This is a genomic window from Legionella maioricensis (genome assembly GCF_023618015.1).
GTDB classification, from domain to species: domain Bacteria; phylum Pseudomonadota; class Gammaproteobacteria; order Legionellales; family Legionellaceae; genus Legionella; species Legionella maioricensis.
Map to the genome: position 1 here is coordinate 1 of NZ_JAJKBJ010000004.1, position 57,334 is coordinate 57,334.

Sequence of the window (57,334 nt, forward strand, 5' to 3'; positions counted from 1 at the left end):
CAGGAGATCTCTCACTTCGTTCGAGATGACGTGCGATGTGAGGGTTCTCCAAATGCAGGCACAGTGCCACTGCCAGGAGATCTCTCACTTCGTTCGAGATGACGTGCGAGTTCGAGATGTCGTGTGGATTAAAGAGGACGTACAATGAGAAAAACCATTATGACGCGCAAGTTCAGGATAATTCATGAGGCGTATGTAACATGGACGTAAAAACCCCCTCGGGATCATATTGTTTTTTTAAATCAACCCATGAAGTATATTGCTCGCCAAAATGCTTACTCCAATAATTGGAGGATAAATCCTGACCTAAAAATCCTGATAAATAACGTTTACCTCCTTGATGGAGAAAACATGCATCCAGATGTTGAATAGCCTGTAGACAGCTGTCTTTGAGAACATCAGGTACTCCAGGATTTAAAATCATGAAAGAACAAACAGGCTCCTCTTCAGGCAGCATTAAAAAACCTGATTTTTGTTTTGCCATAGGAACTACATGAACCAGGCTGGCGTAATGAATAGGTAGTTGTTGTAACAGTTCTGCAAGGTTTTCTTTTAACACTCTTGTCGTAATAAAACATTCATACCATGGATGTAATAAATCCCATTGCCCTAACATTTTCATTACATCAAAACGAGAATTATGCCTTAGAAAATAAGATAAAATGGTTTCTTCTTGGGTATTAATGACCTGCCATGGTTTTAAATGGGCAATAATATCGTTTAATTCGGGAGCTTTTTTTCCATATTCAATTGAAAGATGCAGCCCATAAAGCCATTGAGCCATAGGGACTCTCTTTCCGTCCTTTAATTTTGCCCCCTGAATTGATGGGGAGCAAAACAACTCCATGTAATCTACTTTATCTTTTATTTTATAAATATCTTCAAACCATTGTTCTTGAGATGTATAAACCAGACAAAAAGTTTTAACCAGAGGTTTCACCGCTCTTAATTGAACACAGGCTTTAGTTATTACAGCAAATCGCCCCTGTCCTGATAAACAAGCGTGAAATAACGATGAGTTTTTATTAACAATCTGCTTAACGCCTAAACCATCAATGACTTCTAATGCGGAAATATGGCCATTAATAGCTCCATATTTAAAAGAAGAAGAACCAACGCCTCCAGCAGATAATACGCCTCCAACCGATAAATTACAGTTATAAGGCAAGACAAAAGGCGCTTTATGGTATTGTAAAGATATGGCAAGTAAATCGGCCCAGCTTGTATTGGCCTCTACCCAAATAGTATCTCCTTCCATATCCAACGGTTTTACAAACTCTCGCATGGAAAGAGTTAGTCCCCCGGGAACCGGCAGGGATTGTCCACATTGACTTAATCCGTTGCCTCTAATGGTCACTGGTAATTTATATTGATGAGCAAATCGAATTAAGGATTGTAAGGAACTTGTATTCTCAGGGATGCAGACCGCGGAGGGATAGGCTTTAATTAATTTACCAAAATCTTGACTAAAGCAAGCAAGCGTTTGCTCATCCTTGAGCAACGTTTGCCCCGTTTCTTTTTTATGCTGCTTGATTATCTCTGTATTCCACTTTTGGTGTAACATCTTGATTCCTTTCTTTCGCTTGTTCTAATCGTTTATTACATGCAAGAACTAATCCATCTAACATCTTGTTAAATGCTGCATAGCAACGATCTACCATTTTTAAACCTTCACGACGAGTATTGATTGGCAATCTTCTTGCAAATATATTTCTCTCCATCTCTTCTTCAAATAAAGCATGGGCTAGTTCGACTTCCAAATGAGAACTGGAGAAATATTGAAGATTTTTATCTTCGCCGGTTTTCTTGACTTGCTTGACCACTTTTTCAAAAAATACGTGTCCTGAAGATTCTATAGTCAAAAGTAAAGCTACATTTAAAATTTCCTCATCCAGTTGATACATCTCTGCCATAATGGCATAGGCAGCATCACGAATAAGTTGTGAATCTTTGCAATATAGCCAGGCAACATCATCTCGCGCACAAGATTGATCATTACTGAACTGGCTCATGTATTTTTTATCGCTCAGGAACCATTTGTCATGACCTGCATCTTCTAGTCTGTGGTGACGTGCCACTTTCTTTAAATAAGGATCTTTAACTCTTTCTTCGTTAATGCGGAGAATATCCTGAAAGGTCATAGCCCAAAAAGTTAATTCGGGAACAAAATAACTGATTTCTTCAAGGCTATTTAATCCTTCTAAAATGCTAAAGAACGGGTGATTCATAAATTCATTTTGTTTTGAATCTATATATGCTTGGATGGTTTTCATAATTGACTCCGGGAAAATTTATTGACAATTTTATCTTTGCAGCAGCCATGCCAACTTTTTTCCCACTTTAAGTGTAAAATCAATCAAAGTTTAGCTGTTTTTTTATTTTTCCCACGATAAAATCTCAGGAAGCGACAAAAAAATGTCCCTGAACCCAAGCAATGTGACAAAATTTTGACCAACAATTTCCTTTTAAATTAATGACCTATTTTTTTGCCAACCAATATTTGCCAATTTTTTGTCATAATCACTCATTAATCTATCAATCTCTTGCCAATTTACCTCCTTGATATCATTTATAGAATAACAAATCTGATCTAATAGAGTCGATTGCACCTCTCCTTGCGCCATAGCTTGAGCATAAGGAGTATTGGTAAACATCACTAATACATGCTTTGACACATATTGATTTGGATAGCGATGCATTAGCTCTCGTTCCACTTGCTTTCGGAGAATAAATTTTGGATTTCGGATGTCCGAGTGAATTTCATAATAATTATCCATAGACATTTGCGCCACGGCGTCAGTATTTATTTTTCTTTGTTCATAAAAAACAGGCATGACTATAGACCAGTCATCTTTATATTGCTCTAATAATTCATCCAGAATTCGACAATCCTCAAAAGCACTATTCATCCCTTGACCAAAGAAAGGAATCACCCCATGTGCAGCATCACCAATTAATAAACATTCATCCCGATAGTACCAGGGTGAACATGTGATAGTACTCATATTTCCCGTTGGGTTTTCAAAAAACTCACTGATCAGATTAGGCATAGCGGAATAAGCATCAGGAAATTCCTTTTGAAAAAAAGTAACCAGTCGCTCTTCATTGTCCAAGAAAGCAAAACTATCCTTACCCTCATGAGCTAAAAATAGAGAACCCGTAATTGAATCATCCGGGTTAGGATTACCAAGCAACATAAACGAATCGCGTGGCCAAAGGTGAAGATGCTCTCTGGCCATACCTGCAGTATGAGTCTTACTAATGGATAACTCTTTATATCCATGCGATAAAAAATCACGACTGAACTCTACTATTCCTTCATTTTTTAAAGCATCTCGTAGAGAAGATGGAGCACCATCAGCGCCTATTAACCGCTCATAGACATGCTCAACATGCGGTCCATTCTTGGTTTGAAATTGTAATTTCTTCTTATAAATATCTACATGCTGTAATTTCATATCAAAATGCAAATGAATATTTCGCGATTGCTCTGCTTTATTAAGTAATAAAGCATTAAGATCCGTTCGAGAAATAGCATTGATGTATTCGTTTTCATGACGACCAAAGGGCTGATAATGAACATCTCCATTAGATTCATGGATTGCTCGGGCACGCATAGGCACCATAATTTTATTTACTTCATCCATCAGATCCATGGCTTTCAAACCGGTTATTCCCCTGCATGAAAGAGCAAGATTAATGGAACGACCGTAATCAGTTGGACTCTTGCGTATGTCTGCTCTGGACTCAAATAAATCGACCAAATAGCCACGTCTTGCTAAATATAAAGAGCAAAGAGTGCCGGCCAAACCACCGCCAATTAGGGTAATCTTTTTCATTATTCCTCCGTTCCCCATTTTTACTTCCCTGCAAAAATAAATTTCTTTTAATGAACTATTATCAAATTATCTCTCCCGTATGCAAATACATACTCGCTAATCGCAGAGAACCTCACTCAATAAAAAAGACAGCCGCCAACAGCACAGCGCAATATGAGCTCCGTTCATGACTGTTTTTTTATCATCAATACACTTATGTGACAGACAATAAAGTACCATTGCTAACAAGTAGCTAATACATCAATCAATTGAATTACTGCAAGAATTATACCGATTTAAAAAAGACACTAATTTTCAAAGAGGTGAGCCTAAATAATTAGTAGAAAATAAGATTAAGAATTTTTAATTTTTGCCTCTGGAAGGCTTTTTAAAAACTCGAAAATTTTATCAGCAGTATCAGGGGCTTTATAATAGTAGCCTTGAGCATAATCACAACCGTGCGAAATTACAAAGTCTCTCTGAAACTCATTTTCTATTCCTTCAGCTAATACTTCTATATTCAAACTATGCCCTAGATTGATGATTGCTTTAGCGATAGCGGCATCATTTTGATTAGTAGCCATTTCACTAATAAAAGAACGATCAATTTTTAATTTATCAACGGGAAATTGTTTTAAATAAGATAGACTTGAATAACCTGTTCCAAAATCATCTATTACTAATTTAATACCCATATCTTTTAATGAATACATTGTATCAACCACATGCTCAATGTCCTCAATTAACAAACTTTCGGTTAATTCAAGTTCAAGGTACTTTGCTGGCAGCCCAATGCTTTTCAATATTCCTGACACTAACTCAGGCAAATTCGTTTGGCGGAATTGACGACCAGAGATATTTACAGCAACAGTTAAATCTTTAATTCCTTGTTTTTGCCATTTTTTCATCTGGATACATGCTTCCCGTAATACCCATTCTCCCATTTCAAGAATTAAACCATTTTCCTCAGCCATAGGTATAAAATCTGCAGGACTTACCATGCCTAAAATCTTGCTGTTCCAACGCATTAAAGCCTCAAAACCCACTACTTTGGATTGTTTCAAATCAATCAGTGGTTGATATACCAAAAATAATTCATTATTTTTCAATGCATCCCTTAAGGCATTATCCAACTGCATGTGATTGATTACCCTCCTATTCATTTCAGGCTCAAAAACTCTGTAGGTATTTCTTCCATTATCTTTTGCATGATACATTGATAAATCAGCACTTTTCATTAAAGATTCATAATCCTGCCCATCACGAGGATAATAACTAATTCCAAGACTGGCTGTAATTTTTAAATTATGTTGGTCAATTTGTATAGGCCTTGCTATCGCGTGCAGTAGCTCTTGCGCCATAGTCTCAGCCTGCTTCATATCTTCAAGATTAGAGAGTAAAATAACAAACTCATCTCCGCCAAGTCGAGCAACAGTATCAAAATCATCCGTTGAAATTAAAAGCCGGTTGGCGACAAATTGTAATAATTTATCCCCCATATTATGTCCTAGTGTATCATTGGTCATTTTAAAGCGATCCAAATCCAAAAATAAGAAAGCTAATATTGAATTTTTCTTTTTCGCTTGCAAAATGCCCTGCTCTACCCGGTCCATCAGCAAAACTCGATTGGGCAAATTAGTCAGTGAATCATAAGTAGCCTGCATTAATAATTGGTTTTCCATATCTCGGCGTTGCGTTATATCATTTAAAATGCAGACATAATGTTTCACATGTCCTAAAAGATCTTTAACCGGAGCAACACTGATTTCGCACCAAAATACTTCTCCATTTCGCCTGATACTTTCCATTTCAACTGTTTCTTCACGCAACTCTCTTATTGCAAGCTGTATTCTTTTATTGTTTACTTCATCAACATCTATACCTTGCAAGGTATGTAAACTTTGTCCTAAAGCCTGGCTTTCGGGATACCCTGTAGTTCGCTCAAAGGCTTTATTAATATAAATCACCTTATTTTCGTTGTTTGAGATATCAATAATTGCTATACCGTGAGTGCTTGCTTCAATAGCCCGCTCACGAATACGTAATTCATCCAGCGCCATTCTTTTTTGGGTCACATCACGAAAACTATACACACGGCCTACTATTTGATTACCTACCCGCTGTGGTTGCGTAAATCGCTCATATATTCGACCATCCTTAAAAATCAGCTCAGGTAACTCTCCTTGCCATTCAGGATTTTGATAAAGATATTGAACGTCTGAAATTAAAGATTGGGGATCGGTTAATTGTTCCAATATATAGTCAAAACTAATGCTTTCTTTTCCAGATTCCATCATGTAAGAAGGGATGCGCCACATTTCGACAAATTTCTGATTCCAGTCAACTACTGCCCCTTGAGCATTGACCATCATAATACCATCAGCAGTAGACTCTAAAGTCGCACGAAGTAGAGATAAGGACTTCTCAAGATCAACATTTTTTTTAACTATTTCATCCGTTTTATTTTTAGTGAGTTCATCCGCTTTAATAGAAATGTTATCGGTCAAAGGTAAGTTTGAGGAGCGTTTAAATTCGGGTTGGTTGTGATACCATTGCTCAAGCAAAATAGATAGCTCTGGATGCATTCCAACTATACCTAATTCTGTACTTATATCAGTTATGGATGGGTCCTTGCCTCTTCTTTTGATTATTTCTGCGGCAGAAGCAACTTTTTCATAATTGATTTCTTGCCTACGCATGCATCCCTCACTAGAATGTCTTAACATATCGATTATGCTTTATTTAACTTTAGAACATAATAGACCAAATGTATAATACCAAGTCAAATAAAAGACTGGATTAAACTTTTTTCAACGTGGTCAATGAACTTCTTTCCAAACTCGTTGTAATGCGGGAAGTGCGAGGAGAAATGGGGAGTGTATACGCAAGGATTCGAGCACCGTATTGACGAAGCAATTTCCCACCACAGTAGACTTTGGAAAGAGGTTTAATGAAGAAATGAGTCTTTTTTGGCGGCTGAATGTGAACTATTAAAAAGGAATAGAAATGAAAATCAGTCATTTTGATACTCGTGCAATTCATGCTGGTCAAGAGCCTTGCTCCAGTACTGGAGCTGTTATGACTCCTATTTATGCTACATCTACTTACAAGCAAATGGCGCCAGGAGAGCATCTTGGCTATGAATACTCACGTACTCAAAATCCAACTCGATTTGCCTATGAAGCCTGTGTCGCCAGTTTAGAATCAGGGCAACGCGGTTTTGCCTTCGCCTCAGGCATGGCGGCTATTAACACTGTAATTGATTTGCTGGATGCAGGGGATCATGTCATTGCTATGGACGATCTCTATGGAGGCACATTCCGATTATTTGATAAAGTAAAAACACGTACCTCCAATTTATCATTTTCTTTTATTGATATGTCAGAACCGCATCATATTGAAGCAGCGATTACTCCGAAAACACGGTTAATCTGGTTAGAAACGCCATCAAACCCAATGCTAAAACTGGCGAATTTACGTGCAATCGCGGCGATTGCCAAAAAACATAAGCTGATTACTGTCGCGGATAATACCTTTGCAACCCCCTGGATTCAACGACCAATAGAGCTGGGATTTGATGTCGTTCTTCATTCAGCTACAAAGTATCTCAATGGTCATTCAGATGTAGTCAGTGGTGTAGTCGTAGTGGGAGATAACCCAGGCCTGGCAGAAAAAATGGCTTTTCTCCAAAATTCATGTGGGGGTATTGCCGGACCTTTTGATAGCTTTCTGGTACTGCGCAGTTTAAAAACACTGTCTCTACGCATGCAACGACATTGCGAAAATGCAAATCACTTAGCTGGCTGGCTGAGCACTCACCCCAAAGTCAAAAAAGTAATTTATCCAGGATTAAAGAGTCATCCTCAGCACGAATTAGCTAAAGAACAGATGCGTGATTTTGGTGGAATGATTTCTATAGTAGTAGATGGAGGCCTTGAGGGTGCTAAACGATTTTTATCCCGATGTGAATTATTCACCCTGGCCGAAAGTCTTGGCGGCGTGGAAAGTCTGATTGAACATCCAGCTATTATGACGCATGCTTCTGTTCCTGCTGAAAAGCGCAAGGAATTGGGAATAGAAGACGGTTTTATACGACTTTCTGTTGGAATAGAACATATAGACGATTTACGTGCTGATTTGGAGCATGCCTTAGCTTGATTGATTATATTTGGAGTTACCCTTGATGCAAAAAACTAAAAAAACAGGGGGGCACGTGTACGCACTTCTTGCTTCCTTGATTCTCGTTATAACAACCACACTTTGTTTTATTCCCATTTTATTTATTGGTTTACTTAAATTATTTCCCAATAAACGATGGCAGACCTTTTGTACTCGCTGCGTCGATGCAATCTCAATGGTTTGGTGTGATATCAACAATTTATATATTGATAAAGTGCAAAAAATACATTGGGATGTCACCGGTTTAGATAATTTAAAACGTAACGACTGGTATTTGGTTGTTGCCAATCATCAAAGCTGGCTTGATATAGTTATTTTGCATCGCTTATTTAATCGCAAAATTCCAGTTTTAAAATTCTTTATCAAAGATCAGCTAAAATGGGTACCATTACTCGGTTTTTCCTGGTGGGCTATGGGTTGTCCCTTTATGAAACGTTACAGCAAAGAATACTTGGCAAAAAAACCGCACAAGCAAGGTAAGGATTTAATTTCCACGCGTAAAGCCATAGAAACGTTTAAGAGAACTCCCGCCTCGATTATGAATTTTATTGAAGGAACACGATTTACTTCAGCTAAAAAAGAACAACAAAAATCCCCTTACAACCATTTACTAAAACCTAAAGCGGGTGGAATTAGTTTCATTATTAGTTCTATGGGTCATCAAATCAGCAGTTTACTCGATGTCACGATTATTTATCCGGATCCAGATCACTCTCTATGGGATTTTCTTTGTCAACGAGTCAAAACAGTAAAAATCAATATCAGACTCCTCCCTATTCCACAAAAATTTACTTCATCAAAATTACTCAATGATGAGCAAACTCAAACTGATTTCAAAAACTGGTTAAATCAGCAATGGGCAATAAAAGATAATTTGATTGCTTCATTGAAATAATAAATAGGAATATATATGAATTCACTGCAAACCATCATTGAAGAAGCCTTTGAGCATCGTCAAAGCCTGTCGATGCATACCGCCAAACCTGAATTAATAGCAGCCATTGATGAAGTTCTATCTTGCCTTGACAATGGGCAATATCGCGTAGCGGAAAAAATAAATGAAGAATGGGTAGTTCATCAATGGATTAAAAAAGCAGTACTTTTATCTTTTAAGCTATTCCCTAATCAAGTAGTAGACTCCGGATTTTGTCAGTTTTATGACAAAGTCCCTCTTAAATACAATGGTTATACCGATGAACAATTTCAGCAATCAGGAGTGCGGGTTGTTCCCCATGCAATGGTACGGCGTGGAGCTTATATAGCCAAAAATACCGTATTAATGCCCTCTTACGTCAACGTGGGCGCCTATATTGATGAAGGGGTAATGGTTGACACTTGGGCAACGGTAGGGTCATGTGCCCAGATAGGTAAAAACGTTCATCTTTCAGGTGGTGCCGGAATCGGCGGCGTTTTGGAACCCCTGCAGGCAAATCCTACGATTATTGAAGACAATTGCTTTATTGGCGCACGCTCAGAAGTGGTGGAGGGAGTGATCGTTGAACGAAATTCTGTATTATCAATGGGCGTATTTTTGGGTCAAAGCACCAAAATATATAATCGACTTACAGGAACAATAACTTATGGTCGAATTCCCGCGGGCTCAGTAGTTGTAGCAGGAAGTTTACCTAGTGAGGATGGCAGTCATAGTCTCTATTGCGCGGTAATAGTAAAGCAAGTAGATGAAAAAACTCGTGCTAAAGTGAGCATTAATGAATTGCTCAGGGGCAACTAATATGACGGATTTAAAAAAAATCCTGGGACAACTCGTTAGTTACCCTTCTGTTACTCCTCAAGATGTCGGATGTCAGGATTTCATGATCCAGTTTCTTAAGCGATTAGGTTTTTCCTGTCAACAAATGAATCAGGGACCTGTATCAAATTTCTTTGCCTGTTATGGAGATGTTGGTCCTTTATTAGTCTTTGCCGGCCATACTGATGTGGTGCCCATAGGAGAAATTACGAAATGGCATACTGATCCTTTTGTATTAGAGGAGAAAGAAGGAATGCTTTATGGGCGTGGAGTCGCGGATATGAAGGGAAGCCTCGCCTGTATGTTACTTATGGCAGAACGGTTTATAAAAACTTACCCATCATTTTCGGGGCGATTAGGCTTTCTTATAACCAGCGGCGAAGAAGGCGACGATTTTGATTTTGGGACTCCTCATGTCATGGACCAACTCCATCGCCAAGGCACCGCCATTGATTATTGCATTGTGGGTGAACCCTCAAGTACCAATGAGGTCGGTGATGTAATTAAAATCGGCAGACGTGGCTCTCTGAGCGCTAAAATCAATTTACACGGAAAACAGGGGCATGTGGCTTATCCTCATTTGGCAGATAATCCCATCCATAAAATAAGCCCCTTTTTAGCAGATTTAACTGCAATAGAATGGGATAAGGGCAACACTTACTTTCCCCCTACTTCCATGCAAATAACCTATCTCCACTCCGGAGGATATGCCGGAAATATTATCCCTGGCGAGTTGGTTTTACATTTGAACCTAAGATATTCAACGGAGCAAACAGAAAACTCGTTAAAGGAAAGAATATTAAATCTCTTTAACCATCATCACCTTAATCCGACTATAGAGTGGCGATTAAATGGAGAACCTTTCCTAACCGATAAAGGGTTACTCCTTGACAGTTGCAAACAAGCTATTGTGGAACAAACCGGAAGAGAGACCGAATTATCTACGAATGGGGGAACATCGGATGGCCGTTTTATCGCTCCTTATGGTGTAGAGGTAGTGGAGCTAGGTCCTGTTAATGCCAGCATTCACCAAGTTAATGAATGTGTTTCATTAAAAGATTTACATTCTTTAGAAGCTATTTATTTTTCAATTTGCGAAAAAATATTACTTGGCTAAGAAACAATGCGAAAGAGAAAAGCCGGCTGGGTTGTAAAGTATGGGATAGTGTGAAAACGCGACTGTAACCTACTCGAGAAAGTGCGCGTCATCCCGAACAAAGTGAGGGGTCTCCAAAGCAAGCACAGTGCTCTTGCTAGGAGATCTCTTGCTGACGCGAGATGACGTGGAACTTACAAAGGGGCTATTACCCTAATTCAGCTTCTAATAAAGAAGTCTTTTTGGATTTTAGTTTCACTTCTTCTCCAGCGACGGCTTTATCATTTACAATTTTAGTAACACATGCGTCAGACCACACATTTAAAGCGGTTTCTAACATATCAATTAAGCCATAAAAAGGTAAAATAACACCCATCAGAGTAATCGGTACATTCATACTGGATAACAAGCTGACACTAAGGAAAAAACAGCCCATTGGAACACCGGCATTACCTATAGCCGCTATAGTTGCAACAAAAACCCATAAACCCATAGTTGCAAAAGACACTGGCATACCATGATTTTGCATCAGGTAAATAACTGTTGCGAAAATAAAAGCAGCACAGCCATTCATATTAATACTGGTGCATAAAGGTAAGACAAAACGACTGATTTGCGGTTTTACCTGCAAATTATTCTCTACTGTGTTCATAGTCACAGGCAGAGTACCTACTGAAGATTTAGAAAAAAATGCTACAGATAATGCCGGTATCATTGCCCGCATAGTCTTAAAAGGCTTAACTCCATTTATTTTTAACCAAAGAGGCAATATGACAAAACCCTGAATCAAATTGGCCAAGACAATGATTAATAAATATTGGCCTATGCCCTTAATATCCATGCCAGAGCGCAATTGAACTACTGTTGAGGTAATAAATCCAAATAAGCCCAAAGGAATTAAAGTGATTATCCAACGAGTCATCACTAAAAACATTCCATGTGCCCCGCGGAAAAAGCGTGTAATAGTCTCTCGTGAGTCTTCTTCAGGAATTTGGCGTACAGCAAAACCAATAACAATACTCAGCAATAACACACCCATCACTTGCTGATCGAGAAAAGGCGATAATAAATTAGTCGGTATAATATTAGTCAAGTACCCTAAATAACCTAAATTACTCATTGACTTCGAAGCATTGGCATCTAAATTTACTTGAACCGTACTGGGGTGAATCAACAGATACAGTAAACAACTAATGGTTGCAGCAACAATGGTAGTAGCAAAAGTATACTTAATAGTGCGCTGCCAAATACTTTTCATTAACCCATCAGTTTTATAATTTGCCAGCGTGACGATTATAGATAAAGAAATAATGGGCAAACTAATACATTTAAATATCTTTATAAATAAATCTGAAACCAGTAATCCTATAGCTTTTAAAAAAGCAATGTCCGACATCCCACTGGCAATGCCTAAACCTATCATTAAGGTATAAATCATAGGGGTACTAAAAATAAAATTCTTCTTTTGTTGATGCGCTGCACACATGCTTAAGTCCTTAAAATGAATAAATAAAATACGAGAAAATATAAAAAAGGATGTATTTAGCAGCAACAACAACGTGATGTTGTGGAGAAGTTAACGAAATGGCGGGTAAAATGTAGCGATTGTATTGACATAAAAACCATCACCTATGGACAAAAATTAAACATATCGGATATATTCTATCACATTTTGAATGTGCGTCAAGAACTTCAGAAACAAATATCGAAGCTTCATGAGAATGTATCACATTATCCTCTATATAATCACTCTTTAAGAGAGCATGAAAAGTATATGGATATGCCCCTAATTATAAACCGAGCTGTAGATTAACAAGAACAATGTAAAGTCTGGTAGCCCTCTCTTTGTATTTTCACATTACCAGCAGATTAATACCGGGATCATCTTTAATCTGCTGGCTTAATTCCATATCAGGCTAATTCAATACAATTAATTTGCTGCTTTAAACGCATGATGCGTCTGTATGCATCGTCTATACGCTGTTGATCTATTTTCTTCTGAAGAACTAATTGCTCAACACAATCAATCACTTCAGGAGCAGTAATGCGGCCTAACTGATTGGCAAATATCACCATATCAGCTCCGGCATTAATAGTAAGACAAAGAGACTCTTCGAGGGAATAATGATTTGAAATGGCCTGCATTTGTAAATCATCACTAATTATCACCCCATCATACCCCATATCTTTACGCAATATTCCCGTTAAAATTTCATGGGACAAAGTAGCAGGTAATCCTTTACTGTCCAAATGTTTATTGATGACATGAGCAGTCATTACCATAGTGGGTTTATAAACATCTTGAAGTAGGCGCTGATAAGGGATTAACTCCTCTGGCTTAAACGTGTCAGTGACCTCTACAAAACCTTCGTGGGTATCACCAACAGCACTTCCATGCCCCGGGAAATGTTTGTAAGCACATGCAATACCATAACGGCTAAACACATCAACAAATTGACGAGCAACACGAACAATCTGAGCAGGATCCGCTGAAAAACTTCGTTTTAATTTACCAATAATTCCCTGTTGGTTATTCAAATCCAAATCAACAACAGGAGCAAAATTCAAATTAAACCCCAAAGATTGTAAAGTGGATGCCATTTGGCTAAATTCTTCTTCTAAAGCGGAGTCAGATAAATGAGCTAATTCCACTGCCGTCAAAGTAGACATGCATCCCTCTATTTTGCTCAGTCTATCTACAGCCCCACCTTCGTAGTCAATAGCAATCAGTAACGGCAAGCCGTCATCGTTTACAGAATAATGATTCAGTTGGTGGATCAATTGTTTGATTTGAACCTGACTCTTCAAGTTCTTGCCATACAAATCCGTATCCAGATCTTTATCAAATAATAAAACACCACCTACCCCATCATCAGACAACCATTGCGCTATCGGGCTATGGTCGTTGATTTCGCAGCCCTGAAAGCCGATAACCAACATTTGCCCAATTTTATTTCTTAAGGTAATCACTCGTTTGCTCCATCACAAATCATGCAAGAAATCATACACAAAGATAGAATGTAACGCCATTTGTTATTTAGGTTCTACGGGAGGAATCGCGGATAAATCACATTTACAATTCCCATCAGCTTCTGGTGGAAATGGCACTTGGGCGAAATCTTTAGGATAACATATGGTGATAGTCCAAGCAGTATCACCAGGATTAATTTCTCCAGGAAGAAACCAATTCCTCAATCCTTGATATTTTTTCCCCTCGTCACTTTTCCAAAAAACGGGGCTAAATTGTGCAATATAAACCAGGCTTTGGGCAGGATGGCAATCAAAAGTGTCTCTAATCCAGGACTTTCCAGCGGGAACGGTAGCGGTTAATAATTTTTTTGTTGTCGCTGGATCAATCACATCAACAGAGACGTTATATTTAGTCCAGCAACTGTCTTTAACTAAAGTGTAATAACAAGGAAAAGACCAAACTGCGCCGGAGCAACTAAGGCCCAAAGATACAATCAATGCCCGTATTACCATAGTCAAGCCACATTTTTGAAATGAATCAGCATACTTATTAGTATATACAATCCTAGAACAAATTGCAGAGGAGTCTTTTTTGAGTAGGAATAAGGAAAATGAATGGAATTAAAATCCACGCATTGTTAACGGCACCATGCATATTAAATACAAGCCAAAAGCGTCGAATTTCCTTTTCAACGCTTGATTAAACAAGAATCAAATACAATGTGATTGTTAGATATTAAAAACAAGGAGAAAAACAACTGCTAAATTCTTCATCGTCCTCAGGTACAGGATCAATTGCCTTCGACAATTGTTCAAGACCATAACCAATAGCTAACAAGGAGGCAGCTACCCCCCAACCAATTAATATGCCAACACCCACACCAGGAACACCGAGTGCAAAAGATAAAGCAACTGCAATGACAGAAGTAATAGGAGAAGCAATAAGAAGCGGCACTGGATCTACGTTACCTCTGGAAAACATAGAACCCAATACAAAACCGGTTAAAAAATGATTATGATGTCGTTCCGCAGCAGCAAGAAGCACCAAATCAACAGAAACTGTCCCTACAACGGCCATGACTACAAGTCCAGCTCCGCCTCCATACATTAAGCCTCTACCAATAATAAAGCTAAAATCAGAAATACCTTTTTGAATTGAACGCCCTATAGTCATAATAATTCTTTATTAAAAATAAAGAACGCATCATATATCCAAAAAAGCAACAAATCAATACTTACAGATCTTTTTTTGCACTACCATAAAAAATATTTTAGCCTTAAAATTTACCCTCTTACAACACCCCACTTATATCTGTTTCTTACTCACTTCGGTGTCTTTGCCGCGCACTAACGGAGCATTTCGTCATTGCGAGCCGCGGCGAAGCATAAAGATGCTCCATTGAAAATATGAGCTTAATTGATTCACATTGTTCGTAATGGCGACTGGTTTTATCTGACTCTCAAAAAAAGACATAGAAATTTGGCACAATAGCATGATCACACTCCTTGAATTAGCGTAATGATCTTGCTTTTATTTGCGCAGAAGTATAAGCTTGGCCGGATGGAGAGGTGGCCGAGTGGCTGAAGGCGCACGCCTGGAAAGTGTGTATACGGCAACGTATCGAGGGTTCGAATCCCTCTCTCTCCGCCAAATTAAAAATCCCTGCCAAGACACAATGAATTATTAAATTCGCTTGTCAGAATAAACCGACTAAATTAGGGATATGACCGATGAGAATGAAATTACAATTAAGTATAATAGGAATTTTATTATCAATTAACGTATTCGCTGACGGTTATTATCCTGAACCCACCTCACAAGACCAGCCATGGTCGATTACTGCCAGTGTTGGAAAAGGCAAATATCAACATGCCTACTCTAAAGACGGCGAAGCCGCTTTAGCCCGATTAGCACTGGGCAATGAAATGATGCTTAGTGGCGATATTGCTTTGGGCTTGGAGCTCGGAGTTCAGAATGGAAGTCGCATTCGTCTGGAAATTCCTTATGAAACATTAGCGGTTTTAGAATGGATCCCAGTTCAGACCACGCTTGGCCCGATGCTTGATTTATTGATTACCGCTAAAAGTGACCCCTTGTGTGGAAGTTCTTTCTTTGCACAACTCAAGGGAGGAGTTGCTTATAGGAATTTGAGAGTTAAACAAAGAACAATAAAAGACTTATCTCAATTAGCTGGAGAAATTCAGGCTGGATTTGGTTATCCAATTACGGCTCTTGCTACGCTGAATTTGTTATATCAGGGCGTGTTTAGTAATGACCCTAATTTAAAATTAAATACATATAACAAAACAGGTCATGTAACCAATATTCCAGCTTTACACGGTGTATTATTGGGTTTTTCTGTTAATCTTTAAAGTCCCCCCCACTTAAACTCACCTAATTGAACAAGTCTCCGTGACAAAACTCGTTCTATAAATATTTTTAGGTCGCTATGCGTCATAGCATAGTCTTTTTATTTCCTCTCTTCTTGCTCATAAAAGACTATAATTTAAACAGCTAGATAAGTTAAATATTTATCTTCGACGTTTTACCACCGTTTCAGTCTTATCAGTATCATGAATTTAAGGGAGTATCTTTATGAAAGAAAAACATTATGCCTATAAAGTAACTCTTGCCTCTTCTGGATTAGTTTGTACCCATTCTGAAATAGAAGAAGATAAGATGTTGGATTTATTAAAAGAAATTCAAAATGATCATTCTGAAGGGATATTCTGGATTTTTAAGCAATTTGGAGATCAACCTAAAGAACAACTGTGCATTATAGATTGCCCCCACAAGAGAATTTATTACCATTATTCTGGAGAAGTAGAGGAACTTAGCGAGGCAATAGAAAAATTAAGTCATTAAGTTATGGATCCCAAAGTAACTTTTTCAATCAACTTAGAAACGCCATCTAAAACATAGTGACGAGTTCTCCAAAAGGATAACGGGGCTGTAAAGCTCAGTTATCCAACATTAAATATCCTATCGATAACATGCTGGGTTAGCAGTCCATTAGACATCTAAGGAAAAAAAATACCGTCATTGCGAGCGTAGCGAAGCAGATGAATTTTTGAAATAATTGAAGATTTTATCCTTGATTTATATCGGCATTTCTTGAGTCAATTTTTTCAATATCAAATATATATTACCTTTTTGGCAATTATTAATACAGGAAACTATAGACAAATGACTGTTTTTTAGTAACCATTCAGCTCAATTTTTTTCTAATAACAAAGAGGCTATAGAATGAAATTCAAATCCTTCAGAACAACAATTATAATAACATCCCTGGTATTAAGTTTACTTCAGCTTGCTCATGCTGGAAAATCGATAAAGCAAGTAGATAGTGATACCGCAATTCAAAATGCTATTTTAGTCCATATTAACGAATACAGACAAAAACACGGTCTATCTCCACTTAAAATGGATGATAAAATAGTTAAAGAAGCTAAAATCCACTCTCTTGATATGGCAAACCATCGCATGCCCTTTGGTCATAAATACTTTAATAGTCGTATCGATAGGTTGCATGCACAAATCAAAAACTCTAACGCAGGGGCTGAAAATGTTGCATACAACTACAAAAATGCTCAAGATGTGGTGAATAACTGGGTACGTAGTCCGGGGCATAAAAGAAATATTGAAGGAAATTATAATCTGACAGGAATTGGTATTGCCAGGGATAAACAAGGAAAAATCTATTTTACCCAAATTTTTCTAAGAACAGGTAGAGGTGCCTACGCTGCAAGAAGACCATCGCTCCGTATTTTTAATAACTCATTTTTTAGAAAGAGCGCTTAACTAATTAACGATATCTTTGCAAAATAGTGCTCCAGATAAGTGGAATTAGCACAGCAGGTAGCCTATCATAGAATCATAGGCGGTAAACATTGTTCAGCCAACATTCCAAACTTGGAAGCCAGATTGAGAGTGTGGTGTGCAAGCTTAGCATGGACTAAGAAGCCAAAAGCATTCCGGAGGAATCCACTTAAAGAATTAGGACTGTACTCAATCTTGCTGTCTATATCGAATTGACAACCAGGGCGTATCTTATACGCCCTTTTTATTTTCCAAGCATCTCTATAATTTTCAAAAAATCATATTTGGACGAGTAGCAAATTATTCTAAATTACAATAGGATAGCTTATATAAATAGGCAAAAGGATTTCCCCCATGATGATTGCAACCCTCCAGGAAACTGGCCATGAAACTCGTGTAGCAATTACCCCCAATTCAGCCAAACAATATATTAAATTGGGTTTTGAAGTCGCCATAGAAAAAAACTCAGGCCTTGCTTCAGGTTTTGCTGATAAAGAATACGAGGAAGTTGGTGTTCAAGTGATAAATGGTAAAAAAACACTATTGAAACAAACCAACATTCTGCTTTGTATTAATGAACCCGCCCCCCAAGATTTAGCAGGCTTGCCCAAAGATGCCTTAATAATAGGTCATATAGATAATGAAGCTAAAAGCCCATTAATTGCATGGTGCAAGGAACAACAAATTAATTTATTTTCCATGAATCTTATTCCCCGCATCAGCCGGGCCCAAAGTATGGATAGCTTGTCTTCTCAAGCTAATCTGGCAGGTTACAGGTCGGTTTTAGAAGCAGTCAATAAATTTCATCGGGCAATACCTATGATGATGACTGCAGCGGGTATGATTCAGCCAGCCAAAGTATTAGTGCTTGGTGCAGGCGTAGCAGGCTTGCAAGCAATTGCAACCGCTAAACGTTTAGGAGCAGTAGTATATGCATTTGATGTCAGACGAGCGGCAAAAGAACAAGTAGAAAGTTTAGGAGCTGAATTTATAGAGGTCAGTCAGGAACAAGACAGTGAAACTAAAGGAGGCTACGCGGCGGAAACCAGTGAGGAATATAAAAAACTACAGGCTGAATTGATAGATCAATATGCCAAGTTAGCGGATATAGTGATTTCCACAGCATTAATCCCGGGTCGAAAAGCTCCCATATTACTTCACAAGAACACAGTAAATCAGATGAAACCCGGATCAGTGATAGTCGATTTAGCTACTTCACGAGGGGGAAACTGCGATCTCAGCGTTCTTGACGAAACCATTAAACATGGCGAGATAACCATAATAGGACTAAGTAATATAGCCGGTCTGATTCCCGCTACCGCAAGCGATCTCTACGCCAATAATCTGGTTCATCTGATTAATCTATTAGCTGCCCAGCCTCCTGAAATCAAATTTAATCCAGATGATGAAATCATTCAGCAGGCCCTTCTGTGTCACGAAGGTCATTATTTACCTTTTCAAGCGGCAAAGGAGTCAAAAAATGCATGAAATTAATACCTTGGGCAACCCCTATATCACCATTCTAACCATTTTTGTATTGGCATGTTTTGTAGGATATTACGTGGTATGGAAGGTCACACCTGCTCTTCATACACCGTTAATGTCTGTAACCAATGCCATATCCAGTATTATTGTTTTGGGTGCTCTTATTGCTGCTGGTAATGAATTGCTGGGGACTATCACCTGGCTGGGAGGTTTAGCAATATTCATTACTTCTATTAACATTTTTGGTGGGTTTGTTGTAACGCAACGCATGCTTCGCATGTATAAAAAATAAATGTTTTAAAGGATGGACCCCGTTATGAATTCAATTGTTCCACTATTTTATTTATTAGCCGCTATATGTTTTATACTAGCCCTTAAAGGTTTAGCCAGTCCGGCAACTTCAAGAAGAGGTAATCTTCTTGGAATTTTAGGGATGGCTCTAGCCGTTGGCTCTACCTTAATGATGCCCTCTACGCATCACCACATTATTCTGATTAGCTTAATAATAGCTGGCGGTATTATTGGAACTTTTATTGCCCTAAAAATTAATATGACCGCTATACCTCAATTGGTTGCCGCTTTCCATTCTTTGGTGGGAATGGCAGCAGTGCTGGTAGCGTTTTGTGCCTTTTTGTCTCCAGATTCCTTTCACATCGGTTATCCCGGAGATATAGCTAAAGCCAGTCTGGTTGAAATGAGTTTGGGATTAATTATTGGTGCCATTACTTTTTCAGGCTCCGTAATTGCCTTTTTAAAATTACAAGGACTTATGACAGGAATACCAGTAAAATTCCCTGGTCAGAACTTAGTAAATCTGATTATAGCGTTGTCCATATTAGTTTTATTTCTTTTATTTTTAACCAATCAAACTTTATTACTCTTTAGTCTGTTGGCAGGACTCGCTTTTCTAATTGGTGTTTTACTGATTATCCCTATAGGTGGAGCGGATATGCCGGTGGTAATATCCATGCTTAACTCCTACTCCGGATGGGCTGCTGCAGGTATAGGCTTTACCTTAAGTAATCATCTATTAGTCATTACTGGTGCTTTAGTAGGCTCTAGCGGGGCGATTCTAAGTTATATTATGTGTGTTGGTATGAACCGCTCCATCTTTAATGTGATTTTTGGCGGGATCAGCTCTTCTGGAAGCACTGCTCAAGCTAATGCGGGAGATGAGTCACGAACGATAAGACAAGCCAATGGAGAAGATGCCGCATTTCTTTTAAGCAATGCAAAAGATGTAATCATAGTCCCAGGTTACGGCATGGCCGTAGCTCATGCGCAACATGCGGTCAAGGAGTTAGTCAATGCTCTGGAAGCTCGATCCATAAAAGTTCGTTTTGCTATTCACCCTGTGGCTGGTCGGATGCCAGGACATATGAATGTGTTGCTTGCGGAAGCCAATATCCCTTATGACCGCGTTTTTGAACAAAGTGAAATTAATCGAGATTTTGCAACCTGTGACGTGGCCTTTGTTATTGGTGCCAATGACATTACCAATCCCGCTGCAAAAACAGATCCTGGTTCACCAATTTACGGTATGCCAGTATTGGAAGTTGAAAAAGCCAAAACTGTTTTATTTGTTAAACGAAGCATGGCACCAGGCTATGCAGGAGTTGAAAACACTCTATTCTATCATGACAATACCTACATGCTTTTTGGAGATGCCAAAACCATGACCGAATCAATTTCAAAAGGTTTAGGGGAAATATAATTCCCCTGTTACCACCTATCATCAATACAGAGTTTTCTTTCTCTTTGGTTATTGCTTTCAAATTTGCCAAACTAACAAAATAAATGTATCTTGGTTTGTTAATTTTTCACTACGGAGAGTTTTATGTTACGAAAAATCGGCTTTACCCTACTGACCGCTGTAGCATCCTTTAGTACCCCTACTTATTCAATGATGAGCCATTCGCTTCAGCAAGGAGTCACTCTTGAGTATGAATTACCCTCGCATGAACCTCAATTATTTATAAATTATATGTTCTGGACAATTGATGCCACGTGTAAGATCACCTCAGAAGATGAAAACGTTGAATTATTTGCGGAAGGATTAGCTAAAAAAGGGAAAATAAATGACATCATTCTATCCTCTGGACAATCACTGAAGTTAAACGTGCACTCTGGCGAGAGTATAAAACTAAGTGCTGATTCAGGTGCCAAAGTCCAAATCACTAATCTCGGAAATCATTTAGTCCGCGCTACTTGTACCACTTAATCATCAACAGATTTTAAATCAAAAAAATCAATCAACCAAAATCCTGTACCAATTCCAATGAGTCTGTGGAATCAAAAATATAGATACTGTCTTTAAAAAGCGTAGGCTGGGCTATTATGCCCAGCAAATTCTCTAACCATCTAACAAGTCAACGAGTAGACCAGGCGACGATATTCTTCGAAGCACTGATTTAATACTTCATTTGCAAAACAAGATCCTTTTTTGAGATATTGATGCACTAATCCATTAGTACTTTCATTTAAGCTCCTTTCCCAAGATGAATAAGGATGAGCAAAATAAAAATCTGTATTTAAAATGATTGTCAAAATCATTAAACAATACTTGTTGTTTACTTTTTGTCCTACAATTAAAATAATAGTTATAACGGGGATTGTATTGATGCAAGCTAATGATTCAACAAATCAAAACAGCGAGGATGATTCTGAATTCCTGGAGAGAAGGAATGATGAACGTGAGGTTTTAGTTTTTAAAATAGATTCGGAGCAAGAAGCTCATCTTGTTTCAGGCAATCCGCCAATAAACGTTGAAATATGGATGTATTCTTACAACAATCGCAATACGGATAGAGACCGACTAAATTTTTTATTTTTGGATACCACTGACACAAGTGAATCTCTTGACGCTGAGTTCGCAAGTTTCGCAGGAAACTTATATCATCTGATATTAAACTCCCCCTACCCAACCTATTTTTCATGTAAATTGAAAAACGCTGACACCGAAAATAAAGACAAATTTGCCCGTATTTCTAATAAAATTGATGATTTTTCTACTTGGCAAGAGGCTGTAGCTTTAGACAAGAATAAAGGCGTCCTTTCCATTAATGGAAAGGAATTTGAATTGGATTCCCGATGTAATCCACCCATAAAAGGTTTAACGGCAGTTTTAGTGGCAGGATGTTTTTTAGATGAGCAAGACTGGGATGATACCAATATAGGCTTAGCTAATGGCCAGGTCGTTAGAGTTGATCCCGCACTAACTTTTGGCGCAAATTTTTCTTCTGAAAGTACTGCAGAAGAAATTTCCAGCAAATTATCTAATTTATTGGGGAACTTCATATATGAGATTACAACTGGCTCTTATTTTACTGAGTATGAAGATGTTGCTGAGACGGCAGTAATTAAAGAACTATTTAATTCGCATGATGAGTTGTTTGAAACCTTAGCAAAGATTATCAGCCTCCCTAAAAGTCTATATTTAATAACCGCACTAAAAAGTTTTTCACCAATACATCATCCCAAGGCATTTGAGCTTGTTGAAGAACTGCATGCGCGCGCTGAACTGTTTCATCAGGTTGCCCAAAAAATGGAGGGCTTTGACAGTTTTTATGCCCAATATAAATTACAGCAGGCAGCAGACTATCACAATCAATTAGTTCAATTAAAATCATCTTTTGAATTTAATAATAATGATAAATTTAAGGAGGTTCTCGAGCCTGATATAGAGCATCAAAACCAATTTCTAGAGCCTCGTAACCAACTCCAAAAATCTACGTCTACTTTAGGTTTCTTTTCATCAGAGCCATTACATGAAACGACACATACTGCAGATAAGTCATCTATTTCTAGCGGCCCCCTTTCTACGGAATAAACTCCCGAAATAAAACCAAACAAATCTAATAAAATTAGGAAGCTGCCATCCAGGCTGCGCTTGTTGGTGGCCCAATGATTAGAGGCCAGGAGTCAGAAATGCCATCAAAACTTCTTACTTGCTATTGATAAGAAATAATCGTCGGTTATCAACTGGGTTTACGTGGTTTCATTGGCAACCAAGGGTAACGAGTGAGTTTGCCCTCTTGACTACCACCAGAAATATTCTTTAAATCATCTTTCTTTATTTTTTCTTTGATTTGTTTTTTTGAGGAATCTGGAGATTTTTTCATGATTTTCATCCTGTATCAAAGTACTATGTTTTAATTTTAGTACAAAAATTAATCATTTATAACCCACCTCTTTTGGCCGTTTATATAAAAACTCTCGATGATCCTTAGGGGGATTGCTGGGCTAGACTGCCAAGCAAGCCCTCTACAAGACAAGGCCCAATCGATAAAAAACAGTATCCTGGGTTACAGCTTCGCTTTCACCCAGGATACTTTAGAATAATATTTCCTTATTATTAATGCTCTCTGGTAGAACAGAATTTAATTTTTGGATAGCGTTCTTCTGCCATAGTTAAATTGACCTTGGTCGGGGCAAGATACATCAAAGTATCACTACCGTCTAAAGCCAAATAATCAAAAGCTTTGGTCCGAAATTCAGCCATCGCTTTATCATCTTCTGCGTAAACCCAGCGAGCACAAGAGACGCTCACCGTTTCATAAATACAATCCACTTTGTATTCATGTTTTAATCGGTGAGCTACCACATCAAATTGCAATACACCGACCGCTCCTAAAATTAATTGATTGCTGTTTAAAGGTCTAAACACTTGTGTTGCGCCTTCCTCAGAAAGCTCAATTAACCCTTTAAGTAATGCTTTACTCTTTAATGGATCGCGCAGACGGACCAAGCGAAACAATTCAGGAGCAAAATTAGGAATGCCAGTGAATTTTAATTGCTCGCCTTGAGTAAAGGTATCACCTATTCGAATAGTTCCGTGGTTATGTAAACCAATAATATCGCCGGCTAAAGCTGTTTCAGTATGAGATCGATCGCCGGCCATGAATGTTAACGCATTAGCTATTTGTACTTCTTTGCCAATACGCAAATGACTTAGTTTCATTCCCTTTTTATAGGCTCCAGAACAGATGCGCAAGAAGGCAATTCTGTCTCTATGTTTAGGATCCATATTCGCTTGAATTTTAAATACAAAACCACTAAAGGCCTCTTCTTGAGGTAAGACCTGTCGTTCTTGAGTTGCGCGAGGCTGAGGGCCTGGAGCATATTGAACAAAATCATCTAGCAGCTCTTTGATACCAAAATTATTAATAGCAGAGCCAAAATAAACCGGAGTCATTCTACCCGCCAAATATTCCTCTAAATTGAATTCGTGCGAAGCCCCTTTTACCAGTTCAATTTCATCACGCAATTCTTGAGCGCTATCGCCTAATAACTCATCTAACTGAGGATTATTCAACCCTTGAATCTGTAATGCTTCTTGCTTTTGGGCATTTTTACCGTGTTGATAAAGATACACTATATCTTCATAACGATGATAAATTCCTTTAAAACGTTTACCCATACCAACAGGCCAAGTGATGGGCGCACACTGAATACCTAATACAGACTCCACTTCATCGAGCAAATCAATAGGCTCACGTCCTTCCCTGTCCAGCTTATTGATAAAGGTCATAATAGGCGTATCCCGCAGACGACATACTTCCATCAATTTCACCGTCCTATCCTCTACCCCTTTGGCCACGTCTATCACCATTAGAGCCGAGTCTACAGCAGTTAATGTTCGATAAGTATCCTCAGAGAAGTCTTCATGCCCCGGTGTATCAAGTAAATTCATCACATGCTGATTATGCACAAACTGCATTACTGAAGTGGTAATAGAAATTCCCCGTTCCTTTTCCATTTCCATCCAGTCAGATGTGGCGTGTCTGTCTGCTTTACGACCTTTAACTGTACCGGCTAATTGAATAGCTCCTCCAAATAAAAGTAATTTCTCAGTAACAGTGGTTTTTCCCGCATCAGGATGGGAAATAATGGCAAAAGTTCGTCTTTTATTAAAGTCTTGATAAAAATCAGACATAAGGCTCTCTAAAAATAAGTATGGTTTGTACAATTAAGTGAATTCTAAGGGAAAAGAAAGAAAGTAACAATTTTTTCGTTATTTTGTTCCTTCCAAACATAGAAATGAAGTACCAGGAAAAGCAGCGTCAACATATTAAAAGGGCAATTTGAACTATAATTTAATCTTAAGTGTCTTTATGAAATCCATAACATAAATTAAACGATTTAATTTAAAAATAAAAAGGAGTTTACCATGAGACATAAGTATTTTTTGCTTCCTGTTTTACTACCGTTATGTGCCTTCAGCCAATCTAAAATAGCCTCTGATACTGATACAATGATTTTTTCAAACAACCCTGTCGACAAAAATACAATCGTCAGATCTTATTCCAATGAATTTGAATTCAATCACGACAAACAATTTGAGCGAAGTATTGACTACCCCACTCAAGTTATCCGCCTCTCCGGTAGCTTGGAAAATTACCAGTTAGACTGCGACCAGGTGAATAAACAAATTGATGAAACTATAGTACAGAACATCACTCCAGATAAGTTCACTATTAACATGTTCATTATATGTACCTATGATCCCGAAACAAATTTAGCGACCGAATTCACCCTCCATAGTTATTTTGATCCCTTAGATGATAAAGCAATTGATTTCTTAAACTCCTATCTTAGTGAATATAATGGTACTGATTTTTTAGGAACAAAATTAAAAATTGAATCGGCTAAAGGAATGATTATTTCTTTAAATGTTATTGCTGGAATCAAAAAAAATCCCAATGCTCCCCTTTTTATAGAATACCGCAAGGATCGCAGTAATTTTTATTTTAAAAGTAACTATGATATGAAAAATAAATTACTGGCTGACGTCTATCATAATTTCTTTAGTAACGATCCGGAGAAAGTTCTGCCCTTCCTTAATAAATGGCTCTATTCTTATGCAGACACCCTTTATAGAGCAGTACTTAGAGATTCAAATTATGTGGAATTACAACCTGAGCGAATCTTTCTTATGGATAATGGGAATGAAATATTTGTCTCTGACTTAAAATACTATTTTGCCCATAACTGTACAAAATACAAAAATCAACGTTGCTTAAAACAGGAGTCATCATTATAAGAAGTAGCCCGTATGCAGTAAACGAAATACGGGAAATAAGTTAATAATATTGCTGTTCTATATTGTGTTCTATACTTTTTCATTCCTGTATTTCGTTTACTGCGTACAGGCTACTTTGTCATAATCGATCATAATTACGGAACGATCAGCTCCAATTCAAAGGAGGATCGCTCAAAATAATTAACTACCGAATGATCGGAGATTAAATCTAATCTTGCAGGCTTCCACTGAGGATTTTTATCCTTATCAACTAATAATGCTCTTACTCCTTCATAAAAGTCATTATCGCGCATAAAATGCCCCACTAAATCGAAATCCATATTCAAACATTCTGCCAAGGATAAGCCTTTTGCTTTTTGGAGTTGCGACAGGGTTACTTTAAGGCTTAAAGGTGATTTTTGTCCTAAAGTATTATCCACTCCTTCCGCCCAAACTCCTTCACAGCTTCGCAAAGCGTTCCTAATCATTTCAACCGTGGGATGTGAAAAGCATACATCAATCATGGGCTTAATCTGACTTATTTCATTTTCGGAATGCGAGCTTGCATAGGCGTTTAAACATTGGTCCACGCGCGCATGAGCATCTTCCGATAAATCCATAGTGATCAATTCATTGACCATATCCTGCATTTTTTGAGAAGAAACGATCTGCTTGACCAATCCAGTTTTCTTAGCATCTTGAGGACCTAGTCTATTTCCCGTTAATCCTAAATAGACGCCTAAAAAACCAGGGCATTGAGTTAATAAATGACTTGCGCCAATATCTGGGAAAAAGCCGATACTGGTTTCAGGCATTGCAAAAATAAAACGCTCACTTGCCACGGGATGGCTTCCATGCATAGAGACCCCTACTCCCCCACCCATAGTAATGCCATCCATCAAGGAAATGTAAGGTTTACCAAATTGATGAATAAAATGATTTAACCGGTATTCATGCCAAAAAAATTGCATTTGTTCGGAATCATTACCCCGTCGTGAATAAAGCCAACGCACATCCCCACCAGCACAAAAAGCATTAGAGGGCGCGGCACGCAAAACTACAGCATGAATACGCTCATCCTCTTTCCATAGTGCTAATTGCTTCTGCAATTCAATTATCATCGGTAAAGTAAGAGCATTTAATGCACTAGGTCTATTTAAAGTAATGAATCCTATTGAACCTTCATGACTAAAAAGTACTTCTTCAATCATTATTATTTTCCTTCAAACTCTGGAGCACGCTTATTAAGAAATGCATCCACTCCTTCCTTTTTATCTTCTGAAGCACATACCTTGGCAAAATGAATTGCTTCCAAATGCAAGGCATCGGTTAAAGAGAGATCATAGCCATAATCAATCACTTCCATTACTCCGGCTATAGCCAAAGGAGCCATGCCTAATATGCCTTTTAATAAGTTCTTGCCTTGTTCAATTAAATGCTCTGGCTCAACTATTTCGCTGACTAGTCCCCAATTTAAGGCAACTTCAGCATTAATAAAGCGGCCCGTTAAACATAAATCTAAAGCGCGTCCTTTACCTATTAAACGGGCTAATCGCTGAGTACCACCATATCCAGGAATAACTCCTAATTTCACTTCGGGCTGGCCGAACATGGCTTTAGAGGAAGCAACTCTCAGCGTTGCGGATATTGCCAGCTCGCATCCGCCGCCAAAAGCGAATCCATTCACCGCAGCAAGAGAGGGCTTTCCCATAGTTTCCAGAAGACGGAATACCTCTTGCCCCTGACATGCAAATTCGTAGCCCGTTTGAGCATTACATTCAGCAAGTCTGTTAATATCTGCGCCAGCACAAAAAGCTTTACCATTTCCGGTTATCATTAAAGCTTTAACTTTAGGATTTACTTTTGCTGATCTAAATAATTCGGCTAAAGCGCTTAATAAATCGGTGCTCAACGCATTTAATTTTTCCGGTCTATTCAAAGTCAAAGTTAAAATGCCGCTGTTATCCAATTCCTGTTCTATCAAATTCATCACTTAACTCCTGTTATGCAATAACGTATTCTTCATCCAAACTTGCTTTGGCAATAATTTCACGCATGATTTCATTAGTCCCCTCAAGAATCTGGTGGACTCTTAAATCCCTGAATATTCTTTCTATCTGATAGTCGCGTAAATACCCATAACCACCATGCAACTGCATGGCTTTATCACTAATGCGAAAAGCTACATCAGTAGCCAGACGTTTGGCCATGGCGCAGTACATTGGTGCATGAACATCATCATTATCCATTGCTCTTGCAGCTTTATAGACCATTAATCGCGCTGCTTCATAATCGGTCAGCATGTCTGCGAAATAAAAACGCAAAGCTTGCATTTTTGATAGTGGCTTATCAAATTGCTTGCGTTCTTGCATGTAACTTTGAGTCAACCGCAAACAAGCAAGTGCCCCACCTAAGGAACAGGAAGCAATATTAACTCTTCCCCCATTTAATGCGTTCAGAGCGAGCTTGAATCCCATACCCTCCTCGCCCACACGATTAGCAACAGGAACACGGCAATTCTCAAAATAAACCATACATGTTGGTTGATTGCGCCAGCCCAGTTTTTTTTCCAGTTTACCAAAGCTTAAACCCGGCGTATTTTTTTCGATTAACAAACAACTAATTCCCAGATGCGATTCATTTCCAGTACGGACCATACATAAATAGACATCGCTAACACTGCCCCCAGAGATAAAGGCTTTAGTACCATTAAGGACGTAATAATCACCATCTTTAACTGCCCTGCTCTTCAATGAAGCGGCATCTGACCCTGCTCCAGGTTCAGTAAGGCAATAACTGGATATCACTTGCATTGAGGTAAGCTTAGGTCCCCACTGAGCGCGTAATTCTTTACTCGCATAGCGATCCACTAAAGAAGTAACCATATTATGAATTGAAAGATAAGCACTGGTAGTAATACAACCTGTGGCTAACTGCTCAAATATTAATGCAGCATCCAAACGAGTTAATTGTGCCCCGCCTATATCCTCGCGAGCCATCATACCTGCCATGCCTAGATCTGCCGCTTCTCGCAGTACATCAACTGGAAATTGACTGTGCTCATCCCAACTATCAGCCATTGGAGCTAATTTTTTTTGGGCAAAATCTGCTGCCATCTCCCGAAAAGCCACATGTTCTTCTGTGAATTCAAAATCCATAAACCGTCCTTAGAACCTATATCTATTAGCCTCTCATCTTATCGCGATATTGCCACACTCTTCAATCGTAAAAACGCGATCCGCAACAACAAGTATCTCGTGCCCCCTTACTCAATCACAATCGGCATCTGGACAATAGATATCGGTTATTAATTTAAAATACCGGACAAAGTTTGTTTATGACGCCGAATTAAAAGATGATATTATTGCCAACTTTCAGCGCCTGTGAAAGAAGAATATGAATAATCACATGGAAACTTTAGCGCAACCTACATGCACAAATAAAAATGCCCTGACGGTTTTAAAAGACTATTTCGGCTTTGATTCTTTTAGAGCACCTCAAGAAGACATAATAAATGATGTCATCTCAGGGCTGGACGTGCTTGTCCTAATGCCCACCGGCGGTGGAAAATCGCTGTGTTATCAAATACCTTCAATAGTCAGGTCAGGAGTAGGCATAGTAGTCTCGCCATTAATTGCCTTAATGGAGGATCAAGTCGCGTCCTTGAAATTACAAGGCATTCGGGCAGCCTACTACAATTCATCCTTAACCAGCGAGGAAGCTAGAAAAGTACTGGCCCAACTGCATAATAATGAATTGGATTTACTTTACATCGCTCCGGAACGCCTCATTAGCGCTTCGTTTCTGGAGCGTTTGGAAGAGTGTGATATTGCTTTATTTGCTATAGATGAAGCTCATTGTATTTCCCAATGGGGTCATGATTTTCGCCCTGAATATGCCGCATTGGGGTTATTAAAAACCCATTTTCCCACAGTCCCAATCATTGCTTTAACAGCTACTGCCGATAAGCAGACACGCCAGGACATTGTAGTCAAATTAAATTATCAACCCAAAAAATACGTCGCCTCATTTAATAGACCCAATATCCATTACAAAGTAGTTCCTAAAACCAACGCAGCAAAGCAGTTAAATCAATTTTTACAATCCGAAGTCCAACAATCCGGGATCATCTATTGCGGGACAAGGAATAGTGTTGAGCGCCTGGCAGAAAAATTGCAGGACATGGGTTTTAAAGCCCGGGCCTATCATGCAGGACTTGCGCATAGTGAGCGGCGTGAAGTGCAAACCTTATTCCGACATGATCGTATTGATATAGTTGTTGCTACTATTGCTTTTGGCATGGGAATAGATAAGCCTAATGTGCGTTTTGTTGTCCATCATGATTTACCTAAAAATATTGAAGGTTACTATCAGGAAACCGGTCGTGCTGGACGGGACGGGTTACCTGCGCAAGCTCTTCTTCTCTACGATGCAGCTGACAGTGCCCGATTACGATCCTGGATCATTAATACCCCAGATGATGAACAAAGAAGAGTAGAAACCAATAAATTGAATCACATGCTGGCTTTTGCCGAAGCCACCCATTGTCGTCGCCAGATTCTCCTTCGTTATTTTGATGAACCCTGTGACACTGAATGCCGCTATTGTGATGTCTGTGATACTCCTCCTGAGACAGCAGATGCGACAATAGATGCTCAAAAACTACTTTCCTGCATTTACCGCTTAAAGCAAAGCTTCGGATTAACTCATACCATTGAAGTAATCAGAGGAACGCTTACTGATAAAATAAAACAATTTGGTCATGAGCGTTTAAGTACCTTCGGCATAGGTAAAGACAAATCAGCGAATTATTGGAAGCAACTTGCCTGGCAACTTATTCATAAAGATTACTGTGTCCAGGACATCAGCCATTTCAATGTATTAAAGCTAAATCCTAAAGCCATTCCGCTGTTAAAAGGCGAAGAAAAAATTTCCCTTACTATTCCACATAACGATCTCAAAGGAACTAAAAAGAAAACTAAAGAGAAAAGTGCTATTAAGCCTAGTAATAGCCCGTTATTTGAAGTCTTGCGCTCTTTGCGACGGCAACTGGCTGATGAAGAGAATAAACCGCCATTTATGATTTTTAGCGATGCGACCTTGCATGAAATGACTCAAGCAAGACCTCAAAATACAGAACAGCTTCTGGCTGTGTCGGGAGTTGGACAACACAAGCTCACTCATTATGGAAACCATTTTCTTAAGGCCTTAAAAGAATTTTGTGAGAATGAGTAAGATGATGCATCAATTGCCTCGAGCTTTCTATGAACGTAATACCATCACAGTAGCTAAAGAACTATTAGGGAAATACTTAGTCCATGATGACGGAAATCAAGAACGCATCGGAAAAATAGTGGAAGTAGAAGCCTATCTTGGCCCCCATGATTTGGCATCTCATTCGTCCAAAGGTCTGACCCAAAGAACTAAAGTTATGTTTGGACCTGCGGGCTTTGCTTATGTTTATTTGATTTATGGAGTGTATTACTGCACTAATGTAGTCACCGAATCGGAAGGAACCGGTTCCGCTGTATTATTGCGTGCTTTAGAGCCTATCCAAAACATTCAAGAGCGAACCCAGGGACCTGGTTTACTATCCAAAGCCATGCGCATAGATAAAACAATGAATCAACATGATTTAATCAGCGATACATTTTACATCGCAGAAATGGACAATCAACCCAACTTTACTATCATTGAAAAACCAAGAATTGGTGTTCATTACGCCAAACATTGGGCTGATCAGTTATTACGTTTTTATATTGGAGGAAATCCTTTTATTTCCAGGAAATAAAAGTCCAGCTTATTTGTTACAACCAATCTTCACCCGGACCTGGTAATACTTAACCTTCTTATCATCTATGAAGCCACGCGTTTCCAACACTTCAAACCAATCCAATTTACTATATGACTTTGCTGCTTGCGTAATGGCATTATCAATGGCTTGCTCAATACTTTCCTGAGAAGTTCCGACTAGTTCAATGATTTCATATACTTTATCACTCATTCCTGTTCTCTCCCTAAATTGATATGTTCTTGTGCTTTGGCAATGGCTTTGCGTATCGCTAAAGCTTCTTCTGACTGCTCCGGTGCCAAGCTTAATAGGCGTTGCCAATAATCAATTGCATCCTCATAAGCATGACTCAGGAATGCATTCATGGCAAGCATCGCTAACGCATCTGGTTGTTTAGGGTTATTTTTCAATAAGCTATCAAAAATTTCTATAATTTCCGGGCTAAATTTCTGATTATTTATCTGCCATAAACTATGCGCGTAATTAACCGCAAACTGCTCCTCCTGGGGTTTAAGATGATATGCTTTAGCAAAAGCTTTGGAAGCGTTCTGATTATCGTTTTGACTGGTATATAGTCGTCCTAAGAGATACCATCCCTTAGCACTCTCGGGTCTATCATCCAATTTTGCTCTAAGTTTATCGATTAACTCTTGAGGGTTCTTAATGGATTTAAGCATTTGTTGCGCTAAAATCTGTGAATTATTATGATGGATGTATTTCTGCCACTCAGCAAAGCCACCCCAAAAAAAATACCCGGTTGAAACTAATGCAAAAATAATGGGTATTACCAATAGGCCCACTTTAAGATTGCGTCTTAAAGGATAAACAATTACAACACTGGCCATCAATGTTATAACACCCAGAACTGCAACCAGCCACCATTCACTCATAAGAAACTCGCTTAAAACAAGTTCGCCAAAAAATAAAAAAGCCCAATAATAAAAATAAAAATGGACCAAACCAGAGTAATAGGGTCACCGCTTTTACGGGAGGGTTAAAGAGAATAAAATCACCATAGCGAGAGGTAAGGTAATCACTTATTTCAGTGTCGGTTTTCCCCTCTTTTACTAATTGATAAACCTGTAAACGCAAATCCTTTGCTAATTCAGCATTAGAATCAGCCAAATCCTGATTTTGACAAACCAGGCAACGCAGGTCTTTTAAGAGATGATTAAATTGGGCTTCTTTTTTAGCTGAATCCAGAGGATAAATACTGTTTGCAAAAGATAATGATGCAAACAATAAAATAAGGAACCCGCAACCAATGAAGCGAACCGTTCTCATGAATTTTGCTCCAATTTCTTCATCAAAGGCAGAATCTCTTTTAACCAGGCTTCCTGATTCATAATGCCTACATGTCGATAACGGATTATGCCTTTCTTATCGATAACAAAAGTCTCTGGCGCTCCATACACACCTAAATCAATAGCCACCTTACCCTCTATATCCTGGGCAATCAATTTATAGGGATTTCCCCATTGCTCCAGCCATTGCAAGGCATTTTCTGATTTATCCTTATAATTTAAACCATAGATTGGCACTCCTTCGCGTGCCAATTGCAACATAAAAACCTGCTCCTCAACACAAGCCTCACACCAACTAGCCCACACATTAAGTAACACCACTTGGTTGCGCAACTGGGTTGAATTAAAAGAAGAACTTGGTTGTTGTAATTGAGGCAAAGTAAAAGCAGGCAATGATTTGCCAAGCTGAACCGAGGGTAATTGATGTGGGTCCAGAGACAAACCTCGCCAAAGGAAAATACTAAGCAGTAAAAAAAGAATAATAGGGACTATACGCCATCCGAGTCTTCTCATACCTTCAACTCCTGGGTACAGGCAGCTACTACTTTCCTTTTTTGATAATATCTTCTATCAGTTAAGGCAAAAAAACCACCGGCCAAAATCAAGAAACCACCTGCCCAGATCCAACGTACAAAAGGTTTGTAATAAAGACGTACAGACCAGGAGTCATCGGCCAAAGGCTCACCCAGAGCCACATAAATATCCCTGAATGGAGTGACATCTATGGCGGATTCAGTCATAGCCATTTGGCCAATCGTATAGAGTCTTTTCTCCGGATAAATCAGTTTAGTCCTTCCCTGATGACTTATTTTAAATTGAGTTTTTGTCCCTTGATAATTAGGACCATTCAAAGGTTCTTGGCTAATAAATTCAACAGTATATCCCGCTAAATCCAATTTTTTTCCAGGAGCCAACTGCACATCGTCTTGCACCCCATATGCAGTAGAGACTGCAATACCAATTACAGTAGCAGCTACTCCACAATGTGCTATAACCATACCCCAATAAGCTTGTCCAATGCTCGTCAAACCGCGCTCATTAATTCTTCTATAAACCGCAGTACCAGTGCTTAAGATAACCCACATTGCCAGAATCAAACCAGTCAGCGCTGAATAGTTAAATTCATTGGTCGTAGCGAGCAGTAAAATAATAGGAAGAAACAGGCTAAGCAGAGCAATACCATTTAGTTTTCTAAAAACAGCGCGCCAACTGTCACTGCTCCATCTTAAATGAATTCCTACTCCCATTAATAACAACATAGGAATCATCAAGGGAACGAAAACTGCATTAAAATAAGGGGCGCCTACGGATAGTTTACCCAAACCCAAGCCTTCAACTAATAACGGGTACACTGTCCCCATTAAGACCGTCAGCATGATTACTACTAAAAATACATTATTTAATAATAAAGCACTCTCGCGAGAAAGGGGGCTTGGGCTGCTGCCTGTTTGTAGCGTTTGTGCTCTGAACAAAAATAACAGTAAAGAACCACCAATGACGACCAACAAAAATCCCAAGATATATAACCCACGCTGAGGATCAACCGCAAAAGCATGAACAGAGGTTAAAACCCCGGAACGCACCAAAAAAGTCCCTATAAGACTTAAAGAAAATGCGGCAATGGCTAATAACATAGTCCAGGCTTTAAATTGCTGTCGTTGTTCTGTTACAGCCAATGAGTGGAGTAATGCTGTACCTACCAGCCAGGGCATAAAAGAAGCATTTTCAACAGGATCCCAGAACCACCAACCGCCCCACCCCAGTTCTCGATAAGCCCACCAGCTTCCAAGGGTAATGCCAGCCGTTAAACAACACCAGGCAGCAAGAGTCCATGGCCGTGTCCATTTAGACCAGCTTGCCTCAACTTTACCTGCCCATAAAGCAGCAATGGCAAAGGCAAAAGCGACAGAAAAACCTACATAGCCCATATACAGCATGGGGGGATGAAATAAAAATCCTGGATCTTGTAATAAAGGATTTAAATCACGACCTTGAGTATTTAACACTTGAAACTGGCGTAAAAAAGGATTGGAGGTGGTCAATAAGAAAAGAATAAAGCCTATGCTTAACCAACCAAGCACTACTAAAACACGGGTGCGCATTTCTTTATCCAGACTGGAACTAAGATAGCCAACCAGGATCATCCAAAAACTAAGAATAGCAACCCACAACAGCATGGAGCCTTCATGACCTCCCCACACCGCGCAGAGTTTATAAAACCACGGTAACAACAGGCTGGAATTAGAGATCACATAAACTACAGTAAAATCATCCATTAAAAAACAAAGAGTTAAACAAATATAAGCTGATGCTACAAAGAAAAATTGCAGGCCAACATATACTTTAGCTGAATCCATCCAGTCCATACGCTTTTGTTGCAGGCCCACTAAAGGAATTATAGCGAGCATTAGAGACGCAACTAATGCCAGGATCAAAGAAAACAGCCCTATCTCTGCTATCATGAATTCACCTTTTTAGCCAAAGCAGCTTTAACTTCCGGCGGCATATAATTAGCATCATGTTTCGCTAATACCTGTGATGCACGGAATAAATGATTATCGGTTAATTGCCCCTCGGCTACTATCCCTTGACCTTCCCGAAACAAATCAGGAAGGATACCTTGGTAAGTTACAGTAATCGTTTTTTCAAAATCGGTTATTTTAAATTGAACGCCCAAGCCTTGGGCAGCACGAATAATACTCCCTTTTTCAACCATCCCGCCCACACGAATGGAATGATTAAGAGGTGCTTGTCCTGCTGCTACTTGGGTGGGCGTATAAAATAAACTGATGTTTTGCCTTAAAGCATATAAAACCAGAGCCGAGGCTATAGCTAAAATAGACATGATAAAAAGTAACATCAATATCTTGCGCCTTCTGACTGGTACCATAGCGTCTATCTCTTAAACCATCGTTGAAGTTTTTGCCGGGTCCGGGTCTTTTGCCATTTGATACCTAAAAGATTCATGACCAAAACAACACAAACCAAACCATAAGCTGGCCAAACATAAATGGAGTAGCCTCCCATTGCCACCCACTCAAAAAATTGATTCATTTAAGTTCTCCTTCGAACTGAATCTTGACCCAGGATTGTCTTCGCTCTCGCAGCAATACTTCATTGCGTGCCTTTTCCAAAATAATCCACAAGCTATATAAGAAAAATCCCAATAAAGTCAAAAGCAAAGGATAGAGCATACTGACATCAATTTTAGGTTTGGCAAAAGCTGATAAAGTAGCCCCTTGATGTAAGGTATTCCACCAATACACAGAGTAATGGATAATAGGTAAATCGATTAACCCAACCAAGGTTAATATGGCTATTATTTTGTCCCCATCCTCTTTATTTTTTACTGCTTGATGCGTTGCTAAAATTGCGGCGTATAATAATAAAAGAACTAATTCAGAGGTCAATCGAGCATCCCAAACCCACCAGGCACCCCACATGGGTTTACCCCAAATACTCCCCGTTATCAGAGCAAGAAAGGCCATACAAGCGCCTACTTGAGCAACGAGACTAATTAACAATCCGGCAATTTTAATGCGCCAAACTAAAAGCAATACGGCAAGAAACCCCATCCAGGCATAAAGGGCCATCGATAAAAATGCACTGGGCACGTGCACATAAATAATTCGATAAGCTTCGCCCTGTTGGTAATCAGGCGGAGCAAATATCAAGCCCCAGAGTATTCCAATAATCAAGGTCAATGATGCGCTTGCAGCCAACCAAGGGATCATTCGCCCCGATAAGGAATAAAATATCTTTGGGGAGGCCAATTGATATAAAAACTTCCACATAGGAAACAATAAAATCAAGAAAAGAACGGGATTTTATCATGCATCCCAGCTTTCGCAAAATATGCATTAAAACCAGTGTATTTTATTCAAATAAATCAGGGCATGTTGCTTAACAACCGCAGTATAGATTAAATTAGTAAGGTAGTGGAATTATTGCCTTTAACTTACTGAAAAGGAAATAAAATGCCTAGATTCTTTGATGTGAATACCCAAACATTACACGTTGTTGCATCCTATGCAGGAGCAGCCAAATTACCTTCAAATGTAGTAAGAGATGCCATTAAAGTTGAAGAGTTCGAACCCAGTAACATTAATGAATTGCATGTTACAAAATTAAGACGACAATATCCAGGCATGTCTTTGCCCGGATTTTTTTCTACGGATGACAAGAAAATTCATACAGGAAACTATGATCTGACTGATAAGAGTAACGTGGATTTAGTAGAAATTGCTAAGACAGTCGTTTACAGATAAGACTTTTACTTAAAATGTAACCTCTCAATAACCTTGACACATTGGTCACCTGAACGTAGTGAAAGATCTCTCACTATGTTCGAGGTGACGCTTCTTCAACTAACATCTGTTGACCATCATCCACTTTTAACTGCATAAAAATAAATAGGGAAATCATTGTGATAATACTCATCGCAAAAAATGCCTGATGAAATACAGGTGTTGTTAAAATTGCTGGTTGTTTCAGGTTAGATGAATAATAGCGAAGTAAAATGGCCCCCACAGCAACGCCAAAAGTCTGAGCTAATACTTGGGTAGTGCTCGTAATGCTGGTTGAGTCACTTAAATCCTCCTGACTGAGCTCGGCAAATGCCAGGGAATTCATAGCAGTGAATTGTGCGGCAGTAAACATACCAAAGATAAAGGTTAAACTGGCGATAGTATATACTGATGTATGATTATTAATGATTTGAAACAAGGCCAAAATTAATCCCATGAAAAGGGTATTTATTATCAAATAATATTTGTAACCTACCCGGCGCAAGATACGAAAAGCCAGCAATTTAGAAAAAATAATGCCAAACGCTATGGGAACTAATAGGAGTCCTGATAATTGTGCGCTGAAGCCCAGACTAATTTGTTGGAATAAGGGTAATAAAAAAGGCACTCCACCAAAACCCAAGCGTGAAAATAAATTACCAAGTACCGAAATACGAAATGTTCGAAAACGAAATAATTTAGTATTTATCACTGGATGCGGATGATTTTTTGCAATAAAAAAATACATAATAAAGGTAAAAAGTGCAGCAAAGATTATTAATAAAGTTAAAGACTGGTTAGCACCTGCTTCACTTAATTGCGATAATGAGAAACATAACAACGCCAGGCTGCCGCCAAATAAAATGAAGCCCAAGAGATCAAAAGGGCGCGCCTTTTTAGGCACAGTATCTTTTAAACCATAAACCGCAAGAACGATAGCCAGAATCCCTGCCGGAATATTGACCCAAAAAATCCATGGCCAGGATAATTGTTCTGTAATGATACCGCCCACAAATGGTCCCAACATAACGGCCAGAGAAACAACAATAATCACCGTGCTCATCGCTTCGACCAATTGGTGTCTTTCAAAAGTACGCGCTATTATTAAACGACCTAAGGAAATCATAAAAGCACCACCAATCCCTTGAAAACTACGCCCAATGACTAGATCCATTAAAGTATGGGCATAGCCGCACCAAAATGAGCTGATGGTAAACAGACCCAAGGCACTGATATAAATACGTTTGGTACCGTATTTATCCGCTGTCCATCCACTGATTGGAATAAATACCGCCAAGCTCAATAAATAACTAATGAGCGCGATTTTCAAATCAACCGGATTGACCTTAAAATTATGAGCCATGGTTGGAATAGCGGTATTAATGATATTAGTATCCAGAACATCCATGAATAATGCCAAGGAGACTGTGAACATTGTTATGCGTTTTGTGGATAGAATCATATCATTCCATATTCATGAATCACTTCATTTTCTCACGTCATCTCGAGTGTAACGAAAGATCTTCTCGAGGTGACCCAGGCCACATTTAGAGGTTGTTGCTGCTGACTTAATCTGCCAATTCATCCACTTTAATTGGTTATTTCACGCTAATCAACATGACTAATACGAATCACTCCGGCAATTGCATATGGCAAAAAGCCAACCGCTATAACTGACATGGCCAATAATAAAGCTAAATAACCACTCACCGGTAAACCTAGCATTGCAATGTTTAAAGTACCGCTACCAAAGATCAATAATGGTAAGGTTAAAGGCAATAAGATCAAAGCCATTAAAGCCCCCTTCTGATTGACTCCAACTCCAAAAGCAGCAGCTAATGCACACAAAAAGAATAAAGCCGGAGTACCACACAGAAGGCTAAGAGCTAACACCCAGGCTTCCCATAGACTAAAAGAAAATAAAATAGCAATTAAAGGACATAAAACTAAGATAGGTAATAAATTAAAAAACCAATGGGCAAATACTTTAGCGCTGACGATCAGATTTAATGACTGTCCGGATACGAGCCATTGCTCAATTACCCCATATTCGTAGTCTTGTTGAAACAATCGTTCTGCGGAAAGTAATGTGGATAACAACATAGCCATCCAGATTAATCCTGGTGCTATAGTCCTCATTAATACTATTTCTGGTCTAAGGGTCAGGGGGAACATAAACAACAGCATTAAAAAAAATAAACACGAATTAACTAAATATCTAATTTGACGTACTTGAATAAGCAGCTCGCGTTTGAATTGTTTTACAAATAATGAAAATCCGGAAATCACAAAAGAAACTCCTGATAATCAGATTTATTGATAGGTAAATTTTGATGGGAAGTAAGTAATACGGCACCGCCTAGCTTCCGATGATGGTTGATTTTTTCCATAATAATTGAAAGTGCGAAATCATCCAGAGCCACTAAAGGCTCATCTAATAACCACAATTTAGCATTGGACACCCACAGTCTTAATAAGCCTGCTTGTCGTCTTTGTCCTGCTGAAAATAATCCGCAAGGAGAATCAAGATGGTCTTGCAGTTTGAAAATTGAAGCTAACTCTTCGATATTTTTATCACCCAAGCCATAATGCAGGTCAAAAAAACAATTTTCTCTTAAACTTAAGTAGGGATTGATACCGGTCTTATGCCCTACAAAACATAATTGACGCTGATAGGCCGCCAGATTATTTTCTATAGCTTGCCCGGCAAAGTGAATCTGTCCATAAGCAGGATGGTATAATCCTGCAATTAATTTGAGTAAAGTGGTTTTCCCAGCGCCGTTTGCCCCGCGCAGATGCATTAATCCCCCTGCCGGAAGATGAAAAGTAACCTCTTTTAATAGAGGCCGTTCCTGGTAATCAAAATCAAGTTCAATAACATCAAGCATAAGAGAGATCATTCACTTTAAAAGAGGAGACTAACTATAAATAAAAGACAAAACAAGTTTTTTAGATTCAATGTTATGGTTTGTCTTGCGAAGTCACTCTATGAACGCCATAATCTGATTTATTTTTTTATAAAGGGTAATAATGGAATTTTTAAGTCAATACGGGCTGTTCTTATTAAAAACGTTAACTCTTGTGATTGCGGTCTTGCTCCTATTTGCCGGAATTTTTTCCATCAGTCGTAAACCAAAGCCCAAATTGGAAATTTCATCTCTTAATGAGCAATACGAACATATTACTTCTTTGATGCATAAAGAGATTCTGGGGAACAAACCTGAAAAGAAGAAAAAAAATAAAGACAAAAAACCCACGCTTTATGTGATAGATTTTTCCGGTGATATTAAAGCATCCCAAGTGGAGCAACTACGTGATGAGATTTCCGCTATTCTCAGTATAGCCAAACCCGAAGACGAAGTTCTTGTCAGATTGGATAGCCCTGGAGGAGCAGTTAATGGATATGGCCTGGCGGCATCACAATTACAACGCATTCGCGAAAAAAATATCCCCTTAACGGTCAGTATTGATAAAGTAGCGGCTAGCGGGGGTTATCTAATGGCATGCGTAGCAAACCATATTATTGCAGCCCCCTTTGCAATTATTGGTTCTATAGGTGTTGTCGCCCAGATTCCTAACTTTCACCGTTGGTTGAAAAAAAATAATATCGACATTGAATTATTAACCGCAGGAGAGTACAAGCGTACTTTAACTTTATTCGCAGAGAATACAGATAAAGGAAGAAAAAAATTCCAGGAAGATTTGGAAAAAATACACACTGCGTTCAGAAATTATGTCCTTACCAATCGTAATCAGCTTGATATAGACAAAGTATCGACCGGAGAGCATTGGCTAGCAACAGATGCCTTTAATCTTCGTTTAGTTGATAAATTATCCACTAGCGATGAATATCTTATAGGAAAAATGGCAAGCTATAAGGCATTCAAATTAACGATCCAGCCTAAAGCGTCCATAGTCAATAAACTACTGAAGCCTGCCATGCGATTAATGCATCCATGGGCTTGAGTAGCATCTCTCAGGGATGGTGTCTCAATCAACCACCATCCCAAAAACCAAATAACGATATATAATTAATATAACTACATTTTTCAAAGGAATAGATTATGAGCGATTTCAAATCCAAGCTGCCTGATTTTAAAGAATTATCTTCAATGACCAGCAAATTATATAAAGGGATTAAAGCGAGCGTGGAAGAGATAATTCAAGATTACAAACAAAAAAGAGCCGACGAAGAAGCAAAAAAAACAGCGGAAGCTCCCGCAGCTAAAACAGTAGTAACGCCTGAAAGTAAAACAGAAACACCTCCTGTAGAGGCTGCCGCCACTCCTGCCCCGCCTCCTCCTGCTCCAGTAGAAACAAAGGAAGAAGTAAAAGAAGAGGTTAAAGATTCTGACGAAACCAAATAGTTACAACAAAGAGGCAAACTGCATTATTTTTTAAGAATTAAATGGTTATTTCAAGACAATTGCTACCATTACAGTAGCGAGCGTAAGAGGAACTGCATTAATAATGTAGGTTGGTGCTGAGCGTCGCGAAGCCCAACAGCAGAGCCATCACTACTACATGCCAAAATAATGCCATGATTCTAATTTATTGTTGGGCTTCGCGACGCTCAGCACCAACCTACGGCAAATTTAGATCATAGTCTTTCCCGCTAAGCGGAAAGACATTACTGTTTTGGCATCATACCAATGCAAAAATGGATCCCCACCTACGTGGGAATTGACACGTTTCTATGCAACGTGTTGGGAGTTAAACAACAAAAATCCTTGGCTTGACGCGACTCAATCCACCTCTTTTTTCAATATAGGCTGGTTATTAACACGCCTCGTTAGCGTTTACGTGCCTCATGGATGAGGTAAAGAATTGTCTGGTTCGGGATCCAGTATCTCTTTTTCCTTATTGAATTCCCTGGCTTCTGCCTCCGTATCAATAGGTCCAATTTTGTTTTTTAACGTTTTTCTTGCTTCAGCTTCCGTATCATTTGGATCAAGCTTATTTTCCTCTGGCAAGATAACCTCTGCGGATTTAGAAGCCGTTTTTTCTTTAATTAATTGATGTAAATGTGGGGGATATGTAGGAATATTCATGATAGCAAATCCAAAATCACTCTATTTAGAGTATAGTACTATTTAGGTTTCTTGCCCTTTAACTCACCAACATCTAGAGCTTAATCACGTCATCTCGACTCTCACCACGTCATCTCGAGCGCAGCGAGAGATCTCCTGAAAGTAGCATACTACGTAATTTAGGAGATCTCACTACGCTCGATACGATACAGAGAAATGATGAAATGAATAAATTTTAGAGTTTCCTATCTTTCATTTTTATTTTCTAATGTTGATGTAAACAATATGAGACTCGTTCCCATGAGGGCACCCAATGCCGAACCGATGCCCGGTAACTTTAAGCTACCAATGATAGCCCCCAAACCCATTCCAATTGATATCTCAATGCTAATCCAAAAAGCACCAAATAAAACCTCAGGTATGTTTTCAGAAGATAAACTGGACAATTGGCGCGTTTTTTTATGGACTTTATATACAGTAACCCCACCAGTAATGACACCCCCTATTGCTGCGCCGAGAACCCCACCGATAATACCTCCTACGGTAATATCGGGATTAATATCAAAGAGAGGAGCGGCGCATCCATTACAAATTTTAAATGCATAACCAATAAACCCACCGGAGAATAAACCAACAGCGCCTCCAGTCAAAAGTCCAACTAAAGCTCCGACAATTGCAGCAACGTAGATATTAGGATTATTTATAAAGTTTAGAAGTTTATTGATGATATTTTGAATTTGTTTTTTAATGCTCATCTCTTCTTTAATTATCTTATTAATTCAGAGTCTTAGCATATCCCATTTACCTTTCCGTCTACAAGAAGCACCTGACTTAAAAAGAATAATGGTAAGCACTCACAGAGAGTATGTATATTTCGTCATTGCGAGCCTTGGCGAAGCAAGCCATAACGATACTTCATTGAAATCTGGGTTGCTTCACTTTGTTCGCAATGACGCCTTTTTTATCTGGTTCTCAAAGAATGGCATATGCCATGAGCACACACAATAAATATGGAAATCAACATTGGGAAGACTGGGTCTATTTATCTGTGTATGATATTTTAATGTTTTAACTCTCCCCCTGATTTTTAAAATTTATGTCAAGTAAAAACAAAAAAACAAAATTTAATCATAATACCTCTGTCCTAATTCAATCTGTATTTGTATTGTTAGGGACCCCTGTTTTTTTCTTGATAGATAGCCCCTGGTTAACTCCTCATTTTTTATATGGACAAGATATAACCAACGCAATTATGGTTTTGGTTTACAGTTGGTTCCTGCTTAATGCTAAAGGAAGAGTGTACTGGATCATGCTATTGATGACCTTTTGCGGTTTATGTGCTGAATGTATAAGCTCTTTGATCCTTACCTTATATCAATATCGTTTTAAAAATATCCCCCTGTACATACCTTTGGGGCATGCTCTTATATATGCCACAGTATACTATATTTGCAAACAATCCTGGGTTTGGAGAAATCATCGAGTAATAGAAAAATGCTTGGGCAAATTTGCTTTTGTAAGCGCTTTTATGTCGTTATTTATCTTAAATGATGTCGCTGGCTTTATTTGTTATATCGTTTTCTTAATTATCTTACACGACCGAAAAAAACCTCTATTTTATTTAAGCATGTTCGTTATGGTGTACTATATTGAGCTTTTTGGCACTGTTTTTTCCACGTGGTCATGGTATGGCGTTATCGGAAACCATCCTCACTTCCCTCCAATCGGTTATACCCCGTCAAGTATGGCAGGCCTATATCTTCTCGTTGATCTGGTGAGCTGCTCTGTGTATTTCTATGCTCAAAAGATAAGAAGATACCTTTGGACTATGGGTCTAAGTTTAAAATCAAAGACCCTGAATACTAGTGCTGCTTTTTAATAAGAAACTAAAGCTGCAAAGCCTTTTTCAGAACCTTTGCCCCATATTGCATATCAACTGCTACGGCCTTGGCCAATTCAAAATTTTTATCCACTAATACCAGTTCATTGGCACAACCACGCATAATAGTGGCCAGAGCACATGATTTCCCCACACTTCCTGTTCCTATAATTCCAATTTTCACTTGTTATTCCTCTTATAGGTGATGTCCTGGTTAAATTAACGGTTAAGTCTTGGCCTTTTGTACTTGTAAAAATCCGTTCATACATAGCTTTGACATCCCAACAGCTCCTGAAACAGCAAACAGTATTGGGATTAAAAAATTAAACTTAATTCGCGTAAGCTCAAAAATCAAGACAATTGCTGTAATAGGCATTTTTTGAGCAGCGGCCAGGAAGGCTGCTGCCCCAATAATCGCAAAAGCACTCAACGAAGTTTCCGGCCATAATAAATTCCAAAGCCCACCAAGTACCACAGCTAACAAAGCCCCATTTGCAAGCGATGGCGTCAATAAGCCTCCCTGTGCTCCAGAACCTAGACTGGACCAACAAATTAACACTCTCAACACCAGTAAAGTTAGGCTTAATTCAATCCCTACTACATTATCTAAATCATCAAACTCCATCTCTGCCGGACTTTTACCGTTGCCTAACAGAGAAGGAAAATACATGGCCAAAACGCCGATTAAAGTAAAATTAATAAAGCATATTATTGGCATATGCCAATTATGATGGGAGTGTGTTCGCGCTTTATTTGCTATCAAAATAAACCAATAAGCAGCATAACCAAAAATCGGACCGGCCAATATAGACCAAACGACCAAAGGATAACTGATATGTAAGTCGGGAATATGATAAAGAGGTTCATTGCCAAGGCCTATCCAGGAAATAACTACGGCAATAGCACAAGTAGTAAGCGCGGGGATAAGCACTGACCAATTAAAAGTACAAAGTAATACCTCCATGATAAATAATGCCCCTCCCAAGGGGACATTATAAACTGCGGCTAAACCAGCTCCTGCCCCACAGGCCAATAATATTGTTGCCTCATCAACACTTAACTTCAGTTTCGAGGCAAACCAAAAAGAAAATATTGCACCCACTTCTCTAGGAGCCACCTCGCGGCCTAAAGGAGATCCTAAGGCAATAGTAATGATTTGTAACAATGCGTGGATTATAGTAGCGCTCGGGGGCATCATTTTCTTGGTTTTCACCGCTTCTGCGATACTGACCAACGGTTTACCGAAGCGATAAAGAGCCCACCAACCTACTCCAGCGATTAAACCACACAACATAAGCACGATTACTCTTCGTAGCGGAGATGAGGCACTAACTCCTTCTAAAAAACTTTCGCTACTGATAATTTGCCCCAGGCTGTATCCGTAAGCAACATGCTGGAGGAAATGCAACAATAAAGCCAAAAGCATCGCAAAAAAGCCAGAGCCTATACCAACAATAATGGTGGCAATAAAAAGGGTTAAATATGAGGTAGTGGGTTGAGCTTTTTTGCGGATTGAACTCATTATTAATTTTCCACTGGCAATGAAATCAGCTATATATTTGAATGCAATTCAAATTTACTTCTTTAACGCTCAACTCTTTCAGGACGAGTTAATCCATACTTTCGCATTTTCTCAACTAAGGTTGTCCGCCTCATGTTCAGATAACTTGCAGCATGAGCCACTACCCAATCCGACTCATCTAAAGCCTGACTTATTAATGCCAGCTCAGTTTTTACCAGGTGCTCTTTCAAATCAATACCATCAGTATTAGATACCTGATCCTGGCTAATAATTTGCAATAAAGTCTCTCTTTCTGTACCTGATGAGCATACTTCCATATAAGAAGGTTTATATTCTCCTTGAAATCGGCGAGGTAAATCTTCCTTACATACAATTCCATTGGGGTAAAGAATAGATAATCGTTCAACCAAATTAGCCAACTCTCTGACATTACCTGGCCAACTGTATTGGCTTAACGCATCCATAGCATCGGGCATTAATCTTACTGTAGGTCTATTCTCTCCCTCAATTCGAGAGATCAGTTCATTAAACAAAAGCGATATGTCATTGCTTCTTTTTCTTAAAGGCGGCATTTCAATAGGAAATACATTAAGTCTATAAAATAAATCCTCTCTAAACTTACCTTCTTCTATTGCCACTTCCAAATTTCTATGGGTAGCCGCAATAATTCTAACATTCACATCAATGCTTTTATTAGATCCCACCCTCTCAAAACAACGCTCTTGCAAAACTCTTAATAACTTAACTTGCATTGCCAAGGGCATATCACCGATTTCATCAAGAAATAAAGTCCCACCATTTGCCAATTCAAAACGCCCTTGTCTGGAAGTAATGGCTCCAGTAAATGCCCCTTTTTCATGACCAAATAATTCACTTTCTAATAATTCTCCTGGAATCGCACCACAATTAATGGGTACAAATGGCTTATTCGCCCGAGATGAAAGTGCATGGATATTGCGAGCCACCACCTCTTTACCGGTTCCTGACTCGCCCAAAATTAAAACGCTGGCCTCAGTATCTGCCACCTGCTCTATTAATCTGCGTACTTGACGAACACTATCGCTATTGCCAACCAAACTTCGAAATAAAGGGGTTTTATGAGTACTTGCGGTAATAAATTTAACGGCTTCTTTTGCAATTTGACAACGATGTAACGATTCGAGCATTTGAGCGTAGCTAAAAGGAAAAGACAAACAGGCAACGACATTATGATCCGCACATTGAGTGGTGTTCAACCGTTCATCAATTACCAGAATAGGGACTTTAGAAAATTGCTTTACTAATGAGTCCAGTTCATCCAATGTCTTTTCAAAAGAAGAATGGGCACCAAGGATAATAACGCTTGGATTTGAATTAGTAATTATTTGCCAGGTAGCAAATTTGGTTACTTCAATAGATTGGCCAATAAAATCAAATATAGTGCGTAGCTTTTCGCAACGATCTTCGTTATCGTCAATGATAAAAATTCTCTCATTGCTACTCATAAACCCTTCCTTAAGGTTGAGTTGTTTGTCTTAAAGTATCGGACACTTTTCAAACAACTGTCAAATCCATGACGTTAAATTAACGCAACTGTCATAAAATAGATCACTAAATTTCTTTTATATTATTTTTAATAAACTATTCGTTCAGTCTTACTTGGACAAATTAAAATAAACTCTTAAAAATTATCGATAACAAACTATCATCTTAAAGGCATTACATTGATTACCAAAACACAGCTGTTGACTGCCAATTGATTTGGTTGCACGGACTTGGGTTTCTTTGACAAAATGCTTTGCCTGCATAAAACCCATACGACTACAAAAAGAATTAGCGGCTCTTAAGCCACAACCACGATTCTGGTCATAACACCAATCGACTCGATAATCATTATAGCGAGGAACGGCGAATCTTTTTTCCCGATAATGGTATGGTTTAGGCGGAACATGTGCTAAGCCGGTTGCGCAACCTATTGTCATAAAACCATTACAACGCCACCCGGTACATCTTGCCCGACTGTCCAGATAATTCGTTAAGCCCACGTTATAAGCAATTACATTCTGACTGGAATAATCATAACCTAATATTTGGCAATAGCGATTTGCTACAGCCTTACCACATTCTTTACCATCAAAAGTACAATAATCCAAACGCTCCCCCTGAAAGGTGGGATGCCAGAAATTTCTATAGGCTTTGTTATGCTTATCTGCAGCATTTAGCCCACCATTTAAAAAGCAGAGAAAAAATATAAGGACCAGTAAACTACGAAAATTGATCATTATAACAATCCTTTAGCGACAATATGCACATATTAGCCTAGGATGACCAGCAGGCACAATAGTGATGAATAACAACATGTTATGTAAATCAAGAGAAGTTCAGAGTTGTATTAGAGAATTTATAACGTTACATAGAAAATAGTGAGAACTATTTTTTCCTGTGCACAATATAAATCAGTATAGAGAAGCTTACTTAATATCCACTTAATCTACATATAAGGAACATCAATGTGGCATTCAATTTTAATGTATGAGTTGCTTGAAAAAATTCCCAAGGAAAATAGAAGTGAAGGCAAAGATTTTTTGGATAAGCTTTTTTTAACAGTTCGCCAAGTAAAGCACAACCCTGAAATAGAGTTTTTTTTACTGCTTGTTGAAAAATCTTTTTTAAGATTTGAAGAAGCCCCCCCAAGCTCAGTAACTTTAACTGAATTTTCCAGGCATATTATGGGATTAACCCTGCTCTGTCTTAAAATGAGTAATGATAAGGCTATCTGGAATGATGATTTTATTCCGTATTTAGCTCCCATTAAGAAATATCTAGAGATGGATGAGTCTAAAAGACCAATTTTGCATCTCAATGAGTTTGAAAGAAAAACATTCAGGGATTTAGAGTACAGCCTAAAAATTGATGTCGATCACTTCATGTCCATTATAGAAGATTATGGCACTTTCCAAACGACTCAATTTTTGGTTGATTCTTTCAAGAGATTAAAGACAGATAATTCATCAGAATTTAAAATAGAAAAATTAGAAAAGCTACTAGAACAGCAACGGATGGAACAACAAAACAAGACGGCAGAGGAAGTCCAAACTCAAAAAGTGATACGCATATACGAAAAAAAAATAAACAAATTACCAGTAACATTTGACGAAGCCAACACCAAGGAACTTGTTCAAAAGCGTCGTATCGAGTTGTTACACCAATTAAACATTATCACTGCCCAATTAGCGATATCAGTCCCGCTGAAAACAAGTGGAGAAGAGCCTCGGATTAGCGTTGCCATCACGGAAAAAACCAAGGCAATTAATTCCATGGCACAACAACTGGAAGAACACATCCTAAAAGAACAACATCAACGCCAGCAGGAAGAGGCACAAAAGAGGGACGCAGATCAGGTTATCAAAGATTACGTACAACTATTAAATGGATTGTCAGTAACATTTGACAAAACCACCACCGTGGAACTGGTTCGTGAGCGTCGCGATGAGTTGTTATACCAATTAAACTCTATCATTGCCCATAACAAAAATACCGTATTAGCTGCACTGGCAACTCTGCAGATAGACGGAGAACTTCCTCAAATTAATGCCGCCATCGCGGAAAAAACCATGGCAATTAATTCCATGGCACAACAACTGGAAGAACACATCCTAAAAGAGCAACGTCAACGCCAGCAGGAAGAGGCACAAAAGAGGGACGCAGATCAGGTTATCAAAGATTACGTACAACTATTAAATGGATTGCCGGTAACATTTGACAAAGCCACCACAGTGGAGCTGGTCGATGAGCGTCGCGATGAGTTATTACACCAGTTAAGCACTATCATTGCCCATAACAAAAGTGAGGTATTGGCTGCACTGGCAACTCTGCAAATAAACGGAGAGCCTCCTCAAATTACTGCTGCTATTATCGAGAAAACCACTGCAATTAATTCCCTGGCACAACAAGTGGTCTTACAAATTCAATTGGCAGAGGAGCATCACTTCGAACAAGAACGTTTGAGAACACAAAGCATACAAGAAGAGCCTTATCGACAAAGTGAGTTAAACACTGATTCATCATCCTTATCGAATATTAGTATGATGATTTTAGGTGGTTTTATAGCCACGGCTGGCATTGCTGCCGTGGCCATAGCATTTACAGTGCTTAATGCGGCTACTTTGGGTATTCCAGGAATTGTAGTAGCCTGCATCGGAGTTGCAGCAGCCCTCTCAGGAATCGGACTATTTGCCACAGGCACTTATAAAAATAGAACAATAATCCCTGAGGAGTTGACGAATATTACAAACGAAATAGTTTTTCAGTAAACTGTAATCTTTATTCTGCTCTCCTGAGAACTGTATTGCACATAATTTATTGCCGTCACCTCAGTTGAGCTTTAAAAGTTAGCTTATTGTTAGTTGGAGCTTTTTCAGGCCCAATATCGGTTCAGCGAGTCATTATTAAATAGGATTATTGCTGTCTATAAACAGATGCTCTAATTCAAAATAGTGCGAAAGATATTGGCCTAATGATTGAATTCCATATCGTTCCGTTGCGTGATGCCCGCATGAATAATATTGAATCCCTAATTCTTTAGCCTGGTAATAAGTACGTTCTGAAATTTCCCCACTAAGATAAGCATCAACACCTAATCTATCTGCCTCTTCAATAAAATCCTGCGCGGCCCCACTACACCAGGCTATAGAAGTAATTATTTTATTATTTCCTGCGATATGCAAAGGTTTGCGCCCGAATTTTTTTTCTAAAAACTCCGTAAATAGCTGGCTTTTCATAGGATTAGATAATTTACCCGACCAAAGAAGATTCTCGGTATTACCTGCTTTGTGCATTTGAACTGACTCTACTAACAATAATTTTGCCAAACAGGCATTATTGCCAAGCTCAAAATGACAATCCAAAGGCAAATGATAAGCGAATAAATTAATGTTATGGTTCACCAATTTAGCAATTCTTTGGCGCTTCATGCCGGTAATGACAGGATCTTCACCTCGCCAAAAATAACCATGATGTACTAAAAGCGCATCTGCCTGCCAGGCAACTGCCTGAGAAATAACTTCTTCCGAGGCAGTTACGGCAGTACAAATCCGCTTGATTTTTTCCTCGCCTTCAACCTGAAGGCCGTTTGGCGCATAATCATTATAGCGAGCACAATTCAAAAACTCGTGCAAATAAAGAGATAACTCGTTACGTGTAATCACCTTTCAGAAACTCGCTTGATATCTGCACCCAATAGAGATAATTTTTCCTCTATACGCTCATAACCTCTATCCACGTGGTAAATACGCTCAACAGCTGTTTCGCCTTCAGCAACCAACCCCGCTAAAATCAAACTTGCAGAGGCTCGTAAGTCTGTTGCCATCACTGGAGCACCCGTTAATTTTTCAACCCCATTAATAATAGCGGTATTACCATTGAGTTGAATTTGAGCCCCCATACGTTGTAATTCCTGCACGTGCATAAACCGATTTTCAAATATTGTTTCAACTATAGTAGAAGATCCTTCAGCTACAGAGTTCATAGCCATAAACTGAGCCTGCATATCCGTTGCAAATGCAGGATAAGGCGCTGTAGAAATATTTACCGCTTGAGGACGTTTACCATGCATATTTAAACTGACCCAATCTTCCCCTATGGTCAATTCTGCACCGGCCTCTTCAAATTTACATAGTTGAGATAACAAGGTATCAGGCCGCACCCGCTTCACTGTAACATGACCTCGAGTGAGCGCACCTGCTGCAAGATAAGTACCCGCCTCAATACGATCTGACATCACTGAATACGTGCCACCAGCAAGGGCTTCAACGCCTTCAACCTCTATAGTTGATGTTCCAGCACCAGAAATTTTAGCGCCCATTTGGATCAGGAAATTAGCCAGATCCACTACTTCAGGTTCCCGTGCTGCATTTTTAATAATCGTAGTTCCTTCCGCAAGCACAGCCGCCATTAATATATTTTCGGTACCAGTAACGGTAACTGTATCGAACATTAAACGCTTGCCTTGCAATCGCCCTTTTTTGCAACGTGCATTAATATAGCCGTTTTTAACAGTTATATCAGCCCCCATTGCTTTTAGCGCTTTTAAATGTAAATCGACAGGTCGTGTACCAATAGCACAACCACCAGGCAAAGAAACATCCGCTTTACCAAAACGAGCAAGCATAGGCCCCAATACCAAAATTGATGCGCGCATGGTTTTAACTAAATCATAAGGTGCCACAAACTCGTTTACCTGACTGGCATCGACCTGAACATTCATTTTTTCATCAACGATTAAATGAGCACCCAGTTGGCCTAACAGCTCCATCATTGTAGTAATGTCTTTAAGATGAGGAACATTTGAAATTGTTACATGGTCACTAGCAAGCAAGCTTGCAGCCATAATGGGCAAGGCTGCATTTTTTGCACCGGAAATAACCACTTCCCCATTTAATGCTTTACCACCATTTATCAATAATTTATCCACGTTGCTTCCCCCATTCTTCTTTTGTCCATGTCTTCATGCTTAACGCATGAAGCATTCCGGTGGTAATCAAGTCTTTTAGTTGTGCATAGACCCATTGCTGTCTTGCCACTTTGGACTTATCCAGAAAGATGTCAGTTACTATTGTTAATTGATATTGATAACCATCACCTTCTACCTTTACATAAGACACATGTTCCATGTCTTTAAATCTTTGTTCAATTTCTTCATTACTTAACATAAAGTTAGCTCACTAATTGAAATAAATACAATTTTTTTATAACTGCTATAGAAAAATAAAATGGGAGGGTAGTACCTCCATTCCAAAAGAGTATGCGATATTAATTTATATCATAGGCACAAGCCTGCTTTAGGCAGGCTTATATTTCTAGCGGATGAGGATTAGTTACTTACTCAGGTTTTATATTCAAGCTGTTTCTAAAATACTCTTTACCCCACAAAATTCAGCCAAAGATTGAGTCTCAGGCGATATTCCAATCACTTCAAAAATCTTGTTATTCTGTTTACACAATTTGCTGGCCTCAATCAATAACGCCAAGCCAGCACTATCACAATGCGTCACTTCACTTAAGTCAAGACAAAATCTGTCGCTTGGATCTTCCATGAGCGCTTTATAGAGTTTCGCTCGAACAGATATCACTGACTGAAATGTGAGAAGCGGTCCTGGTTTAAATTTAATTAATTCCACAATTATGCGGCCTTTTTACTTTGCTTTTGCTGCATTTGGCGAATTACTTCGTTAATGCTTGAATGCTGCAATACTTGGGCAAATTGCGATCTGAAACTTTGGAGTAAACTCACACCCTCAACACTTATATCATATATTTTCCATTGGCCATTCTTGGAAACCAAACTATAACTTAGTGGGATATTTTGACCTTCTGAACGAACAATAACGCTGTTTACACGCATAAATCGGCTGTTTAATGTTCCTCTTAATGGTAAAAATTGTACTGTTTCATCAGAGTATTGAGCTAAAGGACTGGAATAGGTACGAATAACTAAGCGAGTAAAGGCTTTGGAAAACTGGGCTCTTTCAGAAGGTGTTGCCTTATTCCATGCTTGTCTCCCTAAAACAGAACGCGACATGCCAGCCACATCCACGTTGGGCAAAAGATGGGTTTCGACTGCACTATAAATAATGCCGGGATTACTCTTTAAATTGCTCTTATTTGCCTTAAGAGTTGCAATAATTGCATTAGCAGCTCGTTCTAACATAGGTACGGGTGATGGCTGAGCAAGCATGGTTTGCGATAAAGACATACAAGCAACTAATAAAATTGTTTTAAGTACCTTCATGGTTCACCTATTTTTTAATATTAAATAATAATTGACCTATAAGATTCTCAAGAATAATTGCTTCTTGAGTTTTAGCGATCACATCTCCCTCACGTAAGTAAGGATGATCTTTACTGTCTTCATCTTCAAAACCTGGAACAATACTAATATAATTGGAGCCAAGCAAGCCTTCGGTCAAAATTCGTGCAGATGCATCCTCATAAGGTATCTTTTTGTCGCCTCGTAAAGTCATAGTAACTTTGGCATTAAGCTCCCCGGGTTGCAATTCAATACGACTCACTTCCCCAATTCGAACTCCAGCAACTGTAACTGGTGCACGAACCTTTAAACCACCTATATCAGTAAAGTCTGCTGTCACTTGATAGCCTTTATGGGACATGAAATCAGAAATATTACTGACTTTCATTACCATTACGAATAAAGCCAATAGGCCTAGCAACATAAATATCCCCACACTTATGTCTACGTAACGTTGCTTATTCATTTACCAATCTCCAATCATCATTGCAGTCAACATAAAATCGAGCCCTAAAACAGCAAGCGAGGAATATACTACAGTCCTAGTCGTCGCTTGACTAATGCCCTCCGCTGTAGGCACACACTCAAACCCCTGGAATACTGCAATCCAGGTTGCTACAAAAGCAAAAACTATACTCTTGATAATTCCACTTAATATATCTATACGAAAATTAACTGCTGCCTGCATATTGGACCAAAAACTTCCATCATCGACACCAAGCCAATGCACACCGATAAAGTACCCGCCATAAATAGCGACTGCTGAAAAAATTAACGCCAGAACAGGTAAAGAAATAAACCCGGCTATAAAGCGGGGATATATTACTCGGCCCAGAGGGTCAACACCCATCATATCCATACTGGATAATTGTTCTGTCGCTTTCATCAAACCGATTTCTGCTGTTAAAGCAGAACCAGCACGCCCGGCAAACAACAGGGCGCTGACCACGGGACCTAACTCCCTAGCAATACTTAAAGCCAATAACTGACCTAACTGGCTGGCCGCTCCAAATTTTTGTAAGGTATTATAACCTTGCAGTCCCACTACCATACCAATAAACAAAGCGGAAACGACTATAATCAAACAGGATAACACACCAACAAAATAAAGTTGATGGCGTAATAACGGCCATAATCTGGGAACATCAGGCCGTCTCAACAGCATAGCAAATAAAAATAGTCCTGAACCACCAATGCGTTGCAAAATAGATGCGCCACGATTACCAAGACGCGCAATTGTCTCAAGCATCTAATAATTCCTCCGTATAGGGCCTTGCTGGATAATGAAAAGGCACCACCCCATCAGCTTCTCCATGCATAAATTGTTTCACCCGGGGCTCTGAAGATGCAATCAACTCAGCCGGAGTCCCCTGTCCTATAATCTTTCCACCAGCGATTAAGTAAATATAATCCGCAATAGAACATGTTTCTTCAACATCATGTGACACAATAATGGTTGTTGTTTGCAACAACTCGTTCAAGCGTTTTATTAAACGAACCAAAACCCCCATAGAGATAGGATCTTGTCCAGTGAACGGCTCATCATACATCATGAGTTGCGGATCAAGTGCTATAGTTCGAGCTAATGCCACTCGTCTGGACATCCCTCCCGAGAGTTGATCAGGCATCAAATTTGCCGCGCCACGCAACCCAACCGCCTCAAGCTTCATGAGTACTATATCACGTAACATGGAAGGATTTAATTCGGTATGTTCTCTCAAAGGAAAAGCAACGTTCTCAAATACAGAAAGGTCGGTAAATAACGCACTACTCTGAAAAAGTAATCCCATATTACGTCTTGCCTCATACAGCGCTTTACGAGATAAACGATGTATATTCTCACCCAGAACACGGATTTCGCCAGAGTCAGGCGTTAATTGGGCGCCAATTAATTGTAATAAAGTCGTTTTTCCAGAACCGCTAGGCCCCATGATGGCAGTGATTTTGCCTTGTTTAACCACCATATCAATATCATTAAAAATGTAGCGGTCACCCCTTGTAAAGATCAGATTTTGAATTTCGACCCAATTTTCAGGCATGCTCTCATTTCCACTTTTAGTCAGAATTTAGAAGTATATACTGCTTCGCAAAAAAATGCGGTTTTTAATTGCATTTGAATAAAAAAAAATTTGGATCATGAAAAAAAATAAGGTTACATCAATCAAAAACATTATGTTAGAATGAAAAATACGCAAAAGACAAACTATATAAACTATGAATTTTTGCACACTTGGACTAGCAGTAATTGAAACTGAAGCACAAGCTGTCTTTGAACTAACCCAGCGAATCGATGCCCGATTTGAAAAAGCCTGTGAATTATTATTGGCTTGTAAAGGTCGTATTGTGGTCACTGGAATGGGAAAGTCCGGTCATATTGCTAATAAATTAGCGGCAACCTTTTCCAGTACAGGAAGCCCTGCTTTTTTTATGCATCCCGGAGAGGCAAGTCATGGTGATTTGGGGATGATCACACGCCAGGACACCGTAGTTGCAATTTCCCATTCAGGAAATACCCATGAAATTGTTACTTTACTTCCTTTATTAAAACGGTTGGAAGTCCCACTTATTGCCCTTACAGGTAATGTTGACTCCATATTAGCTAAAACAGCCGATGTTAATTTAGATGTCAGTATCAAACAAGAAGCCTGCCCCCTTGGTCTTGCTCCAACAACCAGTACTACAGTTTCCCTGGTTATGGGGGATGCCTTGGCTATCGCCCTTTTGCAAGCCCGGGGGTTTAGTGCTGAAGATTTTGCCTTATCACACCCCGGAGGCAGCTTGGGTAAAAGGCTTCTGCTTCGTATCGATGAATTATGTCATACAGGAAGCCAGCTGCCATTAATGAATCAAAATGCAACAATCAGCGAAGCGTTAATTGAGGTCACGGATAAAAAATTGGGAATGACCTGTGTCATTGATAACCAAGGCTATCTGGTCGGTGTTTATACGGATGGCGATGTACGCCGAACCTTAACTCGTCAATTCGACATTAATACGACCCAAATTAAAGAAGTAATGACAAAGAATGCAAGAACGATTCGCAAAGGCATGCTTGCCGCAGAAGCCTTGGCTATTATGCAAAAATACAGCATTACCTCATTAGTAGTCATTGATGATGATAACAGACCTCACGCCGTGCTCCATTTACATGACTTGCTAAAAGCTGGCGTTTTTTAAATAGAGAAATAACATGAATGAATTATTAGAGAAAGCAAAAAAAATCAAATGCCTTATATGTGACGTAGATGGGGTTCTTACTGATGGTCTGCTTTATATTGATAACCATGGTAATGAGCTTAAATCTTTTCATGTGCAAGATGGCATGGGTTTAAAATTACTAATGGCTGCCGGAATTGAAGTTGCAGTCATTACTACCGCACGCAATGCCGTAGTAGATCATCGAATGCAGCAATTAGGTATTACTCACTATTACAAAGGTCAGGTTGATAAACGCGATGCCTATCAACAACTCAAAAAAACCTTAGGTCTCCAAGACGAACAATTCGCCTATATAGGGGATGATTTACCTGACTTACCTATCATTCAGCAAGTGGGATTTGGTGTTACAGTAGCTAATGGCGTGCGTCAGGTTAAGGA

60 protein-coding genes, 1 tRNA gene and 1 pseudogene (1 of these 62 cut by a window edge) are annotated in these 57,334 nt (G+C 39.0%); 23 read left to right on the forward strand and 39 right to left on the reverse strand.

Annotated features, from left to right (window positions below; all coding sequences use genetic code 11):
- Positions 1-172 precede the first annotated feature (172 nt).
- The 4 genes from LOX96_RS04845 to LOX96_RS04860 form a co-directional block, all read right to left on the reverse strand.
- Positions 173-1,564, reverse strand: coding sequence for an FAD-binding oxidoreductase (locus LOX96_RS04845; protein WP_250423475.1), 1,392 nt, complete (start codon positions 1,562-1,564; stop codon positions 173-175).
- The gene (locus tag LOX96_RS04850; protein ID WP_250423477.1) at positions 1,521-2,273 is read right to left on the reverse strand and encodes a hypothetical protein; all 753 of its coding nucleotides are present in this window, start codon (positions 2,271-2,273) and stop codon (positions 1,521-1,523) included. The genes LOX96_RS04845 and LOX96_RS04850 overlap by 44 nt, the downstream gene beginning before the upstream one ends.
- A 192-nt stretch (positions 2,274-2,465) precedes the next feature.
- Positions 2,466-3,839 (reverse strand): FAD-dependent oxidoreductase, encoded by a 1,374-nt coding sequence (locus LOX96_RS04855; RefSeq protein WP_250423480.1) that lies wholly within the window; start codon positions 3,837-3,839, stop codon positions 2,466-2,468.
- A 332-nt stretch (positions 3,840-4,171) separates the two neighbouring features.
- Positions 4,172-6,517 carry an EAL domain-containing protein gene (locus LOX96_RS04860; RefSeq protein ID WP_250423485.1) on the reverse strand — a complete coding sequence of 782 codons (2,346 nt, stop codon included), beginning with the start codon at positions 6,515-6,517 and terminating at the stop codon, positions 4,172-4,174.
- Positions 6,518-6,824: 307 nt separating this feature from the next.
- On the opposite strand from LOX96_RS04860, the gene LOX96_RS04865 reads away from it, so the two are divergent.
- The 4 genes from LOX96_RS04865 to dapE are packed head-to-tail and all read left to right on the forward strand — an operon-like array spanning position 6,825 to position 10,864.
- Positions 6,825-7,976: a trans-sulfuration enzyme family protein gene (locus LOX96_RS04865; RefSeq protein ID WP_250423486.1), complete on the forward strand. Its 1,152-nt coding sequence runs from the start codon at positions 6,825-6,827 to the stop codon at positions 7,974-7,976.
- Between the two features lie 25 nt (positions 7,977-8,001).
- Entirely contained in the window at positions 8,002-8,892 is an 891-nt protein-coding gene (gene yihG, locus LOX96_RS04870; protein WP_250423488.1) for a 1-acylglycerol-3-phosphate O-acyltransferase, YihG family, read from the forward strand.
- A 15-nt stretch (positions 8,893-8,907) separates the two neighbouring features.
- Positions 8,908-9,729, forward strand: a complete 822-nt coding sequence (dapD, locus tag LOX96_RS04875) for a 2,3,4,5-tetrahydropyridine-2,6-dicarboxylate N-succinyltransferase (protein ID WP_250423489.1) — start codon at positions 8,908-8,910, stop codon at positions 9,727-9,729.
- A 1-nt stretch (position 9,730) separates the two neighbouring features.
- Positions 9,731-10,864, forward strand: a complete 1,134-nt coding sequence (gene dapE, locus LOX96_RS04880) for a succinyl-diaminopimelate desuccinylase (protein ID WP_250423491.1) — start codon at positions 9,731-9,733, stop codon at positions 10,862-10,864.
- Positions 10,865-11,051: 187 nt separating this feature from the next.
- Here dapE and LOX96_RS04885 read toward each other — a convergent pair whose 3' ends face one another.
- The 4 genes from LOX96_RS04885 to LOX96_RS04900 all read right to left on the reverse strand — a co-directional run bounded on the left by LOX96_RS04885 (position 11,052) and on the right by LOX96_RS04900 (position 14,987).
- Positions 11,052-12,329 (reverse strand): dicarboxylate/amino acid:cation symporter, encoded by a 1,278-nt coding sequence (locus LOX96_RS04885; RefSeq protein ID WP_250423493.1) that lies wholly within the window; start codon positions 12,327-12,329, stop codon positions 11,052-11,054.
- A gap of 425 nt (positions 12,330-12,754) precedes the next feature.
- Positions 12,755-13,813 carry a glycoside hydrolase family 3 protein gene (locus LOX96_RS04890; RefSeq protein ID WP_250423495.1) on the reverse strand — a complete coding sequence of 353 codons (1,059 nt, stop codon included), beginning with the start codon at positions 13,811-13,813 and terminating at the stop codon, positions 12,755-12,757.
- Between the two features lie 63 nt (positions 13,814-13,876).
- Positions 13,877-14,326 carry a hypothetical protein gene (locus LOX96_RS04895; protein WP_250423496.1) on the reverse strand — a complete coding sequence of 150 codons (450 nt, stop codon included), beginning with the start codon at positions 14,324-14,326 and terminating at the stop codon, positions 13,877-13,879.
- Positions 14,327-14,549: 223 nt separating this feature from the next.
- Complete coding sequence (locus tag LOX96_RS04900) at positions 14,550-14,987, reverse strand: hypothetical protein (protein ID WP_250423497.1); 438 nt, start codon at positions 14,985-14,987, stop codon at positions 14,550-14,552.
- A gap of 389 nt (positions 14,988-15,376) precedes the next feature.
- Between LOX96_RS04900 and LOX96_RS04905 the strand changes: the two genes are divergently transcribed.
- From LOX96_RS04905 to LOX96_RS04940, 8 genes are all read left to right on the forward strand, one after another.
- A tRNA-Ser gene (locus LOX96_RS04905) sits at positions 15,377-15,464 on the forward strand.
- Between the two features lie 80 nt (positions 15,465-15,544).
- On the forward strand, positions 15,545-16,186 hold the full coding sequence (locus LOX96_RS04910; RefSeq protein WP_250423498.1) for a hypothetical protein: 642 nt from the start codon (positions 15,545-15,547) through the stop codon (positions 16,184-16,186).
- Between the two features lie 223 nt (positions 16,187-16,409).
- The gene (locus tag LOX96_RS04915) at positions 16,410-16,679 is read left to right on the forward strand and encodes a hypothetical protein (RefSeq protein ID WP_250423500.1); all 270 of its coding nucleotides are present in this window, start codon (positions 16,410-16,412) and stop codon (positions 16,677-16,679) included.
- A 381-nt stretch (positions 16,680-17,060) separates the two neighbouring features.
- Positions 17,061-17,615 (forward strand): CAP domain-containing protein, encoded by a 555-nt coding sequence (locus LOX96_RS04920; RefSeq protein WP_250423502.1) that lies wholly within the window; start codon positions 17,061-17,063, stop codon positions 17,613-17,615.
- A 372-nt stretch (positions 17,616-17,987) separates the two neighbouring features.
- The gene (locus tag LOX96_RS04925; RefSeq protein ID WP_250423505.1) at positions 17,988-19,121 is read left to right on the forward strand and encodes a Re/Si-specific NAD(P)(+) transhydrogenase subunit alpha; all 1,134 of its coding nucleotides are present in this window, start codon (positions 17,988-17,990) and stop codon (positions 19,119-19,121) included.
- Entirely contained in the window at positions 19,114-19,410 is a 297-nt protein-coding gene (locus LOX96_RS04930; protein ID WP_250423507.1) for a proton-translocating transhydrogenase family protein, read from the forward strand. The genes LOX96_RS04925 and LOX96_RS04930 overlap by 8 nt, the downstream gene beginning before the upstream one ends.
- Positions 19,411-19,434: 24 nt before the next feature.
- Positions 19,435-20,832 carry an NAD(P)(+) transhydrogenase (Re/Si-specific) subunit beta gene (locus LOX96_RS04935; protein ID WP_250423509.1) on the forward strand — a complete coding sequence of 466 codons (1,398 nt, stop codon included), beginning with the start codon at positions 19,435-19,437 and terminating at the stop codon, positions 20,830-20,832.
- 123 nt (positions 20,833-20,955) lie between these two features.
- Positions 20,956-21,339 carry a hypothetical protein gene (locus tag LOX96_RS04940; protein ID WP_250423510.1) on the forward strand — a complete coding sequence of 128 codons (384 nt, stop codon included), beginning with the start codon at positions 20,956-20,958 and terminating at the stop codon, positions 21,337-21,339.
- A 212-nt stretch (positions 21,340-21,551) separates the two neighbouring features.
- On the opposite strand, the pseudogene LOX96_RS17685 reads toward LOX96_RS04940, so the two are convergent.
- A pseudogene (locus LOX96_RS17685) lies at positions 21,552-21,653 on the reverse strand (IS30 family transposase); the annotation flags it as partial.
- 85 nt (positions 21,654-21,738) lie between these two features.
- On the opposite strand from LOX96_RS17685, the gene LOX96_RS04945 reads away from it, so the two are divergent.
- Positions 21,739-22,947: a hypothetical protein gene (locus tag LOX96_RS04945; RefSeq protein ID WP_250423512.1), complete on the forward strand. Its 1,209-nt coding sequence runs from the start codon at positions 21,739-21,741 to the stop codon at positions 22,945-22,947.
- A gap of 148 nt (positions 22,948-23,095) precedes the next feature.
- On the opposite strand, the gene LOX96_RS04950 is transcribed toward LOX96_RS04945, so the two are convergent.
- Together LOX96_RS04950 and LOX96_RS04955 are read right to left on the reverse strand one after the other, a co-directional pair.
- A complete protein-coding gene (locus tag LOX96_RS04950; protein ID WP_250423514.1) occupies positions 23,096-23,239 on the reverse strand; it encodes a hypothetical protein in 144 nt (47 codons plus the stop codon).
- A 233-nt stretch (positions 23,240-23,472) separates the two neighbouring features.
- On the reverse strand, positions 23,473-25,053 hold the full coding sequence (locus LOX96_RS04955; RefSeq protein ID WP_250423516.1) for a peptide chain release factor 3: 1,581 nt from the start codon (positions 25,051-25,053) through the stop codon (positions 23,473-23,475).
- 234 nt (positions 25,054-25,287) lie between these two features.
- On the opposite strand from LOX96_RS04955, the gene LOX96_RS04960 reads away from it, so the two are divergent.
- Positions 25,288-26,160, forward strand: coding sequence for an Lpg0189 family type II secretion system effector (locus LOX96_RS04960; protein ID WP_250423518.1), 873 nt, complete (start codon positions 25,288-25,290; stop codon positions 26,158-26,160).
- A 134-nt stretch (positions 26,161-26,294) separates the two neighbouring features.
- Here the strand turns inward: LOX96_RS04960 and LOX96_RS04965 are convergent, their stop codons facing one another.
- Genes LOX96_RS04965 through LOX96_RS04975 form a run of 3 tightly spaced genes read right to left on the reverse strand, consistent with a single transcriptional unit; the run spans position 26,295 to position 29,297 of the window.
- Positions 26,295-27,350 carry an enoyl-CoA hydratase/isomerase family protein gene (locus LOX96_RS04965; RefSeq protein WP_250423521.1) on the reverse strand — a complete coding sequence of 352 codons (1,056 nt, stop codon included), beginning with the start codon at positions 27,348-27,350 and terminating at the stop codon, positions 26,295-26,297.
- Between the two features lie 2 nt (positions 27,351-27,352).
- A complete protein-coding gene (locus LOX96_RS04970; protein WP_250423522.1) occupies positions 27,353-28,129 on the reverse strand; it encodes an enoyl-CoA hydratase/isomerase family protein in 777 nt (258 codons plus the stop codon).
- Between the two features lie 13 nt (positions 28,130-28,142).
- Positions 28,143-29,297 (reverse strand): acyl-CoA dehydrogenase family protein, encoded by a 1,155-nt coding sequence (locus LOX96_RS04975; RefSeq protein WP_250423523.1) that lies wholly within the window; start codon positions 29,295-29,297, stop codon positions 28,143-28,145.
- Between the two features lie 250 nt (positions 29,298-29,547).
- On the opposite strand from LOX96_RS04975, the gene recQ reads away from it, so the two are divergent.
- Both recQ and LOX96_RS04985 read left to right on the forward strand, forming a co-directional pair.
- Entirely contained in the window at positions 29,548-31,374 is a 1,827-nt protein-coding gene (gene recQ, locus LOX96_RS04980) for a DNA helicase RecQ (protein WP_250423568.1), read from the forward strand.
- A gap of 4 nt (positions 31,375-31,378) precedes the next feature.
- Complete coding sequence (locus LOX96_RS04985; RefSeq protein WP_250423569.1) at positions 31,379-31,930, forward strand: DNA-3-methyladenine glycosylase; 552 nt, start codon at positions 31,379-31,381, stop codon at positions 31,928-31,930.
- A gap of 9 nt (positions 31,931-31,939) precedes the next feature.
- On the opposite strand, the gene LOX96_RS04990 is transcribed toward LOX96_RS04985, so the two are convergent.
- From LOX96_RS04990 to ccmC, 8 genes are read right to left on the reverse strand one after another with little or no spacing between them, the layout of a single operon-like run.
- Positions 31,940-32,143 (reverse strand): dodecin, encoded by a 204-nt coding sequence (locus tag LOX96_RS04990; RefSeq protein WP_250423524.1) that lies wholly within the window; start codon positions 32,141-32,143, stop codon positions 31,940-31,942.
- On the reverse strand, positions 32,140-32,820 hold the full coding sequence (locus LOX96_RS04995) for a tetratricopeptide repeat protein (protein ID WP_250423527.1): 681 nt from the start codon (positions 32,818-32,820) through the stop codon (positions 32,140-32,142). The genes LOX96_RS04990 and LOX96_RS04995 overlap by 4 nt, the downstream gene beginning before the upstream one ends.
- Positions 32,813-33,214 (reverse strand): cytochrome c-type biogenesis protein, encoded by a 402-nt coding sequence (locus LOX96_RS05000; protein ID WP_250423530.1) that lies wholly within the window; start codon positions 33,212-33,214, stop codon positions 32,813-32,815. The genes LOX96_RS04995 and LOX96_RS05000 overlap by 8 nt, the downstream gene beginning before the upstream one ends.
- Positions 33,211-33,747: a DsbE family thiol:disulfide interchange protein gene (locus LOX96_RS05005; RefSeq protein ID WP_250423532.1), complete on the reverse strand. Its 537-nt coding sequence runs from the start codon at positions 33,745-33,747 to the stop codon at positions 33,211-33,213. Before LOX96_RS05005 ends, LOX96_RS05000 begins: the two co-directional genes overlap by 4 nt.
- Entirely contained in the window at positions 33,744-35,696 is a 1,953-nt protein-coding gene (locus LOX96_RS05010) for a heme lyase CcmF/NrfE family subunit (RefSeq protein ID WP_250423536.1), read from the reverse strand. The genes LOX96_RS05005 and LOX96_RS05010 overlap by 4 nt, the downstream gene beginning before the upstream one ends.
- Complete coding sequence (gene ccmE, locus LOX96_RS05015) at positions 35,693-36,124, reverse strand: cytochrome c maturation protein CcmE (RefSeq protein WP_250423538.1); 432 nt, start codon at positions 36,122-36,124, stop codon at positions 35,693-35,695. Before ccmE ends, LOX96_RS05010 begins: the two co-directional genes overlap by 4 nt.
- A 5-nt stretch (positions 36,125-36,129) precedes the next feature.
- Complete coding sequence (ccmD, locus tag LOX96_RS05020; RefSeq protein WP_250423543.1) at positions 36,130-36,288, reverse strand: heme exporter protein CcmD; 159 nt, start codon at positions 36,286-36,288, stop codon at positions 36,130-36,132.
- Positions 36,285-37,028: a heme ABC transporter permease CcmC gene (ccmC, locus tag LOX96_RS05025; RefSeq protein ID WP_250423544.1), complete on the reverse strand. Its 744-nt coding sequence runs from the start codon at positions 37,026-37,028 to the stop codon at positions 36,285-36,287. The genes ccmD and ccmC overlap by 4 nt, the downstream gene beginning before the upstream one ends.
- A gap of 183 nt (positions 37,029-37,211) precedes the next feature.
- Between ccmC and LOX96_RS05030 the strand changes: the two genes are divergently transcribed.
- Positions 37,212-37,502 carry a peptidase gene (locus tag LOX96_RS05030; protein WP_250423546.1) on the forward strand — a complete coding sequence of 97 codons (291 nt, stop codon included), beginning with the start codon at positions 37,212-37,214 and terminating at the stop codon, positions 37,500-37,502.
- A gap of 73 nt (positions 37,503-37,575) precedes the next feature.
- On the opposite strand, the gene LOX96_RS05035 is transcribed toward LOX96_RS05030, so the two are convergent.
- From LOX96_RS05035 to ccmA, 3 genes are all read right to left on the reverse strand, one after another.
- Positions 37,576-38,982 carry an MFS transporter gene (locus tag LOX96_RS05035; protein ID WP_250423548.1) on the reverse strand — a complete coding sequence of 469 codons (1,407 nt, stop codon included), beginning with the start codon at positions 38,980-38,982 and terminating at the stop codon, positions 37,576-37,578.
- 146 nt (positions 38,983-39,128) lie between these two features.
- Complete coding sequence (ccmB, locus tag LOX96_RS05040; protein ID WP_250423550.1) at positions 39,129-39,809, reverse strand: heme exporter protein CcmB; 681 nt, start codon at positions 39,807-39,809, stop codon at positions 39,129-39,131.
- Positions 39,806-40,408, reverse strand: a complete 603-nt coding sequence (ccmA, locus tag LOX96_RS05045; protein WP_250423552.1) for a heme ABC exporter ATP-binding protein CcmA — start codon at positions 40,406-40,408, stop codon at positions 39,806-39,808. The genes ccmB and ccmA overlap by 4 nt, the downstream gene beginning before the upstream one ends.
- A gap of 142 nt (positions 40,409-40,550) precedes the next feature.
- Between ccmA and sohB the strand changes: the two genes are divergently transcribed.
- Together sohB and LOX96_RS05055 are read left to right on the forward strand one after the other, a co-directional pair.
- Positions 40,551-41,486 carry a protease SohB gene (gene sohB, locus LOX96_RS05050; RefSeq protein ID WP_250423553.1) on the forward strand — a complete coding sequence of 312 codons (936 nt, stop codon included), beginning with the start codon at positions 40,551-40,553 and terminating at the stop codon, positions 41,484-41,486.
- 98 nt (positions 41,487-41,584) lie between these two features.
- Positions 41,585-41,887 carry a hypothetical protein gene (locus LOX96_RS05055; protein ID WP_250423554.1) on the forward strand — a complete coding sequence of 101 codons (303 nt, stop codon included), beginning with the start codon at positions 41,585-41,587 and terminating at the stop codon, positions 41,885-41,887.
- A 441-nt stretch (positions 41,888-42,328) separates the two neighbouring features.
- Here LOX96_RS05055 and LOX96_RS05060 read toward each other — a convergent pair whose 3' ends face one another.
- Both LOX96_RS05060 and LOX96_RS05065 read right to left on the reverse strand, forming a co-directional pair.
- Positions 42,329-42,571, reverse strand: a complete 243-nt coding sequence (locus tag LOX96_RS05060; protein ID WP_250423556.1) for a hypothetical protein — start codon at positions 42,569-42,571, stop codon at positions 42,329-42,331.
- Positions 42,572-42,795: 224 nt separating this feature from the next.
- Positions 42,796-43,305: a hypothetical protein gene (locus LOX96_RS05065; protein WP_250423558.1), complete on the reverse strand. Its 510-nt coding sequence runs from the start codon at positions 43,303-43,305 to the stop codon at positions 42,796-42,798.
- Between the two features lie 341 nt (positions 43,306-43,646).
- Between LOX96_RS05065 and LOX96_RS05070 the strand changes: the two genes are divergently transcribed.
- Positions 43,647-44,429, forward strand: coding sequence for a hypothetical protein (locus LOX96_RS05070; protein WP_250423560.1), 783 nt, complete (start codon positions 43,647-43,649; stop codon positions 44,427-44,429).
- 7 nt (positions 44,430-44,436) lie between these two features.
- Here LOX96_RS05070 and LOX96_RS05075 read toward each other — a convergent pair whose 3' ends face one another.
- The 4 genes from LOX96_RS05075 to LOX96_RS05090 all read right to left on the reverse strand — a co-directional run bounded on the left by LOX96_RS05075 (position 44,437) and on the right by LOX96_RS05090 (position 48,212).
- On the reverse strand, positions 44,437-44,613 hold the full coding sequence (locus LOX96_RS05075; RefSeq protein ID WP_250423561.1) for a lactate/malate family dehydrogenase: 177 nt from the start codon (positions 44,611-44,613) through the stop codon (positions 44,437-44,439).
- A gap of 42 nt (positions 44,614-44,655) precedes the next feature.
- Entirely contained in the window at positions 44,656-45,951 is a 1,296-nt protein-coding gene (locus LOX96_RS05080; RefSeq protein ID WP_250423562.1) for a chloride channel protein, read from the reverse strand.
- 62 nt (positions 45,952-46,013) lie between these two features.
- The gene (locus LOX96_RS05085) at positions 46,014-47,435 is read right to left on the reverse strand and encodes a sigma-54 dependent transcriptional regulator (RefSeq protein WP_250423563.1); all 1,422 of its coding nucleotides are present in this window, start codon (positions 47,433-47,435) and stop codon (positions 46,014-46,016) included.
- A gap of 183 nt (positions 47,436-47,618) precedes the next feature.
- Entirely contained in the window at positions 47,619-48,212 is a 594-nt protein-coding gene (locus LOX96_RS05090; protein WP_250423566.1) for a hypothetical protein, read from the reverse strand.
- Between the two features lie 228 nt (positions 48,213-48,440).
- On the opposite strand from LOX96_RS05090, the gene LOX96_RS05095 reads away from it, so the two are divergent.
- Positions 48,441-50,243: a hypothetical protein gene (locus LOX96_RS05095; protein WP_250456353.1), complete on the forward strand. Its 1,803-nt coding sequence runs from the start codon at positions 48,441-48,443 to the stop codon at positions 50,241-50,243.
- A gap of 135 nt (positions 50,244-50,378) precedes the next feature.
- On the opposite strand, the gene LOX96_RS05100 is transcribed toward LOX96_RS05095, so the two are convergent.
- The 8 genes from LOX96_RS05100 to LOX96_RS05135 form a co-directional block, all read right to left on the reverse strand.
- Positions 50,379-51,137, reverse strand: coding sequence for a Nif3-like dinuclear metal center hexameric protein (locus LOX96_RS05100; protein WP_250420966.1), 759 nt, complete (start codon positions 51,135-51,137; stop codon positions 50,379-50,381).
- A complete protein-coding gene (murA, locus tag LOX96_RS05105; protein ID WP_250420967.1) occupies positions 51,134-52,402 on the reverse strand; it encodes a UDP-N-acetylglucosamine 1-carboxyvinyltransferase in 1,269 nt (422 codons plus the stop codon). Before murA ends, LOX96_RS05100 begins: the two co-directional genes overlap by 4 nt.
- Positions 52,395-52,640 (reverse strand): BolA family protein, encoded by a 246-nt coding sequence (locus tag LOX96_RS05110; RefSeq protein ID WP_250420968.1) that lies wholly within the window; start codon positions 52,638-52,640, stop codon positions 52,395-52,397. Before LOX96_RS05110 ends, murA begins: the two co-directional genes overlap by 8 nt.
- Positions 52,641-52,826: 186 nt before the next feature.
- The gene (locus tag LOX96_RS05115) at positions 52,827-53,108 is read right to left on the reverse strand and encodes an STAS domain-containing protein (protein WP_250420969.1); all 282 of its coding nucleotides are present in this window, start codon (positions 53,106-53,108) and stop codon (positions 52,827-52,829) included.
- A 2-nt stretch (positions 53,109-53,110) separates the two neighbouring features.
- Positions 53,111-53,719, reverse strand: a complete 609-nt coding sequence (locus tag LOX96_RS05120; protein WP_250420970.1) for an MlaC/ttg2D family ABC transporter substrate-binding protein — start codon at positions 53,717-53,719, stop codon at positions 53,111-53,113.
- A gap of 7 nt (positions 53,720-53,726) precedes the next feature.
- Positions 53,727-54,203: an outer membrane lipid asymmetry maintenance protein MlaD gene (gene mlaD / locus LOX96_RS05125; RefSeq protein ID WP_250420971.1), complete on the reverse strand. Its 477-nt coding sequence runs from the start codon at positions 54,201-54,203 to the stop codon at positions 53,727-53,729.
- Positions 54,204-54,986: a lipid asymmetry maintenance ABC transporter permease subunit MlaE gene (gene mlaE / locus LOX96_RS05130; protein ID WP_250420972.1), complete on the reverse strand. Its 783-nt coding sequence runs from the start codon at positions 54,984-54,986 to the stop codon at positions 54,204-54,206.
- Entirely contained in the window at positions 54,979-55,776 is a 798-nt protein-coding gene (locus tag LOX96_RS05135) for an ATP-binding cassette domain-containing protein (RefSeq protein WP_250420973.1), read from the reverse strand. Before LOX96_RS05135 ends, mlaE begins: the two co-directional genes overlap by 8 nt.
- Before the next feature lie 175 nt (positions 55,777-55,951).
- Here LOX96_RS05135 and LOX96_RS05140 point away from each other — a divergent pair, with 175 nt between their 5' ends.
- Both LOX96_RS05140 and kdsC read left to right on the forward strand, forming a co-directional pair.
- The gene (locus LOX96_RS05140) at positions 55,952-56,914 is read left to right on the forward strand and encodes a KpsF/GutQ family sugar-phosphate isomerase (RefSeq protein WP_250420974.1); all 963 of its coding nucleotides are present in this window, start codon (positions 55,952-55,954) and stop codon (positions 56,912-56,914) included.
- A 13-nt stretch (positions 56,915-56,927) separates the two neighbouring features.
- A protein-coding gene (gene kdsC / locus LOX96_RS05145) for a 3-deoxy-manno-octulosonate-8-phosphatase KdsC (RefSeq protein ID WP_250420975.1) crosses the window boundary here: on the forward strand, positions 56,928-57,334 show its 5' portion. The gene runs 121 nt beyond the window's last position; 407 of the gene's 528 nt are visible here — the first part of the coding sequence; its start codon is at positions 56,928-56,930; its stop codon lies beyond the right edge, outside the window.

What these genes read in the sequence shown, in the direction of transcription:
- LOX96_RS04845 (WP_250423475.1), bottom strand. Translation starts at nt 1,564, where the DNA reads ATGTTACACCAAAAGTGGAATACAGAGATAATCAAGCAGCATAAAAAA.
- LOX96_RS04850 (WP_250423477.1), bottom strand. Translation starts at nt 2,273, where the DNA reads ATGAAAACCATCCAAGCATATATAGATTCAAAACAAAATGAATTTATG.
- LOX96_RS04855 (WP_250423480.1), bottom strand. Translation starts at nt 3,839, where the DNA reads ATGAAAAAGATTACCCTAATTGGCGGTGGTTTGGCCGGCACTCTTTGC.
- LOX96_RS04860 (WP_250423485.1), bottom strand. Translation starts at nt 6,517, where the DNA reads ATGCGTAGGCAAGAAATCAATTATGAAAAAGTTGCTTCTGCCGCAGAA.
- LOX96_RS04865 (WP_250423486.1), top strand. Translation starts at nt 6,825, where the DNA reads ATGAAAATCAGTCATTTTGATACTCGTGCAATTCATGCTGGTCAAGAG.
- yihG (WP_250423488.1), top strand. Translation starts at nt 8,002, where the DNA reads ATGCAAAAAACTAAAAAAACAGGGGGGCACGTGTACGCACTTCTTGCT.
- dapD (WP_250423489.1), top strand. Translation starts at nt 8,908, where the DNA reads ATGAATTCACTGCAAACCATCATTGAAGAAGCCTTTGAGCATCGTCAA.
- dapE (WP_250423491.1), top strand. Translation starts at nt 9,731, where the DNA reads ATGACGGATTTAAAAAAAATCCTGGGACAACTCGTTAGTTACCCTTCT.
- LOX96_RS04885 (WP_250423493.1), bottom strand. Translation starts at nt 12,329, where the DNA reads ATGTGTGCAGCGCATCAACAAAAGAAGAATTTTATTTTTAGTACCCCT.
- LOX96_RS04895 (WP_250423496.1), bottom strand. Translation starts at nt 14,326, where the DNA reads ATGGTAATACGGGCATTGATTGTATCTTTGGGCCTTAGTTGCTCCGGC.
- LOX96_RS04900 (WP_250423497.1), bottom strand. Translation starts at nt 14,987, where the DNA reads ATGACTATAGGGCGTTCAATTCAAAAAGGTATTTCTGATTTTAGCTTT.
- LOX96_RS04910 (WP_250423498.1), top strand. Translation starts at nt 15,545, where the DNA reads ATGAGAATGAAATTACAATTAAGTATAATAGGAATTTTATTATCAATT.
- LOX96_RS04915 (WP_250423500.1), top strand. Translation starts at nt 16,410, where the DNA reads ATGAAAGAAAAACATTATGCCTATAAAGTAACTCTTGCCTCTTCTGGA.
- LOX96_RS04920 (WP_250423502.1), top strand. Translation starts at nt 17,061, where the DNA reads ATGAAATTCAAATCCTTCAGAACAACAATTATAATAACATCCCTGGTA.
- LOX96_RS04925 (WP_250423505.1), top strand. Translation starts at nt 17,988, where the DNA reads ATGATGATTGCAACCCTCCAGGAAACTGGCCATGAAACTCGTGTAGCA.
- LOX96_RS04930 (WP_250423507.1), top strand. Translation starts at nt 19,114, where the DNA reads ATGCATGAAATTAATACCTTGGGCAACCCCTATATCACCATTCTAACC.
- LOX96_RS04935 (WP_250423509.1), top strand. Translation starts at nt 19,435, where the DNA reads ATGAATTCAATTGTTCCACTATTTTATTTATTAGCCGCTATATGTTTT.
- LOX96_RS04940 (WP_250423510.1), top strand. Translation starts at nt 20,956, where the DNA reads ATGTTACGAAAAATCGGCTTTACCCTACTGACCGCTGTAGCATCCTTT.
- LOX96_RS04945 (WP_250423512.1), top strand. Translation starts at nt 21,739, where the DNA reads ATGCAAGCTAATGATTCAACAAATCAAAACAGCGAGGATGATTCTGAA.
- LOX96_RS04950 (WP_250423514.1), bottom strand. Translation starts at nt 23,239, where the DNA reads ATGAAAAAATCTCCAGATTCCTCAAAAAAACAAATCAAAGAAAAAATA.
- LOX96_RS04955 (WP_250423516.1), bottom strand. Translation starts at nt 25,053, where the DNA reads ATGTCTGATTTTTATCAAGACTTTAATAAAAGACGAACTTTTGCCATT.
- LOX96_RS04960 (WP_250423518.1), top strand. Translation starts at nt 25,288, where the DNA reads ATGAGACATAAGTATTTTTTGCTTCCTGTTTTACTACCGTTATGTGCC.
- LOX96_RS04965 (WP_250423521.1), bottom strand. Translation starts at nt 27,350, where the DNA reads ATGATTGAAGAAGTACTTTTTAGTCATGAAGGTTCAATAGGATTCATT.
- LOX96_RS04970 (WP_250423522.1), bottom strand. Translation starts at nt 28,129, where the DNA reads ATGAATTTGATAGAACAGGAATTGGATAACAGCGGCATTTTAACTTTG.
- LOX96_RS04975 (WP_250423523.1), bottom strand. Translation starts at nt 29,297, where the DNA reads ATGGATTTTGAATTCACAGAAGAACATGTGGCTTTTCGGGAGATGGCA.
- recQ (WP_250423568.1), top strand. Translation starts at nt 29,548, where the DNA reads ATGGAAACTTTAGCGCAACCTACATGCACAAATAAAAATGCCCTGACG.
- LOX96_RS04985 (WP_250423569.1), top strand. Translation starts at nt 31,379, where the DNA reads ATGCATCAATTGCCTCGAGCTTTCTATGAACGTAATACCATCACAGTA.
- LOX96_RS04990 (WP_250423524.1), bottom strand. Translation starts at nt 32,143, where the DNA reads ATGAGTGATAAAGTATATGAAATCATTGAACTAGTCGGAACTTCTCAG.
- LOX96_RS04995 (WP_250423527.1), bottom strand. Translation starts at nt 32,820, where the DNA reads ATGAGTGAATGGTGGCTGGTTGCAGTTCTGGGTGTTATAACATTGATG.
- LOX96_RS05000 (WP_250423530.1), bottom strand. Translation starts at nt 33,214, where the DNA reads ATGAGAACGGTTCGCTTCATTGGTTGCGGGTTCCTTATTTTATTGTTT.
- LOX96_RS05005 (WP_250423532.1), bottom strand. Translation starts at nt 33,747, where the DNA reads ATGAGAAGACTCGGATGGCGTATAGTCCCTATTATTCTTTTTTTACTG.
- LOX96_RS05010 (WP_250423536.1), bottom strand. Translation starts at nt 35,696, where the DNA reads ATGATAGCAGAGATAGGGCTGTTTTCTTTGATCCTGGCATTAGTTGCG.
- ccmE (WP_250423538.1), bottom strand. Translation starts at nt 36,124, where the DNA reads ATGGTACCAGTCAGAAGGCGCAAGATATTGATGTTACTTTTTATCATG.
- ccmD (WP_250423543.1), bottom strand. Translation starts at nt 36,288, where the DNA reads ATGAATCAATTTTTTGAGTGGGTGGCAATGGGAGGCTACTCCATTTAT.
- ccmC (WP_250423544.1), bottom strand. Translation starts at nt 37,028, where the DNA reads ATGTGGAAGTTTTTATATCAATTGGCCTCCCCAAAGATATTTTATTCC.
- LOX96_RS05030 (WP_250423546.1), top strand. Translation starts at nt 37,212, where the DNA reads ATGCCTAGATTCTTTGATGTGAATACCCAAACATTACACGTTGTTGCA.
- LOX96_RS05035 (WP_250423548.1), bottom strand. Translation starts at nt 38,982, where the DNA reads ATGATTCTATCCACAAAACGCATAACAATGTTCACAGTCTCCTTGGCA.
- ccmA (WP_250423552.1), bottom strand. Translation starts at nt 40,408, where the DNA reads ATGCTTGATGTTATTGAACTTGATTTTGATTACCAGGAACGGCCTCTA.
- sohB (WP_250423553.1), top strand. Translation starts at nt 40,551, where the DNA reads ATGGAATTTTTAAGTCAATACGGGCTGTTCTTATTAAAAACGTTAACT.
- LOX96_RS05055 (WP_250423554.1), top strand. Translation starts at nt 41,585, where the DNA reads ATGAGCGATTTCAAATCCAAGCTGCCTGATTTTAAAGAATTATCTTCA.
- LOX96_RS05060 (WP_250423556.1), bottom strand. Translation starts at nt 42,571, where the DNA reads ATGAATATTCCTACATATCCCCCACATTTACATCAATTAATTAAAGAA.
- LOX96_RS05065 (WP_250423558.1), bottom strand. Translation starts at nt 43,305, where the DNA reads ATGAGCATTAAAAAACAAATTCAAAATATCATCAATAAACTTCTAAAC.
- LOX96_RS05070 (WP_250423560.1), top strand. Translation starts at nt 43,647, where the DNA reads ATGTCAAGTAAAAACAAAAAAACAAAATTTAATCATAATACCTCTGTC.
- LOX96_RS05080 (WP_250423562.1), bottom strand. Translation starts at nt 45,951, where the DNA reads ATGAGTTCAATCCGCAAAAAAGCTCAACCCACTACCTCATATTTAACC.
- LOX96_RS05085 (WP_250423563.1), bottom strand. Translation starts at nt 47,435, where the DNA reads ATGAGTAGCAATGAGAGAATTTTTATCATTGACGATAACGAAGATCGT.
- LOX96_RS05090 (WP_250423566.1), bottom strand. Translation starts at nt 48,212, where the DNA reads ATGATCAATTTTCGTAGTTTACTGGTCCTTATATTTTTTCTCTGCTTT.
- LOX96_RS05095 (WP_250456353.1), top strand. Translation starts at nt 48,441, where the DNA reads ATGTGGCATTCAATTTTAATGTATGAGTTGCTTGAAAAAATTCCCAAG.
- LOX96_RS05110 (WP_250420968.1), bottom strand. Translation starts at nt 52,640, where the DNA reads ATGTTAAGTAATGAAGAAATTGAACAAAGATTTAAAGACATGGAACAT.
- LOX96_RS05120 (WP_250420970.1), bottom strand. Translation starts at nt 53,719, where the DNA reads ATGAAGGTACTTAAAACAATTTTATTAGTTGCTTGTATGTCTTTATCG.
- mlaD (WP_250420971.1), bottom strand. Translation starts at nt 54,203, where the DNA reads ATGAATAAGCAACGTTACGTAGACATAAGTGTGGGGATATTTATGTTG.
- mlaE (WP_250420972.1), bottom strand. Translation starts at nt 54,986, where the DNA reads ATGCTTGAGACAATTGCGCGTCTTGGTAATCGTGGCGCATCTATTTTG.
- LOX96_RS05135 (WP_250420973.1), bottom strand. Translation starts at nt 55,776, where the DNA reads ATGCCTGAAAATTGGGTCGAAATTCAAAATCTGATCTTTACAAGGGGT.
- LOX96_RS05140 (WP_250420974.1), top strand. Translation starts at nt 55,952, where the DNA reads ATGAATTTTTGCACACTTGGACTAGCAGTAATTGAAACTGAAGCACAA.